This is a genomic window from Lysobacter soli (genome assembly GCF_003382285.1).
Lineage (GTDB): Bacteria > Pseudomonadota > Gammaproteobacteria > Xanthomonadales > Xanthomonadaceae > Lysobacter_J > Lysobacter_J soli.
Genome location: NZ_QTJR01000009.1, coordinates 1 through 54,694, shown reverse-complemented (window position 1 = coordinate 54,694; position 54,694 = coordinate 1). Strand labels below are relative to the sequence as shown.

Annotated in this window: 57 protein-coding genes, 3 tRNA genes and 1 other RNA gene (1 of these 61 cut by a window edge); 17 read left to right on the top strand and 44 right to left on the bottom strand. The window is 68.5% G+C overall.

What is annotated here, in order from left to right; all coding sequences use genetic code 11:
- The 3 genes from rlmD to DX912_RS13150 form a co-directional block, all read right to left on the bottom strand.
- Nucleotides 1–214, bottom strand: the 5' portion of a protein-coding gene (rlmD, locus tag DX912_RS13160) for a 23S rRNA (uracil(1939)-C(5))-methyltransferase RlmD (RefSeq protein WP_115842982.1). The gene continues 1,130 nt to the left of window position 1, outside the view; the window shows 214 of its 1,344 coding nt (coding positions 1–214); its start codon is at nt 212–214; its stop codon lies off the left edge, out of view.
- 99 nt (nt 215–313) lie between these two features.
- Nucleotides 314–934, bottom strand: coding sequence for a DUF1318 domain-containing protein (locus DX912_RS13155; RefSeq protein WP_115842981.1), 621 nt, complete (start codon nt 932–934; stop codon nt 314–316).
- Between the two features lie 93 nt (nt 935–1,027).
- Entirely contained in the window at nt 1,028–3,064 is a 2,037-nt protein-coding gene (locus DX912_RS13150; protein ID WP_115842980.1) for a translocation/assembly module TamB domain-containing protein, read from the bottom strand.
- A gap of 27 nt (nt 3,065–3,091) precedes the next feature.
- On the opposite strand from DX912_RS13150, the gene DX912_RS13145 reads away from it, so the two are divergent.
- Nucleotides 3,092–3,868, top strand: a complete 777-nt coding sequence (locus DX912_RS13145) for a response regulator (RefSeq protein WP_115842979.1) — start codon at nt 3,092–3,094, stop codon at nt 3,866–3,868.
- On the opposite strand, the gene recO is transcribed toward DX912_RS13145, so the two are convergent.
- From recO to rpoE, 9 genes are all read right to left on the bottom strand, one after another.
- On the bottom strand, nt 3,850–4,599 hold the full coding sequence (gene recO / locus DX912_RS13140; RefSeq protein WP_115842978.1) for a DNA repair protein RecO: 750 nt from the start codon (nt 4,597–4,599) through the stop codon (nt 3,850–3,852). The genes DX912_RS13145 and recO overlap by 19 nt on opposite strands.
- A gap of 88 nt (nt 4,600–4,687) precedes the next feature.
- Nucleotides 4,688–5,584 (bottom strand): GTPase Era, encoded by an 897-nt coding sequence (era, locus tag DX912_RS13135; RefSeq protein ID WP_115842977.1) that lies wholly within the window; start codon nt 5,582–5,584, stop codon nt 4,688–4,690.
- Nucleotides 5,585–5,632: 48 nt separating this feature from the next.
- Nucleotides 5,633–6,292 carry a ribonuclease III gene (gene rnc / locus DX912_RS13130; protein WP_425477948.1) on the bottom strand — a complete coding sequence of 220 codons (660 nt, stop codon included), beginning with the start codon at nt 6,290–6,292 and terminating at the stop codon, nt 5,633–5,635.
- Nucleotides 6,285–6,644: a DUF4845 domain-containing protein gene (locus DX912_RS13125; RefSeq protein WP_425477947.1), complete on the bottom strand. Its 360-nt coding sequence runs from the start codon at nt 6,642–6,644 to the stop codon at nt 6,285–6,287. The genes rnc and DX912_RS13125 overlap by 8 nt, the downstream gene beginning before the upstream one ends.
- Nucleotides 6,645–6,731: 87 nt before the next feature.
- Complete coding sequence (lepB, locus tag DX912_RS13120; RefSeq protein WP_115842974.1) at nt 6,732–7,517, bottom strand: signal peptidase I; 786 nt, start codon at nt 7,515–7,517, stop codon at nt 6,732–6,734.
- Nucleotides 7,518–7,733: 216 nt separating this feature from the next.
- Nucleotides 7,734–9,524, bottom strand: coding sequence for a translation elongation factor 4 (gene lepA, locus DX912_RS13115; protein ID WP_115842973.1), 1,791 nt, complete (start codon nt 9,522–9,524; stop codon nt 7,734–7,736).
- 130 nt (nt 9,525–9,654) lie between these two features.
- Nucleotides 9,655–11,196, bottom strand: coding sequence for a DegQ family serine endoprotease (locus DX912_RS13110; RefSeq protein WP_115843016.1), 1,542 nt, complete (start codon nt 11,194–11,196; stop codon nt 9,655–9,657).
- 106 nt (nt 11,197–11,302) lie between these two features.
- Entirely contained in the window at nt 11,303–12,229 is a 927-nt protein-coding gene (locus tag DX912_RS13105) for a sigma-E factor negative regulatory protein (RefSeq protein WP_115842972.1), read from the bottom strand.
- A complete protein-coding gene (gene rpoE / locus DX912_RS13100; RefSeq protein WP_115842971.1) occupies nt 12,226–12,846 on the bottom strand; it encodes an RNA polymerase sigma factor RpoE in 621 nt (206 codons plus the stop codon). Before rpoE ends, DX912_RS13105 begins: the two co-directional genes overlap by 4 nt.
- A gap of 255 nt (nt 12,847–13,101) precedes the next feature.
- Here rpoE and DX912_RS13095 point away from each other — a divergent pair, with 255 nt between their 5' ends.
- Entirely contained in the window at nt 13,102–15,186 is a 2,085-nt protein-coding gene (locus DX912_RS13095; protein WP_115842970.1) for a 3-hydroxyacyl-CoA dehydrogenase NAD-binding domain-containing protein, read from the top strand.
- 42 nt (nt 15,187–15,228) lie between these two features.
- Here DX912_RS13095 and DX912_RS13090 read toward each other — a convergent pair whose 3' ends face one another.
- The 14 genes from DX912_RS13090 to DX912_RS13025 all read right to left on the bottom strand — a co-directional run bounded on the left by DX912_RS13090 (nt 15,229) and on the right by DX912_RS13025 (nt 26,953).
- Nucleotides 15,229–15,558: a low molecular weight protein tyrosine phosphatase family protein gene (locus tag DX912_RS13090; RefSeq protein ID WP_115842969.1), complete on the bottom strand. Its 330-nt coding sequence runs from the start codon at nt 15,556–15,558 to the stop codon at nt 15,229–15,231.
- Nucleotides 15,559–15,561: 3 nt separating this feature from the next.
- Nucleotides 15,562–15,927: a PilZ domain-containing protein gene (locus tag DX912_RS13085; RefSeq protein WP_115842968.1), complete on the bottom strand. Its 366-nt coding sequence runs from the start codon at nt 15,925–15,927 to the stop codon at nt 15,562–15,564.
- The gene (locus DX912_RS13080; RefSeq protein WP_115842967.1) at nt 15,924–16,904 is read right to left on the bottom strand and encodes a DNA polymerase III subunit delta'; all 981 of its coding nucleotides are present in this window, start codon (nt 16,902–16,904) and stop codon (nt 15,924–15,926) included. Before DX912_RS13080 ends, DX912_RS13085 begins: the two co-directional genes overlap by 4 nt.
- Nucleotides 16,901–17,539: a dTMP kinase gene (gene tmk / locus DX912_RS13075; protein WP_115842966.1), complete on the bottom strand. Its 639-nt coding sequence runs from the start codon at nt 17,537–17,539 to the stop codon at nt 16,901–16,903. The genes DX912_RS13080 and tmk overlap by 4 nt, the downstream gene beginning before the upstream one ends.
- Complete coding sequence (mltG, locus tag DX912_RS13070) at nt 17,536–18,630, bottom strand: endolytic transglycosylase MltG (RefSeq protein WP_233433589.1); 1,095 nt, start codon at nt 18,628–18,630, stop codon at nt 17,536–17,538. The genes tmk and mltG overlap by 4 nt, the downstream gene beginning before the upstream one ends.
- Nucleotides 18,627–19,442: an aminodeoxychorismate lyase gene (pabC, locus tag DX912_RS13065; RefSeq protein WP_115842965.1), complete on the bottom strand. Its 816-nt coding sequence runs from the start codon at nt 19,440–19,442 to the stop codon at nt 18,627–18,629. Before pabC ends, mltG begins: the two co-directional genes overlap by 4 nt.
- Nucleotides 19,439–20,806, bottom strand: coding sequence for an aminodeoxychorismate synthase component I (locus tag DX912_RS13060; protein ID WP_115842964.1), 1,368 nt, complete (start codon nt 20,804–20,806; stop codon nt 19,439–19,441). Before DX912_RS13060 ends, pabC begins: the two co-directional genes overlap by 4 nt.
- A 251-nt stretch (nt 20,807–21,057) precedes the next feature.
- Entirely contained in the window at nt 21,058–22,299 is a 1,242-nt protein-coding gene (fabF, locus tag DX912_RS13055; protein ID WP_115842963.1) for a beta-ketoacyl-ACP synthase II, read from the bottom strand.
- A 166-nt stretch (nt 22,300–22,465) separates the two neighbouring features.
- Nucleotides 22,466–22,705 carry an acyl carrier protein gene (acpP, locus tag DX912_RS13050; RefSeq protein WP_031373652.1) on the bottom strand — a complete coding sequence of 80 codons (240 nt, stop codon included), beginning with the start codon at nt 22,703–22,705 and terminating at the stop codon, nt 22,466–22,468.
- A gap of 130 nt (nt 22,706–22,835) precedes the next feature.
- Nucleotides 22,836–23,579 carry a 3-oxoacyl-ACP reductase FabG gene (gene fabG, locus DX912_RS13045; protein WP_115842962.1) on the bottom strand — a complete coding sequence of 248 codons (744 nt, stop codon included), beginning with the start codon at nt 23,577–23,579 and terminating at the stop codon, nt 22,836–22,838.
- A 93-nt stretch (nt 23,580–23,672) separates the two neighbouring features.
- Nucleotides 23,673–24,629, bottom strand: coding sequence for an ACP S-malonyltransferase (fabD, locus tag DX912_RS13040; protein WP_115842961.1), 957 nt, complete (start codon nt 24,627–24,629; stop codon nt 23,673–23,675).
- Nucleotides 24,630–25,030: 401 nt separating this feature from the next.
- Nucleotides 25,031–26,011: a beta-ketoacyl-ACP synthase III gene (locus DX912_RS13035; protein ID WP_115842960.1), complete on the bottom strand. Its 981-nt coding sequence runs from the start codon at nt 26,009–26,011 to the stop codon at nt 25,031–25,033.
- 209 nt (nt 26,012–26,220) lie between these two features.
- Nucleotides 26,221–26,415: a 50S ribosomal protein L32 gene (gene rpmF / locus DX912_RS13030; RefSeq protein WP_115842959.1), complete on the bottom strand. Its 195-nt coding sequence runs from the start codon at nt 26,413–26,415 to the stop codon at nt 26,221–26,223.
- A gap of 19 nt (nt 26,416–26,434) precedes the next feature.
- A complete protein-coding gene (locus tag DX912_RS13025) occupies nt 26,435–26,953 on the bottom strand; it encodes a YceD family protein (RefSeq protein WP_115842958.1) in 519 nt (172 codons plus the stop codon).
- A 150-nt stretch (nt 26,954–27,103) separates the two neighbouring features.
- Between DX912_RS13025 and DX912_RS13020 the strand changes: the two genes are divergently transcribed.
- Nucleotides 27,104–27,463: a hypothetical protein gene (locus DX912_RS13020; protein WP_115842957.1), complete on the top strand. Its 360-nt coding sequence runs from the start codon at nt 27,104–27,106 to the stop codon at nt 27,461–27,463.
- Nucleotides 27,460–28,044: a Maf family protein gene (locus tag DX912_RS13015; protein ID WP_115842956.1), complete on the top strand. Its 585-nt coding sequence runs from the start codon at nt 27,460–27,462 to the stop codon at nt 28,042–28,044. Before DX912_RS13020 ends, DX912_RS13015 begins: the two co-directional genes overlap by 4 nt.
- A gap of 3 nt (nt 28,045–28,047) precedes the next feature.
- On the opposite strand, the gene DX912_RS13010 is transcribed toward DX912_RS13015, so the two are convergent.
- Nucleotides 28,048–29,895, bottom strand: coding sequence for an ArnT family glycosyltransferase (locus DX912_RS13010; protein WP_115842955.1), 1,848 nt, complete (start codon nt 29,893–29,895; stop codon nt 28,048–28,050).
- Nucleotides 29,896–30,035: 140 nt separating this feature from the next.
- On the opposite strand from DX912_RS13010, the gene DX912_RS13005 reads away from it, so the two are divergent.
- Genes DX912_RS13005 through DX912_RS12990 form a run of 4 tightly spaced genes read left to right on the top strand, consistent with a single transcriptional unit; the run spans nt 30,036 to nt 34,418 of the window.
- Nucleotides 30,036–30,989: an AAA family ATPase gene (locus DX912_RS13005; protein WP_325050579.1), complete on the top strand. Its 954-nt coding sequence runs from the start codon at nt 30,036–30,038 to the stop codon at nt 30,987–30,989.
- A 33-nt stretch (nt 30,990–31,022) separates the two neighbouring features.
- Complete coding sequence (locus DX912_RS13000; RefSeq protein WP_425477950.1) at nt 31,023–31,973, top strand: DUF58 domain-containing protein; 951 nt, start codon at nt 31,023–31,025, stop codon at nt 31,971–31,973.
- Nucleotides 31,966–33,936: a transglutaminase TgpA family protein gene (locus DX912_RS12995; RefSeq protein ID WP_115842954.1), complete on the top strand. Its 1,971-nt coding sequence runs from the start codon at nt 31,966–31,968 to the stop codon at nt 33,934–33,936. Before DX912_RS13000 ends, DX912_RS12995 begins: the two co-directional genes overlap by 8 nt.
- On the top strand, nt 33,933–34,418 hold the full coding sequence (locus DX912_RS12990) for a Slp family lipoprotein (RefSeq protein ID WP_115842953.1): 486 nt from the start codon (nt 33,933–33,935) through the stop codon (nt 34,416–34,418). The genes DX912_RS12995 and DX912_RS12990 overlap by 4 nt, the downstream gene beginning before the upstream one ends.
- Nucleotides 34,419–34,499: 81 nt before the next feature.
- Here the strand turns inward: DX912_RS12990 and DX912_RS12985 are convergent, their stop codons facing one another.
- The 4 genes from DX912_RS12985 to dnaX form a co-directional block, all read right to left on the bottom strand.
- Nucleotides 34,500–34,850, bottom strand: a complete 351-nt coding sequence (locus DX912_RS12985; RefSeq protein WP_115842952.1) for a histidine triad nucleotide-binding protein — start codon at nt 34,848–34,850, stop codon at nt 34,500–34,502.
- A gap of 70 nt (nt 34,851–34,920) precedes the next feature.
- A complete protein-coding gene (recR, locus tag DX912_RS12980) occupies nt 34,921–35,520 on the bottom strand; it encodes a recombination mediator RecR (RefSeq protein WP_115842951.1) in 600 nt (199 codons plus the stop codon).
- 61 nt (nt 35,521–35,581) lie between these two features.
- Complete coding sequence (locus DX912_RS12975) at nt 35,582–35,902, bottom strand: YbaB/EbfC family nucleoid-associated protein (RefSeq protein ID WP_115842950.1); 321 nt, start codon at nt 35,900–35,902, stop codon at nt 35,582–35,584.
- Nucleotides 35,903–35,970: 68 nt separating this feature from the next.
- Nucleotides 35,971–37,866, bottom strand: coding sequence for a DNA polymerase III subunit gamma/tau (dnaX, locus tag DX912_RS12970; protein WP_115843011.1), 1,896 nt, complete (start codon nt 37,864–37,866; stop codon nt 35,971–35,973).
- Between the two features lie 145 nt (nt 37,867–38,011).
- On the opposite strand from dnaX, the gene DX912_RS12965 reads away from it, so the two are divergent.
- Nucleotides 38,012–38,104: transfer RNA gene (locus tag DX912_RS12965), tRNA-Ser, on the top strand.
- A 56-nt stretch (nt 38,105–38,160) separates the two neighbouring features.
- Nucleotides 38,161–38,257, top strand: an RNA gene (ffs, locus tag DX912_RS12960) — signal recognition particle sRNA small type.
- A 353-nt stretch (nt 38,258–38,610) separates the two neighbouring features.
- Here the strand turns inward: ffs and DX912_RS12955 are convergent.
- The 7 genes from DX912_RS12955 to DX912_RS12925 form a co-directional block, all read right to left on the bottom strand.
- Complete coding sequence (locus tag DX912_RS12955; protein WP_115842949.1) at nt 38,611–39,618, bottom strand: beta-propeller fold lactonase family protein; 1,008 nt, start codon at nt 39,616–39,618, stop codon at nt 38,611–38,613.
- A gap of 25 nt (nt 39,619–39,643) precedes the next feature.
- Complete coding sequence (locus DX912_RS12950) at nt 39,644–40,069, bottom strand: molybdenum cofactor biosynthesis protein MoaE (RefSeq protein ID WP_115842948.1); 426 nt, start codon at nt 40,067–40,069, stop codon at nt 39,644–39,646.
- A gap of 64 nt (nt 40,070–40,133) precedes the next feature.
- Entirely contained in the window at nt 40,134–40,376 is a 243-nt protein-coding gene (locus tag DX912_RS12945) for a MoaD/ThiS family protein (protein WP_115842947.1), read from the bottom strand.
- The gene (gene moaC, locus DX912_RS12940; protein WP_115842946.1) at nt 40,373–40,861 is read right to left on the bottom strand and encodes a cyclic pyranopterin monophosphate synthase MoaC; all 489 of its coding nucleotides are present in this window, start codon (nt 40,859–40,861) and stop codon (nt 40,373–40,375) included. The genes DX912_RS12945 and moaC overlap by 4 nt, the downstream gene beginning before the upstream one ends.
- Nucleotides 40,862–41,362: 501 nt before the next feature.
- On the bottom strand, nt 41,363–42,391 hold the full coding sequence (gene moaA, locus DX912_RS12935; RefSeq protein WP_115842945.1) for a GTP 3',8-cyclase MoaA: 1,029 nt from the start codon (nt 42,389–42,391) through the stop codon (nt 41,363–41,365).
- Nucleotides 42,388–43,146 carry an MBL fold metallo-hydrolase gene (locus DX912_RS12930; protein WP_115842944.1) on the bottom strand — a complete coding sequence of 253 codons (759 nt, stop codon included), beginning with the start codon at nt 43,144–43,146 and terminating at the stop codon, nt 42,388–42,390. Before DX912_RS12930 ends, moaA begins: the two co-directional genes overlap by 4 nt.
- Nucleotide 43,147: 1 nt before the next feature.
- Nucleotides 43,148–43,897 (bottom strand): 3-deoxy-D-manno-octulosonic acid kinase, encoded by a 750-nt coding sequence (locus DX912_RS12925; protein ID WP_115842943.1) that lies wholly within the window; start codon nt 43,895–43,897, stop codon nt 43,148–43,150.
- 22 nt (nt 43,898–43,919) lie between these two features.
- Here DX912_RS12925 and DX912_RS12920 point away from each other — a divergent pair, with 22 nt between their 5' ends.
- Both DX912_RS12920 and DX912_RS12915 read left to right on the top strand, forming a co-directional pair.
- A complete protein-coding gene (locus DX912_RS12920; RefSeq protein WP_233433588.1) occupies nt 43,920–45,023 on the top strand; it encodes a glycosyltransferase family 9 protein in 1,104 nt (367 codons plus the stop codon).
- Entirely contained in the window at nt 45,023–45,373 is a 351-nt protein-coding gene (locus DX912_RS12915) for a BAR domain-containing protein (RefSeq protein WP_115842941.1), read from the top strand. The genes DX912_RS12920 and DX912_RS12915 overlap by 1 nt, the downstream gene beginning before the upstream one ends.
- Nucleotides 45,374–45,635: 262 nt before the next feature.
- Here DX912_RS12915 and DX912_RS12910 read toward each other — a convergent pair.
- A tRNA-Ser gene (locus DX912_RS12910) sits at nt 45,636–45,726 on the bottom strand.
- Nucleotides 45,727–45,824: 98 nt separating this feature from the next.
- Between DX912_RS12910 and DX912_RS12905 the strand changes: the two genes are divergently transcribed.
- Together DX912_RS12905 and DX912_RS12900 are read left to right on the top strand one after the other, a co-directional pair.
- Nucleotides 45,825–46,232, top strand: coding sequence for a DUF6165 family protein (locus DX912_RS12905; protein WP_115843009.1), 408 nt, complete (start codon nt 45,825–45,827; stop codon nt 46,230–46,232).
- A 219-nt stretch (nt 46,233–46,451) separates the two neighbouring features.
- A complete protein-coding gene (locus tag DX912_RS12900) occupies nt 46,452–47,156 on the top strand; it encodes a PP2C family protein-serine/threonine phosphatase (RefSeq protein ID WP_115842940.1) in 705 nt (234 codons plus the stop codon).
- Nucleotides 47,157–47,321: 165 nt separating this feature from the next.
- Here DX912_RS12900 and dnaQ read toward each other — a convergent pair whose 3' ends face one another.
- Genes dnaQ through DX912_RS12885 form a run of 3 tightly spaced genes read right to left on the bottom strand, consistent with a single transcriptional unit; the run spans nt 47,322 to nt 49,278 of the window.
- Complete coding sequence (dnaQ, locus tag DX912_RS12895; protein ID WP_115843007.1) at nt 47,322–48,062, bottom strand: DNA polymerase III subunit epsilon; 741 nt, start codon at nt 48,060–48,062, stop codon at nt 47,322–47,324.
- A gap of 29 nt (nt 48,063–48,091) precedes the next feature.
- Nucleotides 48,092–48,577, bottom strand: coding sequence for a ribonuclease HI (gene rnhA / locus DX912_RS12890; protein WP_115842939.1), 486 nt, complete (start codon nt 48,575–48,577; stop codon nt 48,092–48,094).
- Complete coding sequence (locus DX912_RS12885; protein ID WP_147298646.1) at nt 48,574–49,278, bottom strand: class I SAM-dependent methyltransferase; 705 nt, start codon at nt 49,276–49,278, stop codon at nt 48,574–48,576. Before DX912_RS12885 ends, rnhA begins: the two co-directional genes overlap by 4 nt.
- Before the next feature lie 92 nt (nt 49,279–49,370).
- Here DX912_RS12885 and gloB point away from each other — a divergent pair, with 92 nt between their 5' ends.
- The 3 genes from gloB to DX912_RS12870 all read left to right on the top strand — a co-directional run bounded on the left by gloB (nt 49,371) and on the right by DX912_RS12870 (nt 52,318).
- A complete protein-coding gene (gene gloB / locus DX912_RS12880) occupies nt 49,371–50,138 on the top strand; it encodes a hydroxyacylglutathione hydrolase (RefSeq protein WP_115842937.1) in 768 nt (255 codons plus the stop codon).
- Nucleotides 50,135–51,397 (top strand): lytic transglycosylase domain-containing protein, encoded by a 1,263-nt coding sequence (locus tag DX912_RS12875; protein WP_115842936.1) that lies wholly within the window; start codon nt 50,135–50,137, stop codon nt 51,395–51,397. The genes gloB and DX912_RS12875 overlap by 4 nt, the downstream gene beginning before the upstream one ends.
- Before the next feature lie 126 nt (nt 51,398–51,523).
- Nucleotides 51,524–52,318 (top strand): enoyl-ACP reductase FabI, encoded by a 795-nt coding sequence (locus DX912_RS12870; protein ID WP_115842935.1) that lies wholly within the window; start codon nt 51,524–51,526, stop codon nt 52,316–52,318.
- A 138-nt stretch (nt 52,319–52,456) separates the two neighbouring features.
- Here the strand turns inward: DX912_RS12870 and DX912_RS12865 are convergent, their stop codons facing one another.
- Both DX912_RS12865 and DX912_RS12860 read right to left on the bottom strand, forming a co-directional pair.
- Nucleotides 52,457–54,436: a peptidyl-prolyl cis-trans isomerase gene (locus DX912_RS12865; protein WP_115842934.1), complete on the bottom strand. Its 1,980-nt coding sequence runs from the start codon at nt 54,434–54,436 to the stop codon at nt 52,457–52,459.
- Nucleotides 54,437–54,615: 179 nt separating this feature from the next.
- A tRNA-Asp gene (locus DX912_RS12860) sits at nt 54,616–54,692 on the bottom strand.
- Nucleotides 54,693–54,694: the final 2 nt, after the last annotated feature.

The following is a 54,694-nucleotide window of genomic DNA, read 5'->3' as shown; positions in this document are numbered from 1 at the left end:
GCGCAACGCGTTCGGGCGCGGCGTCGAGGACTTCGACGGTCTTCGCCTCGTCGAAACTGCGATGGCGACCGGTCTGCGAGGCCATGACGCGCTCGCCGGGCAGCGCGCCGGCAACGAACACGGCCTTGCCGTCGGGACGGCGGGCCACGCCGCGGCCGTCGTGGGTCAGGTCGGTGATGAGGACTTCGAAGGGGGTTTGATCGATGCGGGCCACAGCGGCTGGCGGTACTGCTCAACAGGGCCGCGTATTGTCGCAGATCGAGCGAGCCCGCCCGACCTGCCCCCCTCCCATTGCGGGAGAGGGGCGTTCAGGTCACTTCTGGCGCCAGCCGCCACCGGCGTCCTGCACCCACCAGCCCGGCCGCGCGCTGTCGACCCACTGGCGCGCGAACACGGCGCGGATCTGCTGTTCCCACTCTGGGTGATCGTTGGCCACGGCGATTTCGCGATAGACGGCGCGGGCGTCGCGATTCTGTTCGGCGACGGCCTGGTTCACGCCGACACGCTGCGGCAGCGGGATCTTGGCCGCGTCGCGCACGTCGATGGTGCCGTCGTTGGCGATGCCCAGCGCGCCGGATTCGAAATGCGCCTTGAGCTGGCCGTCGAAACGCTGCGCCATGCGCGCCTGGATCGACTGGATCGCCGGCGTCTTGATCGTGATGTCCGGCTGGCCCTGCGCGTGCGCGGTGCCGATGCCCATCAGCGACAACCAATCGATGCGCGAGGCGAGCGAACGCTCCGCCGACGGCACGTAGGCGCTCTGGCCGCCGGGCTTTTCCTGCGGCTTCGGCGCGGGCTGTGCGTCGTCGCCGATCACCTTCTCGACGAACTCGCGCGCCGCTTCCTTCGCCTCGGCGGCGGGGAAGTACACGTTGATCGTGACGCAGGCGGTCAGCGCGACCGCTGCCACCGGGATGCCCATCCAACGACGCATGACGATTTCTCCTGTTGATCCGATGCCGGCAGCACGTGCGTGCGGCCGGCGCGATGCAGCGAAACTTACCCGAAGCGAGCGACCGGCAGCCAATCAGTCGAAGACCGGCTTCACGTCGCCCGTGCTGGCGGCCTTCAACCGCTCCAGCAGGGTCGGCCAGTCCACGTCGCGGTTGAACCCCACCACCGCCAGCCGCGGCAGGCCGGAACCTTCGACGATAGTGAATCCGTTGCCGGCTGAACCCAGACCGCTCATCCGGCAGACCTGGTCGCCGAGATAGCACGACAGGCCGATGCGCCGATAGCCGAAATCGTCGAACAGCCCGATCAGCTGCGACTGCAGCGAACTGACGAAGGAGGCATCGGACACGCTCGAAAGGTCCTGCACCGCGCGCTGGCTGATGCGCTGGCGCACGCCGGCGCGGCGTGCGGCATCGGCATCGGTCGCGATGGCGGCCTCGAACGCGACCGGCTGCCAGTCGACCAGCCGCAGCCGGTCGAAGCGGCCGTCGAGCTTTCCGGTTATTTCGCCGAAGCCGAGCACGCCGGTCAGCGATTGCAGGTCGATGTCCTCGAAGGCGATGTCCGATGACAGCGTCGGCGCGACGCCGAACGGCCGCTCCATCGCCAGCGACGACACCTGCACCGTGCCGCCGAACAGCTGCACCGACAGGCCGCCTTCGAAATCCAGGCGGTCGTCCGCGTAGCGCGCTTCCGGGATGTGGCCGGTGAGCTCGCCGGTGAACGCGGGCCAGCCCAGCGCCTGCGCGAGCTGCGCGATGTCCAGCCGGTCCAGGTCCAGGCCGAAGCGGATCTGCAGCCCCTGCCCGTCCGCCGGCGGCCGCAGGCTGAGGTGATCGATCGACACATTGCCGCCGAGCATCGCCATGTTCGACGCCTCGCGCAGGCGCAACTCGCCGGCATCGCTCACGAAAGGCAGCCGTGCCGGACCAAACGCGAGGCCATGCAGGCGACCGCCGGTCCAGCGCAGTTCGCTTTCGAGCTGTTCGGCGCGGGAAAAACGCACGTCGCCTTCGAGCCCGGCGAAGTCGAACCGCCCGCGCGGGTCGTCGATCGCAACGCCGTGCGGCACGAAGGCCGCTTCGTGCACGGTGCCTTCGTCCATGCGCAGCTGGACGTCGGCCGCGCCGCGCAGTTGGAGGTCCGCCAGTCCCGCCAGGCCGAGGAAGCCGGTGAGATAGCCATCGCGCATCGGCGCCAGATCGTTGCTGCGCGCGCGCACGTCGAGCGAGCGGAGCGACGCGTCCGCACCGAGCGCCGCGCTCCCCTGCGCCGCGAGCACGCCGGGGTCGTCCCATCGGAATCGCGGAATCCGCCAGCCGCCAACGCCGTCCTGTGTCGCCAGCAGGTCGACCGCGACGCGTCGCTTCTGCAACGCGATGTACGCGTTGCCGAACAGCAGGTCGCCGCCGAGCAGCGCGCCGTCGATGGCGAAGCTCGTGTTGGTGCCGAAGGTCGCGTCGAGCGTCGCCTGCGCGGAAAGGTTTTCGCCAGCGGTGAGACCGTCGGCCGTATCGAAGGCGACGCCCGTCAGGCGCAGCGGGCCGGTGACGCGCAGTGGCGCGTTGGCGGGCGCGCGCACGTCGATACGCCCATCGAGCCTGCCCTTGCCGAACCGTCCGGCCGCCCAGGCCTGCGACACCAGCGCCTGCGCCCATGAAACCGGGACCTGCGCCAAATCGATACGCGTGAGGTCGGGCGTCCGGCTTTCGCGATTCAGGGCGATGCGGCTGCGCCCGCGGGTCAGGCTCGCGTCGGTGCGGGCGTCATCGATATCGATGGCCAGCGTCAGCGCGGCGCTTCGCCCCTCACGCACGGCGCCTTCACACTGCCACCGGTTTCCTGCATGCGACAGTGGACATTGCCAGGTGACGTCACGGAAGCGGTAACCCAGCGCCGGCGCGTCGATGCGCGCGGCCTGCAGGCGCAACACGCCCTGGGTCGCCGCGTCGGGCCAGTCGAGCTGGACGCGAACGCCTTCCAGCGTCGCTACCGCGGTGCGTATTCTGGCGATCTTCGCCTGGGCAGTCGCCGCGGAAGCGGCATCGGTCCACGCGGCGAACGCGATGGCCGATGCAACCAGCAGCAGGCGTAAGATCGAACACGACATCCGATCAGCATACCGACAGGACGCGAAATGCCGATGATGCGCGACACACTTCCCCGCATCCTGCTCGTCGAGGACGATCCGACCAGCCAGGCCTTCCTCACTGCCGCGTTGCGCGCGACGCCGGCCGAGGTCGACGCGGTCGACACGATGGGCGCGGCGCTGGCGCTCGCGGCATCGCAGACCTACGCGGCCTGGATGATCGATGCCCGGTTGCCCGACGGCAGCGGCGCGGAACTGCTGGCAAGACTGCGCGAACGCGACGCGCGCACACCGGCCATCGCCCACACGGCCGCGCACGAATCCGACGTGCTCGATGCGCTGGTCGCGGCAGGCTTCGCCGAAGCGCTGGTCAAGCCGATGCCCGCCGCCACGCTGCAGTCTGCATTGCGGCGCGTGCTGGGGTCGGCCGCCGACGAGGCGCCCGCGGCCGAACTGGCCATCGTCGAGGACGTTCCGCTGTGGGACGACGACGCCGCCGCGCTCGCGCTCAACGGCAACCGCACGCACGTGGAAACGCTGCGCGAGCTGTTCGTGCAGGAACTGACGAAGTCGGTGTATGCGATTTCCACCGCGGCCGAGCGCGGCGACCTGGATTCGGTCCGCGGCGACCTGCATCGACTGCGTGCGAGCTGCGGCTTCGTCGGTGCGCAGCGACTGGCGGCGGCCGTGCAGGCGTTACAGCAGGATCCTGCATCGCCGGCACGACTCGATGCGCTGGAGCACATTGCGCACGAGACCCTGGCGCACGCCGGCGTGGTGCCGCATCCGGCGCCGATCGTGGAAGCTCAGTCGGCTGCGTTCTGATCCCGCGGTCGCGACACGCGGTTCAACTCGGCGAGCATGTCCCACGATTTCAGGCCGCGCGGCCCCAGATGGTGCGCGAGCACGTCGCGCATGGCACGGCGAAGGCCGGGCAGATCGTCGGTTTCAGGTACGAGGTCGGCCGCCAGGGCCAACAGTCCGCGGCCGGTCGCGGCGCGGCTGCGATCGCCATGGCCGCGATCGCTCAACACGCGACGCGGCCCGTATTCGGGTTCCAGCCGGTAGCGCGCGGCGGGATCGATCGGCGCGCCTTCGCCGTCGTGCGACAGGTCGAAGCCGAAACCGAGCGCATCGATCAGGTCGCGCTCATAGCGGCGCAACGTCCACGCCAGAGGCTCAGCGGCGCCCAGTCGCGCGCGGGCACGGCCGTAGGCGTCGTAGAGCTCGGACGACGGATCCTGGCGCGGGGCCAGGCGCAGGGTGAGTTCGTTGAGGTAGAAGCCCGACAGCATCGCCTCGCCCGACAGCCGCGGCGCGACGTCGAGCGCCTCGGCGGTGTTGAGGCGGGCCAGTTCGCCGACCTGCACGGCGTCGAGGCGGATCCACTGCAGCGGCTGCAAGGCCGCGCGCAGGAGCTGCTTCTTCGGCCCCTGCACACCGCGCGCAACCAGGCCGAGCCGGCCGTGATGTTCGCTCAGCACTTCCACCAGCAGACTGGTCTCGCGCCACGGGCGCGCATGCAGGACGAAGGCGGATTCGGCGCTAAGTCGCATGGAGGCCGGGGCGGCGGATCAAGGTGGAAGGCAACGTCGGCGGGCTCGGCTTCGCGGTTCGCACCGTGACTTCGCCGTTCGCCGCGGATCAGTCGTGGTAGCCGAACGCCCGCAGCGCTGCTTCGTCGTCAGACCAGCCTTCGCGTACGCGCACCCAGGTTTCCAGGAACACCTTGCTGCCGAACAGGCGTTCCATCTGCTGGCGGGCCTTCGCGCCGATCTCGCGCAGGCGCTCGCCGCCCTTGCCGATGACGATCGCCTTCTGACCATCGCGCTCGACCCAGATCACCGCGCCGATGCGCAGCAGGTTGCCGTCGACCTCGAACTTCTCGATCTCCACCGTCGTCGCGTACGGAAGCTCTTCGCCCAGCTGGCGCATGAGCTGCTCGCGCACCATTTCGCCTGCGAGGAAGCGCTGGCTCTTGTCGGTGATCTCGTCTTCGCCGTACAGCGCGGGCTGCTCGGGCATCAGCGCGAGCACGTCCTTGACCAGCGGTTCGAGACCCTTGCGGCGGAGCGCGGAGATCGGGTGAACGGCGGCGAAGTCGCGCCCGTCGCTCACCTTGGCGAGGAACGGCAGCAGCGTGGTCTTGTCCTTGATGCGGTCGACCTGGTTGGCGACCAGCACCACCGGCACGCCGCCCTTCTTCAGCGCGTCGTAGGCCAGCGAGTCCTCGTCGTCCCACTGGCCGGCGCGCACCACGAGGATCGCGGCGTCGACGCCCTCGAGCGCTCCACGGGCGGCGCGATTCATCCAGCGATTCATGGCGCGCTTCTGCTCGCGATGGATACCGGGGGTGTCGACCAGCAGCAGCTGGCCCTCGGGGAAAGTCGCGATCCCGAGCAGCTGGTGCCGCGTGGTCTGCGGGCGATCGGAGGTGATGCTGACCTTCGCGCCGACCAGGGCGTTGACCAGGGTGGATTTGCCGACGTTTGGGCGGCCGATGACGGCCACATGGCCGGCTCGATGGGCGGGGGTATTCATCCGGGAATTGTAAGGCGCCTTGCCGGGCCCGTACGGAGGATGATGCTGTCAGCGTTCCTGCAGCAGTTCCAGGACGGCCTCGGCGGCCGCCTGTTCGGCCGCCCGTCGAGAGGTGCCGACGCCCTCGGCCGTTACCGGTGGGTGACTCAGCACACAGCTGACCTGGAAGCTCTTGGCATGTTCTTCGCCCGTCTCGCCGAGCAGCGTGTAAACCGGCAGCGGCTTCTGGCGGGCCTGGAGCCACTCCTGCAGCCGTGTCTTGGCGTCCTTGCCGACCTTGTTCGGCGGAGGCAGCGCGGCAATGGCCGATTCGAACCACGGCATCACCGCGGCGCGACAGGTCGGAAAGTCAGAATCGAGGTAGATCGCCGCGATCAGTGCCTCGAGGGCATCCGCCAGGATGGAGTCGCGGCGATGGCCGCCGGATTTCATCTCGCCGGGCCCCAGCGTTAGCCGGGGCCCGAGGTCGAGGGTGCGGGCGATCGGCGCAAGCGCCGATTCACGCACCAGCTCGGCGCGTGCCCGAGTGAGCGCGCCTTCGTCCGCGCGCGGCCAGTGCCCGTACAGCGCCTCGGCGACGATCAGATTGACCAGCGCGTCGCCGAGGAATTCCAGCCGCTCGTTGTGGGGCGCACCCGCACTGCGGTGCGTCAGGGCCTGCTGAAGCAGCTCCGGACGCGAGAAACGGTGGCCAATGAGATCAGTCATCCCCGGCATTGCGCGAGAGGACCTGTTCGGCATTGAAGTGGCCGACGATGTCGAAGTTGGCGATCAAAGGGCGACGCACTTCGTAGTCGACCGTCATCACGTAGCCGGCGCCCCTGCGCTCGAGTTTGACGTTGGCAGGCTTCACATTGTCGGCGTAGCTGATGTATAGACGGCGGAAGAACCCATCCTTGATTCGCTTCGGGTCCTGCTGGCTGACGCCGGATTCCTGTGACATCTGCTTCAGCGCCTGCTTTACGGCGAAGTATTCCGAGTACATCGGGATGACCTTCATGCCCATGTAGACGAACACGCCGACCACCGCCAGCACGAGGATGAACCCGATCAGGGTCATGCCGCTCTGAGTACGCTTCATTACCAATCCCCCATGTTTGCGATGCGTGCCACCCGCCAGCGCTTTCCCCTCGCCGACGGGTGATTGTTACTGGATCCTGTTGCCGATGCGCGAGGTGTCCACGCCACCGTCGAAGTTCATCCAGATCAGGAATGCCTTCCCGCGCAGGTTTTCTTCCGGCAGGAAGCCCCAGTATCGGCTGTCCTCGCTATTGTCGCGGTTGTCGCCCATCACGAAATAGTGTCCCGGCGGGACGATCCAGTCGCCTTCGCCCTGGTCTATGAACGGCAGGTTGGTGCGCTCGAGCACGTGGTGCTGGCGGCCCAGCAGGTCTTCCTGCAGCTCCTCGGCGCCGGTCATCTCGGTGCCGTTGCCCTTGCCCTGGTAGACGCCGATCGGCGCGTACGCCAGCGCCTTTCCGTTCACGCTGACCTGGTTGTCGTGGTAGCCGACACGATCGCCCGGCAGGCCCACCACGCGCTTGATCCAGTCCTGGTCGGGATGGTGCGGCGGGCGGAAGACCACCACGTCGCCGCGCTGCGGCTCGCCGATGCCGATCACCTTGTGATTGTTGATCGGCAACCGCAGGCCGTAGGTGAACTTGTTGACGAGGATGAAGTCGCCCGTCAGCAGCGTCGGCATCATCGAGTTGGACGGGATGCGGAAGGGCTCGGCCACGAAGCTGCGCAGGATCAGCACCACCGCGAGCACCGGGAAGAACGCCTTGGAATAGTCGACGACGATGGGTTCCTTGCCGTCGTCCAGCAGGCCCTGCCGCGCTTCGCGACGCTTGGCCAGCACCAGCTTGTCGAGGAGCCAGACCAGGCCGGTGAACAACGTCAGGACGACCAGGGCGATTTCAAACCAGCGCATGCATGCTCCTTTGCAGAGCGAAGAACGGGACGAACGGGAAAACCATCGGGGACATCGCAACCGGGCGGAACGACCGGCCGGCTGCGCAGGCCGCTCCCCGGCAACCTGCCACGGCGAGGATAGCGGCGTGCGTGCCGTCCGTCATGGACGAATCCTTGCCGCAGCCGGCGGGAACTCCGCCTTCGGGTGTAGGGAAACCGCGCGCCGCCGGCCTGCTTACTTGTCGACCTGCAGGACGGCGAGGAACGCCTCCTGGGGGATCTCGACGCGGCCGACCTGCTTCATGCGCTTCTTGCCCTCCTTCTGCTTCTCGAGGAGCTTCTTCTTGCGGCTGATGTCGCCGCCATAGCACTTGGCCAGCACGTTCTTGCGAAGCGCCTTGACCGTGGTGCGGGCGATGACCTGCGAGCCGATCGCGGCCTGAATCGCCACGTCGAACATCTGGCGCGGGATCAGCTCCCTCATCTTCTCGCACAGCTCGCGACCGCGACGGTCGGCGTGGCTGCGATGGCAGATGATCGAGAGCGCGTCGACCTTGTCGCCGTTGATGAGCGTGTCCACGCGCACGAACGGGCCCGCGTCGAAGCGGAGGAAGTGGTAGTCCAGCGAGGCGTAGCCGCGACTGACGGACTTCAGCTTGTCGAAGAAGTCCAGCACCACCTCGGCCATCGGCAGCTCGTAGCTGATCTGCACCTGGCTGGCCAGGTACTGGATGCTGATCTGCACGCCGCGCTTTTCCTCGCACAGCTTGATGATGTTGCCGATGTAGGCCTCGGGCGTGAGGATGTTGGCGCGGATGATCGGCTCGCGGATTTCCTGGACCAGGTTCAACTGCGGCAGCTTGGCCGGGTTGTCCATGGGCATGATCTCGCCGTCCGTGCGCAGCACCTCGTAGATCACCGTCGGCGCGGTGGTGATCAGGTTGAGGTTGTACTCGCGCTCAAGACGCTCCTGCACGATTTCCATGTGCAGCATGCCGAGGAAGCCGCAGCGGAAACCGAAGCCCATGGCCTCGGAGCTTTCCGGTTCGAACCGCAGCGCCGCGTCGTTCAGGCGCAGCTTGTCCAGCGCTTCGCGCAGGTCGGGGTAGTCCTCGGCGTCCACCGGGAACAGGCCGGCGAACACGCGCGGCTGCATTTCCTGGAAGCCCGGCAGCGGCTTGGGAGCAGGATCGCCCGCCAGCGTGAGCGTGTCGCCCACCGGCGCGCCGTGCACGTCCTTGATCGAGGCGTGGATCCAGCCCACCTCACCGGCACCGAGCTTGGGCAGGTCCTTGCGCTTGGGCGTGAACACGCCAACCTTGTCGACCTGGTGCGTGCGGCCGGTCGACATCACCAGCAGCTTGTCGCCGGGCTTGATCTCGCCCTGCATCACGCGCACGAGCGACACCACGCCCAGGTAGTTGTCAAACCACGAGTCGATGATCAGCGCCTGCAGCTTGTCGGTGTCGCGCGGCTTCGGCGGCGGGATGCGATGGACGATCGCCTCCAGCACGTCCACGACATTCAGGCCGGTCTTCGCGCTGATGGCGACCGCGTCCTCGGCGTCGATGCCGATGACGGCCTCGATCTCGGCCTTGGCGCGTTCGATGTCGGCCGTCGGCAGGTCGATCTTGTTGAGGACCGGCACCACCTCCAGTCCCTGCTCCACCGCGGTGTAGCAGTTGGCGACCGACTGCGCTTCCACGCCCTGCGCGGCGTCGACCACCAGCAGCGCGCCTTCGCATGCGGCGAGCGAACGGCTGACTTCGTAGCTGAAGTCGACGTGGCCCGGCGTGTCGATGAAGTTGAGGAAGTAGGTCTGCCCGTCGCGCGCCTTATACGGCAGCGATACGGACTGGGCCTTGATGGTGATGCCGCGTTCGCGCTCGATCGGGTTGGAGTCGAGGACCTGCGCTTCCATCTCACGGGCTTCGAGGCCGCCGCAGAGCTGGATGATGCGGTCGGCCAGCGTCGACTTGCCGTGGTCGACGTGGGCGATGATGGAGAAGTTTCTGATCTGCTGCATGCGGGGGCGCGCGAGGCTGGCCGTTCCTTGAAATCAACGCGCGATTATCGCACAGCCCCCGGCGCAGCCGGCTCTCCGCCGCGCGTCCCGGCGCCGCCCGTTGGCGGACGCCGGGGCGCGGATCGGTGCGTCAGCCGGTCCGGGCGTCGTCCTGCGCGGTGACGGCGATGAACTGCGTGGAGCCCTGACGGCGGACCAGCAGCATCACGGTGTCGCCGGACTTCACCGAACCCAGCTCCTTGTCGAGCGCAGCGGCCGAGCCAACCGCGCTGCGGCCGACCTGAAGCACCACGTCGCCCGGACGGAGCCCGGCTTCGGCGCCGGAGTCGCCCGGGTTGCGGATCAGCACGCCCTCGCCCGAACGCAGGCCCAGGCGCTGGCGCTCGCCGGCCGACAGGTCCTGGCCGACCAGGCCCAGCGCATTGCCGCCGGACGGCTTCGACGAACCTTCGTCCGCCGCCGGGCGCGGCGAAGCGCGACCGGTGCCGGCCAGTTCGTCCAGTTCGTTCACGGTCACGGTCTTGTCGAGCGTGCGACCGTCGCGGACCAGCGTGACCTTGGCCTTCGTGCCGGGCGCCATGTTGCCGATGATCGGCGGCAGGTCGGCCGAGTCGTTGATCGAGCGGCCGTCGACGGCGCGGATCACGTCGCCGCGTTCGATGCCGGCCTTTTCGGCCGGGCTACCGGGCAGCACGTCGGCGATCAACGCGCCGCTGCTGTCGGGCAGGCCGAGCGCCTTGGCCGATTCGCTCGTCAGCGCCTGCACCTGGACGCCCAACTGGCCGCGGCTGACCTTGCCGGTCGCGCGCAGCTGTTCGGCGGCGCTCATCGCGACGTCGATCGGGATCGCGAAGCTCACGCCCATGTAGCCGCCGGAGTTGCTGAAGATCTGCGAATTGATGCCGACCACTTCGCCGCTGGTATTAAGCAGGGGCCCGCCCGAATTGCCCTGGTTGATGGCCACGTCGGTCTGGATGAAGGGCACGTAGCGCTGGTTCGCGTACGGGTTGGCGCGGCCGACCGCGCTGACGATGCCGGCGGTGACCGAGTGGTCCAGGCCGAACGGCGAGCCGATCGCGATCACCCACTGCCCGGCCTTGGTGCCGTTGGCCGGCGCCATGCGCAGGAACGGCAGGCCCTTCGCGTCGATCTTCAGCAGTGCCACGTCGGACTGCTCGTCGCTGCCGATGACCTTCGCGGTGAATTCGCGGCGATCCGACAGGGTCACGGTGACGGTGTCGGCGCCTTCGACAACGTGGTGATTGGTCATCACGTAACCGTCGGCCGACATCAAGAAACCGCTGCCCAGCGACGTGCCGCCGCCTCGCGGACCGCGCGGGCCGGGGCCGCCCGGACCACCGGGGAACGGCATCTCGTCGCCGAAGAAGCGGCGGAAAATTTCCGGGATCTGCTCTTCGTCCGGCATCTGCTGCTGGCCGCGGGCGGTGCGGCGCGGCGTGACTTCGGCGCGGATGTTGACCACGGCGGGTCCGACGCGCTGCACGAGGTTGGTGAAGTCCGGCAGGCCCGACACGAGCGGCGGCGCGGGCGTAGCGGCTGGCGGCTGTGCGATCGGGTTGGCGGGCTGCTGCGCGCAAGCGACCGGAAGCGCTGCGGCGATGGCAGCGACCAGGAAGATGCTGCGCAGCGGGGTGCGGGGCGTGCGGTTCATCGGCATCGGGCCTCGGGAATCGTTGGGATGAGTGTGGGCGGTACGCCGTTTTCGCGGCGCGAGGAAGGGGAATCGATGGGGCCGATCGTGGGAACGGCCCGAGGGGTCAGTCCTGCGGCCCGCGCTGAGCCGGCGCGTCTTCGACGGCGGGCGTCGCGGTCTGCGGTTCGAACGGATAGAACGAGGGCGACGCCGCGCTGCTGGTGCCGAAACTAGCCGTCAGCGCGCCATTGCCCGAGTACTGCGGCAATACCGCGCGTGGCCACGGGCGCGACGCCACTTCAACGTGTTCCGGCTGGAACGGCTTGACGTGCTGCGGCGCGGGAAGCCCGGTGTCGGCGATGGCGGTCTGCGGAACGGCTGCGCTCGCGATGGCGGGTGGTTCGACCTGGCGCCCGCTGCGAGCCGGCGAACGCTGGCTCTGGCTGCGCGAGGCACGACGTTCGCTCGCACGACGCGGTACTTCGGCGACGGCCACTGCCGCGGCTGTCGCGCCCAGCGTGCTGTCGGGAGATTGAGGATCTGCTGGCGCTGCAGGCGCGCGTGGCGTCGCGACAGTCGATGCGCGCGATGCCGCAGCGACAGCTACGCGCGGCAACGACGCCGCAGGCACGCTGGCGACATTCGGCGACACGCTGCTGACCGAGGGCGCCGCATCGTCGGAGAACGGACGCGTCACGAACAGCGCGGCCACCGCGACCGACGCCGCCAGCGCGCCGCCCATCCAGCCGCGACGCCCACCGAAGGACCTGGCCGGCAGCGCGACCGGCTGCGACTGCTCTTCGCGCAATGCGAGCGCCACGCGATCGGCGAACCCGTTCGCGGCCACGCCCTGCGCCTGCCCGCGCAGCGCGTCGCCATAGAGTTGCCAGCGGCCGACGGTGTCGCGCCATTCCGCGTCGTGGCCCAGCCGCTTCAGCGCGAATCGCGCTTCGTCGGCGGCGAGTTCGCCGTCGAACAATGCGCACAGTGTTTCGCGCTCGTCGCTCGAGTGGGTCGGTCTATCGTCGATGGGTCGGTGGTTGGAAGTCATCGCTTGGCAGCTTTGGCAGTGTCGTGGTCCAGCAGGGGCCGCAGTTCGGTATCGATCGCTTCGCGCGCGCGGAAGATGCGCGAGCGGACCGTACCGATGGGGCACCCCATCTTCTGCGCGATGTCCTCGTAACTCAGGCCGTCCACCTCGCGCAGGGTGATCGCGGCCCGCAATTCTTCCGGCAATCCTTCGACCACACGCATCACCGTGCGTTCGATTTCCTGCCGCAGCAGTTCATGTTCCGGCGTGTCGGTGTCGCGCAGTCGCGTGCCGGTGTCGAACAGCTCCGCCTCGCCGGCATCGACGTCGTCCGTCGGCGGGCGGCGGTTCTGTGCGACCAGGTGGTTCTTGGCGGTATTCACGGCGATACGGTGCAACCATGTATAGAACTGCGCGTCGCCCCGGAAGTTCGGCAGCGCCCGGTAGGCGCGGATGAAGGTTTCCTGGGCCACGTCCTGGCATTCGCTCCAGTCGGCGATGTAGCGGCCGATCAGTGCGGTGATCCGATGCTGGTACTTGCGCACCAGCGCATCGAAGGCCGCACTGTCGCCTCGCTGCACGCGCGCGACCAGCTCCTGGTCCAACTCGACATCTTTGGGCAACGTCATTTCGGCCATGCCGCGCCGGCGCTCCTGTCAGCTCGGCCATGGCCGAACGAATGGACAGCCCCGTGGAGGAAAAGTTCAAAGGTCGACGATGAACTTCAACGGGGCGAAGACTGAATCACGTTCATTAATGGGGACTGGCCGGAAGCCCGCAAGCGCCAGCCGTCATGGCATGTTGGCCACACGCCGCCCGAAGCGGCGATTGACGCCGGCGAAGCATCGTCGGGATGATAGCGGCCTCTCCATACCTGAACGGATGGTGCGCAGATGATGGCTGGCCTCGATGGTCTCCGCTTCCAGCACTGGCAGACCGAGCTTCGCCCCGACGGCGTGCTGCTCCTCTCCTTCGACAAGGCCGGCACGCCTGTCAACACGTTCTCGCAGGACGTGCTGATCGAGCTGGACACCCTGATCGAACGCCTCGCGCTCGACCCGCCCAAGGGCGTGGTGCTGCGCTCGGCCAAGTCGTCCGGCTTCATCGCCGGCGCCGACATCAAGGAATTCCAGGCCTTCGACGAGAAGGGCACCGTGGGCGACGCCATCCGGCGCGGCCAGCAGACCTTCCAGCGCCTGGCCGAGCTGCCCTGCCCGACCGTCGCGGCCATCCATGGCTTCTGCATGGGCGGCGGCACCGAGATCGCGCTGGCCTGCCGTTACCGCGTCGCCAGCAACGATTCGTCCACCCGCATCGGCCTGCCGGAAGTGAAGCTCGGCATCTTCCCGGGCTGGGGCGGCAGCGTGCGCTTGCCGCGCCTGATCGGCGCGCCGGCGGCGTTCGACATGATGCTGACCGGCCGCACGCTTTCGGCATCGGCCGCGCGCGCGAACGGACTGGTCGACAAGGTCACCGATCCGGCGTCGCTGATCGATGTCGCTGCGTCGTTCGTGCTGAAGGGCGCGGCGCCGCGACCGTTCAAGCAGCGCTTCCTCGGCTGGGCGACCAATACCCTGCCCGCGCGCAAGCTGCTCGCTCCGATGCTGACCAAGCAGGTCGCACGCAAGGCGCGCAAGGAGCATTACCCCGCGCCGTACGCGCTGATCAACAGCTGGGCCAATGCCGGTGGCGGCGTCCAGCAGCAGCTGTCGGCCGAGCGCAAAGCCGTGGTGAAGCTCGCCTCGACGCCGACCGCCCGCAACCTCATCCGCGTGTTCTTCCTGCAGGAACGGCTCAAGAGCCTGGGGGGCAAGGAGCACGGCATCCGCCACGTGCATGTCGTCGGTGCCGGCGTGATGGGCGGCGACATCGCCGCCTGGTCGGCATGCAAGGGGTTCAACGTCACGCTGCAGGATCGCGAGCAGCGCTTCATCGATGCCGCGCTCGTCCGCTCGCAGACGCTGTTCGAGAAGAAGGTGAAGGACGAAGCCAAGCGCATTACGGTCTCCCAACGCCTGAAGGGCGACCTGTCGGGCGATGGCGTGGCCGAGGCGGACCTGGTGATCGAGGCGATCATCGAGAACGCCGAAGCCAAGCGCGAGCTGTACGCGTCGCTGGAGCCGCGCATGAAGTTCGACGCGCTGCTGACGACCAACACCTCGTCGATTCCGCTGACCGAACTGCGCGAACACATCGCGCGTCCTGTGCATTTCGCCGGCCTGCACTACTTCAACCCGGTGGCGCTGATGCCGCTGGTGGAAATCATCCACCACGACCGCGTCGCGCCGCAGACCGAGCAGCGCCTGGCCGCGTTCTGCAAGGCGATCGACAAGCTGCCGGTCCCCGTCGCGGGCACGCCGGGCTTCCTCGTCAACCGCGTGCTGTTCCCGTACATGCTCGAAGCGGCCACGGCGTATGCCGACGGCGTGCCGGGCGCGGCGATCGACAAGGCCGCGGTGAAGTTCGGCATGCCGATGGGGCCGATCGAGCTGATCGACACGGTGGGCCTGGACGTCGCTGCCGGCGTCGGCGCGGAGCTCGCCCCGTTCCTCGGCCTGCCGATCCCGCCGTCGCTTTCCACGCCGCCGGAGGCTGGCAAGCGCGGCAAGAAGGACAACCAGGGCCTGTACAAGTGGGAGAACGGCAAGCCGGTGAAGCCCGCGCTGCCGAAGGATTACCAGATTCCTTCCGATCTGGAGGACCGCCTGATCATGCCGCTGATCAACGAAGCGGTCGCCTGCCTGCACGAAGGCGTCGTGGACGATGCGGAACTGCTCGATGCCGGCGTGATCTTCGGCACCGGCTTCGCCCCGTTCCGCGGCGGTCCGATCCAGTACGTGCGCGAAACCGGCGTGGACAACCTGCTGGCCCGCCTGGCGATCCTCGAACAGCGTTACGGCGACCGCTTCAAGCCGCGTCCGGGCTGGGATAACCCGGCGCTGCGGCCGGAAGCTGTTGCGGCGAGCAAGGCCGCCTGATCGGACATCGTCGATGACGCGTCGACAGGCGCGTCGGCGAACTCAGTGCCGCGGCAGATGTCGCGGCACTTTTGTTTTCAGCAGTCGCACCAGCGACTCATCCATGTATTCGAAATCGTCGGGGATATCGAGGCACACCACGCGCGCGTGGCCGATGTGCGCCTTGTAACGCGACGAAAGCTTCGTGCGATGCGCGCGTTCCATCACGAAGATGATGTCCGCCCACGCCAGCAACTCCGGCGTGACGGGATTCTCGGCATCGTGGTTGAGACCGGCCGAGGAGGTTTCGATTCCCGGCCAGTCGGCGAAGACGTGTTCGGCGGTCGGGCTGCGCAGCCGGTTCTGGCTGCAGACGAACAGGACGCGCTTCACGCCTTACATCGTGTGCGTCGGGCGTTCCGCAGCGAGCGTGCCGGCGAGCAGCGCTTCGATCTTGCCCTTCACTGTCTCGCCTTCGGCACTGTCGGCGAACTGCACGCCGATGCCGGCCGGGCGATTGCCCTGCGCGCCCACCGGCGTCACCCACACGACCTTGCCGGCGACAGGCAGGCGCTCGTTGGATTCGGGCAAGGTGAGCAGCAGGAAGACCTCGTCGCCGAGGAAATAGCGCTTGGGCGTGGGCACGAAGATGCCGCCGCTCTTGAGGAACGGCATGTACGCGCTGTAGAGCTGCGCCTTGTCCTTGATCGCGCACGACAGGATGCCCTGGCGCGCGCCGCCCGCTGCGTTCATACCGCTCATCTTCTACTTCCCCCAGACGCCTGGGCGCCGTTCGCGCCGCGCCAGGCCAGCAACAATTCGGTGACCGCGAGGTCCGCCCGCACCGTGGTGCGCAGCAGGTCCCGGGTCCGGTTCGCCTGATCGAACCACGCGGCCAGACTGCGCGTTCGCATCGGGTCGGTCAAGCCGGCGGCCTCGGCCAGCGCGAGGTCCGCGGCATGCCGCAAACGAAGCGCCGCCTGTTCATCTCCGACCCAGCGCTGCGCGATCTCGACCGCGCCCGCATCGCCGCGGCCAAGCTTCGCCAGATCGGCGGCGACGTCGCGACGCAGCTTGAGGCCGTCGTTCTCGATCCATTCCTGCGCCAGGCCGGGATGGCCGCGCGCGGCGTCCAGCGCCTCACGCGCCACGGCGTCCGCATGGCTGTTGCCCCGGAGCCAGGCCAGCGCCTCGTCGTGCGGCGGAAGCTTGAATTCGTAACGCTGGCAGCGGCTGCGGATCGTCGCCGACAACCGCGCCGGATGCGCGCTCACCAGCCACAGGTAGCGGCCCGGCACGGGCTCCTCGAGCGTCTTGAGCAGCGCGTTGCCGGCGGCGTTGTTGATCGCCTCGGCCGGATCGAGGATCGCCACCTGGGCGCCGCCGTATTGCGGCGTGAGCGACAGTTTTTCGGACAGTTCGCGGATCTGCTCGATCACGATTTCCGTGCGCAGCCGCGTCCCTTCCTTGTTCGGAACGAAGGAGACGACGTGGTAGTCGGGATGCGTGCCCGAATCGATCAGGTGGCAGCTCCGGCACTTGCCGCAGGGCTCGCCTGCGGCGACCGGCTGCTGGCACAGCACGCGCCGCGCGAGTCGTTCGGCGACCGCGCGCTTGCCGAGCTTCGCCGGACCGCAGAACAGCAGCCCATGCGCGAGCCGGCCGGCGTCGAGCGCCGCGACGGCCTGGTCGTACACGCGCTGCTGCCACGGCGCGAAGTTGGCGACGGCGGCGCTCATGCGTTCGCTCCGATCCAGTCGCGCAGGTGCGCGACGGCCTGCGCGGCGACGACGTCGGCCGGTTGCGTCGCGTCGATCACGCGGAAGCGTGCGGGGTCCGCCTTCGCGCGTGCGAGGTAACCCTCGCGCACACGTTCGAAGAAGTCCTCGCGTTCGGCCTCGATGCGATCGGTCGCGCCGCGTCCGCGCGCACGTTGCAGTCCGATCGCAACGGGCACGTCGAGCAACAGCGTCATGCCGGGGGCGATGCCGACGACGCGGCGTTCGAGTTCGCCGATGAAGTCGAGATCGCCCCCGCGCGCCGCGCCCTGGTAGGCGTAACTGGCGTCGGTGAAGCGGTCGCTGATCACCCAGGCGCCGCGCTCCAGCGCCGGCAGGATGGTCTCGCGCACATGCTGCGCACGCGCGGCGAAGACCAGCAGCAACTCGGCTTCAGTCGTCGGCGGTTCGTGGTGCGTGTCGAGCAGCAGGCCGCGGATCTGTTCGGCCAGCGGCGTGCCGCCCGGCTCGCGCGTCACGACGGTGTCGCGTGCATCGCCCGCCAGCACCTCGCGCAGCGCGGCGAGCACCGTCGACTTGCCGGCCCCCTCGCTGCCTTCCAGCGTGATGAAGCGCGGGTACGAACGAAGCGTCATTGGCGTTCCTGCGTCTTCGCGCCGGCCGCCGGCTCGGCGGTGCGTTCGGCCGCGCGCGCCTGGCGGTATTTCTGCAGGTAGCGCTGCACGTTCGCCTCGTGTTCGGCGAGCGTGCGCGCGAACAGATGACGCCCGCTGCCATCGCCCACCGCGACGAAATACAGCTCCTCGCCACGCTGCGGACGCGCGACCGCCTGCAGCGCATCGGCGCCGGGCATCGCGATCGGCGTCGGCGGCAGGCCGGTGCGCGTGTAGGTGTTGTATGGCGTGTCGGTGGTGAGGTGGACCTTGCGCAGGTTGCCGTCGTAATTCGTGCCCAGCCCGTAGATCACGGTCGGGTCGGTCTGAAGGCGCATGCCGATCTGCAGGCGGCGTTCGAACAGCCCGGCGATGCGCGGACGTTCCTCCGCGATGCCGGTTTCCTTTTCGACGATGGACGCGAGCACCAGCATTTCGTCGGGCGTCTTCAGCACGCTGTCGGGCACGCGGCGCTCCCACGCGGCGGCGAGCGCCTTCTCCATCGCCTCGTGCGCGCGTTTGAGCACATCCAGGTCGCTGTCGCCGCGCGTGAACAGGTAGGTCTCCGGCAGGAAGCGGCCTTCAGGATGGTGGCCGGGATGACCCAGCGCTTTCATCAAGGCGACGTCGTCGAGGCTGGTCGTTTCGTGCTTGAGTTCCTCCGCCCGCGACAGCGCCGCGCGCAGTTCGCGGATGTTCCAGCCTTCCACGATGGTGAAGCGGCGACGCACGACCTTGCCGTCGCGCATCGCGGTGAGCAGGTCGCGGGGCGAGGTGCCGGGTTCCAGCGCGTATTCGCCGACCTGCAGCTTGCCGGCGGCGCCGAGCTGGCGCGCCAGCGCCCGCCATTCGACCAGATCGCCCTGGTGGACGCCGGCCTCGCGGAGCTTGCGGACGATGGCCGGGAGCGAATCGCCGCGTTCGACGACCAGGCTTTCGCCTGCTTCCAGACCCGCCAGCGGCGCATCGGCGAAGCTGGTGTAGCGCTGCCACAGGTACGCGCCGACGCCGGCGGCGATCAACAGCAACACGAACAAGAAGCCGCCCAGGCGGCGGCCAGATTTGCGACTCACGCAACCTCCGTGGCGAATGCGGGATGCTCGGCGGCCAGGCGGCGGCGAAGTTGCGCCACCTGCGGGTGCGGTCGCCAGACGCGAGCGCCGAGCCGCGCCACGGGCAGGATACCGCGCGCGGCATTGCACAGGAAAACGGCCTCGGCCGCTTCGACTTCGGTCACAGCCAGGCGCGCCTCCCGCGCCTGAAGGGCGTCGATCGCCCATTCGCGGCACACGCCGGCGATGCCGCAGCGGTCCACGGCCGGGGTCGTCCAGCGGCCGTCGTGCAGGACGAACAGATTGGCCGCAGTGGCGCTGACGACGTCGCCTTCGGTGCTGCGCATCAGGCCTTCGTCGACGTCGGCATCGCGCCATTCGGCGCGCGCCAGCACCTGTTCGAGCCGGTTGCAGTGCTTGATCCCCGCCAGCGCTGGCTGCACTGCGAGGCGCGTGTCGCACCAGCGCAGCGTCAGGCCGTCGGCAGGCGCCGCGGGCGGCGCGTCGTGGCGCGACACGATCCAATGCGGCGAGATGGCATCGAACGGCGCATAACCGCGGCCGCCAACGCCGCGCGTGACGATCAGCTTGAGCACACCGCCGGCGCCGTCGAGTAGCGCCTGCGCTTCGTGGCGAACGCGTGCCCGGTCCGGCAACGCGATTCCGAGCGCGTGAGCACCGCGTTCGAGCCGCCGCCAGTGCGCGGGCCACCAGTGCACATCGCCGTCGTGGGCACGCATGGTTTCGAACAACCCGTCGCCGTATGCGAGGCCGCGATCCTGGTCGGGCGTGTTCGCCACCGACTGATCGCCGACGAAGTGCCGCACGCTCATCCGGCCACTCCCAGCGCGCGCAGCATGCCGCGCGCCTTGGCGCGGGTTTCGTCGAGTTCCTTGCGCGGGTCGGAATCGGCCACGATGCCGGCACCGGTGCGGAAGCGCAGCGTCGCGCCGTCGGGCGTCGATTCGAGCTCGGCGCTGCGGATCAGGATGTTCAGGTCCATGTCGCCATCGCGGTTGAGCCAGCCCATCGCACCCGTGTAGGCGCCGCGGCCGACGCCTTCGAGCTCGGCGATGATCTGCATGCAGCGCACCTTCGGGCAGCCGGTAATGGTGCCGCCCGGGAACACCGCGCGGATCACCTGCCCAGGCGTCGCGTCGCTGCGCAGGCGGCCGCGCACGTTGCTCACGATGTGGTGCACGTGCGCGTAGCTTTCGACCGTCATGAGTTCATCGACTTCGACGCTGCCCGGCGTGCAGACGCGTCCGAGGTCGTTGCGTTCCAGGTCGATCAGCATCACGTGCTCGGCGCGCTCCTTCGGATGGCCGACCAGTTCCTGGATGCGCGCCGCGTCGTCGTCGCCATCGAATCGCGGACGCGTGCCGGCGATGGGACGCGTCTCGACGACATCGCCGCGCACCGACACCAGCCGCTCCGGCGATGCGCTGACGACGGCCCAGTCGTCGCCCGCGAACACACCGGCGAACGGTGCGGGGTTGTTCTCGCGCAGGCGCTGGAACAGTTCGGCGGCCTGCACGTCGCGACCGAAACGCGCGCGCCAGCCGCGCGACAGGTTGGCCTGGAAGACATCGCCGGCGGCGAGGTAATCGAGCACGCGGCGTACGCCGTCGGTGAAGCGATCGGATTCGTCTTCGTCCAGCGCGACGGGCCCGTGCCACGCCGGCAGCGGCGGTTGCGCGGCGAGTTGGGCGATGTCGTCGAGGACGTCGTCGCGCAGCGTCTCGTGTGCCGTTTCGACGACCAGCACGCACTCGCCGCTGGTGTGATCGCGCAGCACGGCGGCCGGGCAACGCAATGCGAGCGCGACTGGAAGGCGACCTTCCGCGCGCGGCAGCGACAGGATCGGCTCGACCTGCGCCGCGGCCTCGTAACCAAAGAGCAGTGCCCAGCCGCCACGGAACGGCCAGCGCGGTTCGTCGCGCGGGACGCGCTCGGCCTGCCATTGGGCGTCGAGCGCGGCAAAGAAATCAGTGCCGATCCCGGTACCGTTTTCGTCGCGAACCGTTGCGTCGGTGTCGAGGCGAAGCTGGCCGCCATCGGCAACGAGCAGCAGGTCCCAACGGCCCTGCGCGGTGCCGTGCGCGCTGGATTCCAGCAGCAGCGGATAGCGGGCCAGCGCCAGGCGCTGGAGCGCGAGCAGGTCGAACGAGGTGGGGAGCGGATGGGTCAGGAGCATGGCGACATTGTCGTCTATTGGCGCGGTCTGGCGGCCCGTACAACCGCCCTCCCGACAATCTGCTCGTCATACCGGCGAAGACCGGGACCCAGGCCTGGAACGTTCGTCGCTAGCCGATGAACGCTTTTCATCGCCGTCACGCGCGGGTGCCGGCACACGCGATCGGGTGAATCCAGGACTGAACTGGGCGGCTGTGCAGAAAAAGAAATCCCCGCCAAAGCGGGGATTTCGGGGTCGCACTTCAACGACGATCAGACGCGCCGGAACACCAGCGTGCCGTTGGTGCCGCCGAAGCCGAAGCCGTTCGACATCGCGACGTCGATCTTCTTCTCGCGTGCCACGTTCGGCACGTAGTCCAGGTCGCAACCCTCGCCCGCTTCGAACAGGTTGATCGTCGGCGGGATGATGCCGTGGTGCAGCGCGAGCACGGAGAAGATGGCCTCCACGCCGCCGGCCGCGCCGAGCAGGTGGCCGGTCATCGACTTGGTGGAGCTCACCATCGTCTTGTAGGCGTGGTCGCCCAGCGCGCGCTTGATCGCGAGCGTTTCGGCGAGATCGCCCAGCGGCGTCGAGGTGCCGTGCGCGTTGAGGTACTCGATCTGGTCGGCGTTGACGCCCGCGTCCTTCATCGCCGCGACCATGCAGCGCGCCGGGCCTTCGCCATTCTCGCTGGGGGCGGTCATGTGGAAGGCGTCGGAACTGGCGCCGAAGCCGGCGAGTTCGCAATAGATGCGCGCGCCGCGCGCCTTGGCGCGCTCGTATTCTTCCAGCACCAGGATGCCGGCGCCGTCACCGAGCACGAAACCGTCGCGGTCCTTGTCCCACGGGCGCGACGCGTGCCTCGGGTCGTCATTGCGGGTGGACATCGCCTTCATCGAGCAGAAGCCCGCGACCGACGTCGGCGATGAGCCGCGCTCGGCGCCGCCGGCGATCATCACGTCGGCATCGCCGTACTGGATCATGCGCATCGCCATGCCGATGGAATGGTTGGCGGTGGCGCAGGCCGAGACGGCCGAGAAGTTCGGGCCCTTGATGCCGGTCAGCAGCGACACCTGGCCGGGCAGCATGTTGATGATCGTGCTGGGCACGTAGAACGGCGAGACCTTGCGCGGGCCACCGTCGTGGAACTTGACCGTTTGTTCCTCGATGCCCAGCAGGCCACCGATGCCGGAGCCGATGAGCGCGCCGATGCGCTCGGCGTTGGATTCGTCGACCGTGAGATCGGCGTCCTTCATCGCCATCAGCGAGGCGGCCACGCCGTAATGGATGAACTCCTCCATCTTCTTGGCGTCCTTCGGGTTCACCCACTGGGTGATGTCGAAGTCGCGCACTTCGCCCGCGATGCGGGTGGTGAAGTTGGTGGCGTCGAAATGGGTGATCGGGCCGATGCCGGAGCGACCGTTGACGATGCCGTCCCAGGTGCTGGCGACGTCGTTGCCCAGCGGCGACACAGCGCCCAGGCCGGTCACGACTACGCGTCGGTTGTTGGACATGAAACACTCCGTCTGACACTACGCCGGCGTATAGACCGGCTGATAAGACACGGGGCCGCTATGTGCGGCCCCGGTCTGATTTTCCTGACGTACCAGGCGCCGAAGCTCGGCGTTGGTTTTCGCGGACGCCGGGCCAGTGGGCCGGCATCCGCCAAGCGATGGACGCTTAGCTCTTGACGTGAGCCTTCACGTAGTCGATCGCCTGCTGCACCGAGGTGATCTTCTCGGCCTCTTCGTCCGGGATCTCGCACTCGAACTCTTCTTCGAGCGCCATCACCAGCTCGACGGTGTCGAGCGAGTCCGCGCCGAGGTCGTCGACGAACGAAGCGTTGTTGGTGACTTCTTCTTCCTTAACGCCAAGCTGTTCGACCACGATCTTCTTGACGCGTTCTTCGATGCTGCTCATGGGTTCTCACTCCTCCCGGGACGGGATATTCGACGGAATAGTCTAATTGAATCGAGGACGATCGCGAGCATACGCGAAAGCCCTTTGGGTTCAAGCGGTTACAGCTGAAACATTGATCGGCCGAGGCCGCTCACGGCATGTACATGCCGCCGTTGACGTGCAGGGTCTCGCCGGTGATGTAGGCCGCGGACGGGCCGGCCAGGAAGGCCACCGCGCGGGCGATGTCCGCCGGCTCGCCGAAACGGCCGAGCGCGATCTGGCCGAGCATCGCGTTCTTGGCGTCTTCCGGCAGCGCCTTGGTCATGTCGGTGTCGATGAAGCCCGGCGCCACGACGTTGACCGTGATATTGCGGCTGCCGATCTCCTTCGCCAGCGACTTGCTGAAGGCGATGATGCCGGCCTTGGCCGCGGCGTAGTTGGCCTGGCCGGCATTGCCGGTCACGCCGATCACCGAAGCGATGTTGATGATGCGGCCCTTGCGCGCCTTCATCATCGAGCGCATCACCGCCTTGCTGGTGCGGTAGACGCTGGTGAGATTGGTGTCGAGGATCGCCTGCCAGTCCTCGTCCTTCATGCGCATCAGCAGGTTGTCGCGCGTGATGCCGGCATTGTTCACGAGGATCGAGATGGCGCCGATGTCCTTGGTGATGCCGTCGATCAGCGTTTCGATCGATGCGGCGTCGCTGACGTCGAGCACGCGGCCGTGACCACCGTGCGCGGCGAGGCGTTCGCCGATGGCGTTCGCGCCGCTTTCGGACGTGGCCGTGCCGATCACCGTCGCGCCCTGCGCGGCCAGTTCGTCGGCGATCGCCGCGCCGATGCCGCGGCTGGCACCAGTGACCAGGGCGATTTCACCTTTGAGAAGCTGGGTCATTGAGGTCTCCATTGAGAGCGCAGTGAAAGCGCATCCGTCAGGATGCGCATCCGGCGCGGGATCATGCGGATCCGCGCGCCTGCATGCCGATGATCATTTCCACTCGGCGAGCGCGGATTCGAACTCGCCCACCGCGCCGATCGCGCGTGCGTCGATACTTTTGTCGATGCGCTTGACCAGGCCGGCCAGGACCTTGCCGGGGCCGCATTCGGCCATGCGCGTGGCGCCCTTGCCTGCCAGCGACTGGACGCAACCGGTCCATTGCACGGGCAGGTAGAGCTGGCGCACGAGCGCGTCGCGAATGGCGTCCACGCTTTCGTGCACCCGTGCATCGACGTTCTGCACGACGGGCCGGTCGGGCATGCGCCAGGACAGGCCTGTCATCGCTTCGGCGAGGCGGTTGGCGGCCTCGCGCATCAGCGGCGTGTGCGAGGGCACGCTGACGGCGAGCTTCACCGCCTTGCGCACACCACGTTCGCCAAGCATCGCCAGCGCCTTGTCGACCGCCGCGGCATGACCGCCGATGACGATCTGGCCGGGCGAATTGAAGTTGGCCGGAACCACCACCTCGGTGCCGGATACCGCTTCGCAGACTTCCTGCACGAGCGCGTCTTCGGCACCCAGGACCGCAGCCATCGCGCCCACGCCCGCTGGTGCGGCGTCCTGCATCAATTGCCCGCGCAGCCGAACCAGATGCGCCCCGTCCTTCAGCGACAGCGCGCCAGCGGCGACCAGGGCGGTGTATTCACCCAGGCTGTGGCCGGCAAGCAGCGCCGGCGAACGACCGCCCTGCCCGTGCCACGCGCGCCACACCGCTACGCCCGCGGCGAGCAGCGCCGGCTGGGTGTACTCGGTGCGGTTGAGCATTTCTTCCGGACCGCCCTGGCTCAGCGCCCACAGGTCGACGCCGGCGCCATCGCTGGCCTCGCCGAAGGTCTCGCGCACGATCGGGTGCAGTTCGGCCAGCTCCGCGAGCATGCCGACGGACTGGGAACCCTGGCCTGGAAACACGAAGGCCAGCGAAGCGTCGTGGGCGGTGGAATCGGTCACTCGGCGGGGGTCCCTGCGAAAAGAGTGCGCATGATACGAGCCTTTGCTCTAGTGCGTCTGTACCGGGTCGTATTGAAGACCGGATGCGTTGCGGAACTGTGAAGGCGCGCGCTTCGTAAACAGCTCATGCCGCGGGCTCGTTGGCCGATTAAGTTTCGGCGGCCAAAACTCCTGTCGCTCGACGCACCGACGTGTGTATTCGTCCGCCTGCTCATGGGTCTCTTGTCCGTGCCGCTCGAGATCGGGAAGCATGACGTGCATGCGGAACCGATGGCATCGCAACAGTGCGCGCCAGGATGTAGGCGACTTCCGAGGATCGCGTCAGTCTCGCCGTTTCCAAGGCACAAACAAGAACGCCTCCGCATCGAGCGGAGGCGTCATGTTCTTCGCGACGAGGAAACTCAGTAGCGCAGCAGCGCCGAGCCCCAGGTGAAGCCGCCGCCGAAGGCTTCGAGCAGCACGAGCTGGCCGCGCTGCACCTTGCCCGAACGCACGGCTTCATCCAGTGCCAGCGGCACCGAACCCGACGACGTGTTGCCGTGCTTGTCGACGGTGACGACCACGCGCTCCATCGGCATGTCCAGGCGCTTGGCCGTGGCTTCGATGATGCGCAGGTTGGCCTGGTGCGGGATCAGCCAGTCGATGTCGTGGCGATCCAGTCCGTTGGCTTCCAGCGTTTCTTCCACGACAGAATCGAGCGCCTTCACCGCATGCTTGAAGACCTCGTTTCCGGTCATCAGCACGCGCACGCCGGCGTTGTGTTCTTCGGGCTTGAAACCGGCCGACACGCCGACCGGATTCCACAGCAGTTCCTTCTTGCCGCCGTCGGCGTGCATGTGGGTGCTGAGGATGCCGGTTTCGGTGTCGGCCTTGAGCACGACCGCGCCGGCGCCATCGCCGAAGAGCACGCAGGTGGAGCGGTCGCTCCAGTCGAGCATGCGCGTCAGCGTTTCCGCACCAACCACGAGCACGGTCTTCGCGGCGCCGGAACGTATGAACTTGTCGGCAACCGTCAGCGCATAGACGAAGCCGGTGCAGGCGGCGTTGACGTCGAACGCGGGGCAGCCGTTGGCACCGAGACGGTGCTGCAGCAGGCAGGCGGTCGACGGAAAGATGAGATCGGGCGTGGTCGTGCCGACGACGATCAGGTCGAGATCCGTGGCATCGACACCGGCCGCTTCGAGGGCGCGCACGGAGGCGTGATAGGCCAGGTCGCTCGTGGTCTCGCCTTCGGCGGCAATGTGGCGCTCGCGGATGCCGGTGCGGGCCGCGATCCATTCATCGCTGGTATCGACGATCTTCGCGAGGTCGTCGTTGGTCAGCACCTTCTCGGGAAGGTAGCTGCCGGTTCCCGCGATGCGGGAATAAATCTGTTGCGTCATCGCCACTCCGCTGCACAGCCGTGATGGCCCTGTCGGGCACTTGCCGGGGACCGCCGGCGAAGCCGACGGAAGCGTACCGCCGCTACCCTAATGCATCGGGATCGCGGCCACGGCCACGCTGCCTCGCGGGGCCTTGCGGCGGCGGACAGTCGGCCCGGCGGCGTCCGCGCGCGTCGGTCGACGGGCGCGGGCGGCGGTGGGCGAAGAGATTACTCTTCGTCGGCAACCTTGGACTTGGTGTCGATCACCTTCTTGCCGCGGTAGTAGCCGTCGGCGGTGACGTGGTGACGCAGGTGGGTCTCGCCCGTGGTCGGGTCGGTGGCCAGCTGCTTGGCGGACAGCGCATCGTGCGAACGACGCATGCCACGCTTGGACGGGGAAACGCGGGACTTCTGGACAGCCATGGTCTTGCTCCAAAAAAAACTAGTTCGAATGTTTCTTCAACGCCGACAACGCAGCGAATGGGTTCACGCGTTCCGGCTCCGGCCCCACTTCGGGAGCGGGCCAGTCGCCTTCCACCGCTTCCGTGCCGGGCATGATCGGCACGACCGGAACGGCGAGGATGAGTTCGTCCTCGACCAGTTCGACGGTCCGCAGCTGGCCGTTTTCGGGCACCAGCAGCGGCTCGTATCCGGGCGGCAACGCGGCTTCGTCCGCTTCGTCGCGAATGAGGCCGAGCCGCTGCACGATGTTCACCGGCAACAGGAACCGCTGCAGGCTGCGCTGACAGGTCAGCGGCAGCTCGGCATCGATACGCAGTTCGACATAAGGCACCTTGAGCGAATCGCGATCGAAATCGAGCGCGAACCGCACTTCACCCTGGGTGTCGACCAGGCTGTCCCGCAGCCGCGTCAGCGCCGACAACGGCACACGGCCTTCCACGCCGCGCCGCGCCGCCACCATGCGCCAAGCATCAAGAATCTCGGGCAGGTCCGCTGACATAAGCTGCGGAATGTTAGAGATCGCCGCACCCGCTGTCAAACCTGAACACGTCGTGCCGGAGCGGGCCAGTTCACGTTTTCCGCCCGTCGCATTTGCGGGGCGCGGGGCGGCCCTTCACACTGAAGGCCTTCCGTCCTTCCGTCGACGATCGTGACCATCGCCCTGCTCCTGCTGGTGTCCGCCCTGGTGATCGCGGCACTGGTCTATTCCCGCTCCCGACCCAGCCGGCGCGACCGCGCCATGCGCGACGTACTGGATGCGGCCGATGCGTTGGAAGCCCAGCTCCGGGTGGCGCGGGCCGAGATCGAGGCGGTCACCGGCGGCGACGGCGACGACCCGGTCGGCGAGGCCATGCGCGAGATGCTCCGCCAGCGGCTTTGGCTCCGGGACCACGGTCCGGACGCCAGCCTGGCCCAGCTCGACGAGGTCCGCACCTCCATCGACGCGGCGCGCGGCCGGATCGACCAGCAATTATCGCGCATCGCCCAGGCCCGCGCACCGGGCGCATGAACGCGACGCCCCGGCTGGTCCTGGCCTCCACCTCCATTTATCGGCGCGAACTGCTCGCCCGCCTGGGGGTGCCGTTCGATACCGAGCGCCCCGGCACCGACGAGACGCCGCTTCCCGACGAGACGCCCGAAGCGCTGGCCCGTCGTCTGTCCCGGACGAAGGCCTCGGACGTCGCGGCGCGGCATCCCGGCGCGTGGGTGATCGGCTCCGACCAGGTCGCCGAATGCGATGGCCGTGCGCTCGGCAAGCCCGGCGGGCACGAAGCCGCGGCGGCGCAACTCGCGTCGATGTCGGGCCAGCCCGTGCGGTTCCACACCGGCCTGTGCCTGGTGCGCCAAGGCGAGCAGCCGCTCGAGGCGATCGACTGCACCGTCGTGAAGTTCCGGGAGCTCGCCGCCGACGAGATCGAACGCTACCTGCACGTCGAGCAGCCCTACGACTGCGCTGGCAGCTTCAAGTCCGAAGGCCTCGGCATCACGCTGTTCGAGGCGATCGAGAATCGCGATCCGACCGCGCTCATCGGCCTGCCGCTGATCGCCACCGCACGACTGCTGCGCGAAGCGGGCGTCCGCCTGCCCTGATTCTTACCGCGTCAGCTCGACCGGCTGCTCGGCCCAGGTTTCCACACTGCCGTCGCGGCCGGTGAGCCGCAGGCCGAGCCAATGCGTGCCCGGCGCGAAGCCGCTGTCCTCGCCCAGCTGGATGCTTGCATCGAATCCGACACGCGGGTGCTGCGGGTCGTTCGACACCGGCCACACCTGCTGCAAGCCCGGGAACTCGCGCCCGTATGACGCCTGCCCGACGACCTTGCCGTCCAGCGTGACCTCCACATTCGACAACCCGACGCCGTCCTTGAACGCCCAGCCGCGCACGTCGAAACGACGGCCCACGCGCGCGTCGGCAACGGGCGAATCCACCCAGGCCATCGACGGCGTCGTGCACGGGCCGGCGACCGGTTCGCCCGTCAAGGCAAACAGCAGGAAGCGCTGCCGTCCGTGGTCGATGTTGAGCACCTCCGGGGGCGGCAACGGGCCGACCATTCCGCACAGTGCGTGATAGCGGTCGAGCAGGTCGCGGTATTTCACTTCCGTGGCGCCGACGACGAGCAGCACGGGCGCGGCGCCCCACTCGCTGCGTCCGGCCGTCTGCAATCCCCACAAGCGCAGCTGTGGCGCGCGTCCGTGCTTGAGGTTGATCGGATGATCGAGCACCGGGATGCGCGCATCGCCAAGCGCGAAGCCGAGCTCGGCTCCGATCTTGAAGTTGTCGGCGACCACGCGCGTACCTTCCGGCATCGTGTCGAGCTTCGCGCGCACCGAGTCGGCGAGCGTTTCCCACCCGGCGAAGTTGGCGGGATACCACTTCTCCGCCGCGCTCGCTTCGCGCCAGTTCGCATTGGAGACGGCGACGTAATAGCCGAGGTTCGCAACCAGCCCGGCGCCCGCCAGCCACCACGTCGCCAGTCGCCACGCTCGCGGCCACGTGGCGAGCACCGCCGGCACCAGCGGAAGCAGCGCGAGGTAGCCCGGCAACGGCCAATGGAAACTGACGCGCTCGGTATCGGCGAAGAAGCCCAGCGCGAAGAAGCCCGCGACCACGCCCGTGCCCAGCAGCGCGAAATACCGCGACACCGTCGAGGCACACCACAGGCTGCGCCGCGCCGCGACCGCCATCGCCGCGAACAACAGCGGCGTCACCAGCAGGGCCTGGATGCCGATGAAGAGGATGCCGTCGGCATGGAAGGACCAAGGGTGGCGATCCACCAGCTGGAAGCGCAGCCCTGCATCGGCGTTGTCCAGGTTCCAGGCCACCAGCGGCGCCCAGGCCGACGCACCGAAGGCAATGGCGATCACTACGCGCACGTCGCGCAGCACGCGGCGACCTTCGGGCAGCATCAGCAGTGCGACGAAGCCGACCACGATCACCGCGATGAAGCGGTAATGGCACAGCGCGCCCAACGCGAGTCCGAAGGCCAGTTCCAGCGCCGCCGGTGCATCGACCTGCCGCAACAGGCGCGCGCCCGCATCCAGGCACAGCAGCGTGGCGAGCGCCATTGCCGCATCGGGCAGCGCCATCAGGCCGAGCGCGCCCGCCAGCGGCAACAACAGCGTCAGCACGCCGGCTTGCCATCCGGTCTTCGCGCCGAACTCACGCGACGCCACGTGCACCATCAGCAGCGGCACCGCCGCGCCAATGAGCAGGAACGGCAAACGCAGGGCGAACGTGCCCTCGCCCAGCGCCGTGCCCAACCGCGTCAGCCACGCTGTCAGGCCTGGGAGATCGGAGTACGCCGCCGCCGGATGCCGGCCTTCCTGCCAGTAGAAGGCTTCGTCGACGAACAGAGGCAGGCGCGCGGCGATGAGCAGCTTCACCGCCAGAACCGAGACCCACAGCACCCAAAAGGCACGCCGCGCCTGCACTGCATCCCGCATCCGTTCGTGACCTCGCTACACTCGGGTGAAATGAAGGGCCGGGCATGATTCGACGCGCCGGCCGCCTCGCGAAGGGGAGTTCGTCGGCGACTGGCCGACTCGCGCGGCGCACCACCGGAACAATCCAGGAGACACGCACGATGGCGGTATCCCTTTCGACGGCGGCCATGCTAACCGATGGCCTTCGCGCATCCCTCGACCGCGCGCAGACACAGGTCAACGCGCTGGTGCTCGGCAAGCCGCAGGAAGTGCGCCTGGCGTTCGTCGCATTGCTGGCCGGCGGGCATGTACTGATCGAGGACCTGCCGGGCCTGGGCAAGACGACGCTGGCGCACGCGCTTGCCGCGACGCTCGGCCTGGACTTCCAGCGCGTGCAGTTCACCTCCGACCTGCTGCCGGCCGACGTGGTCGGCGTGTCGGTGTTTGATCCGCAGGCGCGGCAGTTCCAGTTCCACTCCGGTCCGGTGTTCACGCAGGTGCTGCTGGCCGACGAGATCAATCGCGCGCCGCCGCGGACGCAGAGCGCGCTGCTCGAAGCGATGGCGGAATACCAGGTCACCGTCGACGGCACGACGCATCGGCTGCCCGAGCCCTTCTTCGTGATCGCCACGCAGAACCCAGTGGATCTATCCGGAACGTATCCGCTGCCCGATTCGCAGCTCGACCGCTTCCTGCTTCGGCTGAGCCTGGGTTATCCCGGCGAAGCGGCCGAACGCGACCTGCTCGCCGGGACCGACCGCCGCGACCTGATCGCCCGCGCGACGCCGCAACTCGGCATGCAGGACGTGATCGCCGCACGTCAGGCCGTGCAGGACGTGCATGCCAGCGAGGCGCTCATCGCTTATGTGCAGGCGCTGCTCGCGCGAAGCCGCCGGCATCCGGGCGTGCGAGTCGGCCTGTCGCCGCGCGCGGGACTCGCGTTGCTCCGCGCGGCACGCGCGTACGCCTTGCTGCTCGGTCGCGCGCACGTATTGCCGGAGGACGTGCAAGCCCTCTTCCCGGCCGTCGCCGCGCACCGCCTCGTCGCCGAGGTCGACGCGGGCAAGGATGCGGCATTGGCGAAGGCGATCCTGCACGCGGTGCCGGTGGACTGATCCATGCCCGTCGCCGCTGCACGGCGCCTGTACCTGCGCGCCCATGCGATCGCGATGGTGTTCACGCGGCCCCGCGATCCCGAACCGCTTCCCGCGCGCCTGGACCGGCGCCGCATCTACGTGCTGCCCACGCGCTTTGGCATGTTCTATGCGATGGCGCTGATCACGATGCTGGTCGGCGCGTTGAACTACAACAACAATCCGGCGTTGCTGCTCGGCCTGCTGCTCGCCGGTGCGGGACTCGCGAGCCTGCTCGCGGCGCAGATGCAGCTGTCCGACCTCCAGCTGATCGCCGCCGACGCCGAACCCGTCGCGGCCGGAACGCCGCTCGAACTGCGCCTGCATGCGCGTGCCGAACCCGGCCGCCTGCGTCGCGGCCTGCGCCTCGACGACGATGGCACCTTCGACGCAGAGCCGTCCGTCCTCAACCTCGACAAGGGCGCGGGTGACGCGCAACTGCTGCTGCCCACCGAACAGCGCGGCTTGTTCGACGTGCCCAAGCTGCGGCTCTCGACGACGCGCCCCCTGGGCCTGGCGCGCGCATGGGCCTACGTCTGGCCCGAGACGCCGCTGCTGGTCTATCCCGCGCCGGAGCCGCATGGCCCGCCGCTTCCGGGCGGCCGCGGCGAAAGCGCTCAGGCGCGGCTGCATCCGGCGGGCGACGACGTGCACCACCTGCGCAGCTATCGCGCGGGAGACGCCCCGCGGACGATCGCGTGGAAGACCTCCGCCCGTCGCGATGCGCTGATCGTTCGCGAGTTCGAACAACCGCTGGGCTCGGAAATCGTGCTCGACTGGCACGCGACATCGGGGCTCCCTTACGAGGGACGGATCTCGCGTCTTGCGCGCTGGGTCGATGAAGCCGAACGCGAAGGCCGCCGCTACCGGCTGCAGTTGCCCGGCCAGCTGGCCGTTGGTCCCGATCGCGGACCAGTCCACCGCCACGCCTGCCTGCGCGCCCTGGCGTTGATGCCGCATGTCTAGACACGCGCCGCTGCCGCTGGACGACCGCACGCGCCGCTGGGCGCTCTGGAGCACCGGCGCCTGCCTGCTGCCGCTGCTGCTCCAGTTGCCCGCGCAACTGGCTGGCGGCATCGCGGTCAGCGCCATCGCCATCGTCGCGCTGTCGTGGCGTCGGCCGATGCCCAGCGTGCCGCGACTGCTGATTGCACTGGCCCTTGTGGCGCTCGTCCTAGTGCTCAGCCGTTTCTCGGTCGGCCGCGACACCGGCTGCGCGCTGCTGGCGGCGATGCTCGCGGTGAAGCCGGCCGAAACCTTCAACCTCCGGGATGGGCGCAGCCTGATGGGCTTCGCGTTGTTCGCGCCCTTCGCGACGTTCCTGCTGGACCAGGGCCCGGTGTCGCTCGCGCTCGCGCTGATCGCGGTGCTGCTGGTCCTGGCGACGCTGCAGCGAATGGCGGAGCTCGAATCCGGCGACATCCGGCCAATAGGCCCTTCGCAGCGACTGAAAGGCATCGGGCGCCTGCTCGCCGTGGGCCTTCCCATTGCGCTGGCGGCGTTCTGGCTGTTCCCTCGCGTCGCGTCGCCGATGTGGGGCATCCCCGAACGGGCGATGGCGCGCACCGGTCTATCGGACCGCATGAGTCCCGGCGACTGGATCGACCTGATGACCGACGACACGCCCGCCTTGCGCGTGCGTTTCTTCGGCGCGACGCCGCCGACGTCGCAGATGTACTGGCGTGGGCCGGTGTTGTGGGATTTCGACGGGCGCACGTGGACGCAGCCGCGTTGGCGCCCGGGCGAGGCACGGCCCCAGGTCGAATCCGGTGGCGTGCGCTGGGATTACGAAATGGAGGTCGAACCGACCGATGGGCGTCAGCTCGTGGCGCTCGATCTGCCGCTGGGGCAGCCCGATGGCACGCACCTGGATCCCGACCACGTGCTGCAGGCGTTCCGGCCGATGGTTGGGATCAGCCGCTGGCGCCTGCAGTCAGCGCCGCCGGAACGCTACGAAGCCGATCTCTCTGCCGCCGTTCGTCGCCACGCACTGAGGCTGCCGGAGGGGTTCAACCCACGCACGATCGCCCTGGCCCGCCAGTGGCGCGCCGAAGCCGGCACCGGCGGCGATGCAGTCATCGTCGACCGCGCACTTACGTGGATCCAGCGCGAGTTCGCGTACACGCTGGAAACGCCGCTGCTGGGTCGCAACACGGTCGACGAATTCCTCTTCGACCAGAAGGCGGGCTTCTGCGAGCACTTCAGTTCGTCCTTCGTCGTACTGATGCGTGCGGCCGGAATTCCGGCGCGCGTGGTCACCGGCTACGCCGGCGGTTATCGCAATCCGCTCGGCGATTACTGGCTGGTGCGGCGCTCGGACGCGCACGCCTGGGCGGAAGTGTGGCTGCGCGGCCGCGGCTGGGTCCGCGTGGACCCGACCGCCGCGGTGGCGCCGGAGCGCATCTACGACACGCTCGATTCGCGCGCTGCCGCCGAATCCGGGCTGCAGGGCGTGCGGTCGCTCTACGACGTCACCGACTGGATGCGTCGCGGCTGGAACGAACTGGTGGTGTCGTTCGACGCAGAACGCCAGGAGCGCCTGCTCAGCCCGCTCGGCGTCGATCGCGTGGACTGGCGCACACTCACCGCGTTGCTGGTGGGCGCGATGACGCTCGGCCTGCTCTGGATGGTGTGGTTCAGCCGGCGCAGCGACCGCGAACGCGATCCGGTGCTGCGCGCATGGCATCGCCTCGGACGCCGCTATCGCCGCTTCGGGCTCGAGCGGTCGCCCAGCGAGGCGGCGTCGACCTGGGTGTCGCGCGTCGCCGTCGCACGTCCGGACCTCGCCGCCGAACTGGGCGTGCTCAGCCAACGTTTCAGCGATTGGCGGTACGCTGATGCCCAAACGGGGGGACGTTCGGCTCGCGCCTTGGTCAAGGCGCTGCGCGCGCATCGCCCGCCCGCGACTTCTCCAGGAGAACGCCGATGAACGTCCGTCTCGTCCTACTCGCATTGGGCGCCGCGCTGCTGAGCGCGTGCGTCTCGGCGCCGCAGCCGCTGCAGGGTGCCTATAACCCCATCACCCCGCGCGAGGCGGCGGCGTCCGACTCCACCGGCGCCTCGGTCCGCTGGGGCGGGCGCATCGTCAGCGTCGAGCCGCAGCAGAACCGCACCTGCTTCGAGATGATCTCCACGAACCTCAACGAATCGGCGCGCCCGTACTGGGGCAGCGACGACACCGGCGGCCGCTTCCTCGCCTGCCGCACCGGCTTCTACGATCCGGCGGTGTTCGAGAAGAACCGCGAAGTGACTTTCGTCGGACGCGTTGCGGGTTACGAGAATCGCCGCATCGGTGGATACGACTACCGCTTCCCGCGCGTGGAGGCCGACGTGGTCTACCTGTGGCCGGTACGCGAAACCGTCGATGTCGTGCAGTACCCGGCGCCGTGGCCGTGGTGGGGCTGGTGGTGATCGCCAGCGCGTTCGCTTGATGAAAAAGCCCGCCGGAAGGCGGGCTTTTTCATGCGGCGCATCGCGTGGTCGACAGCAACTTCAGCGCGGCGTACCGAACCGCCCGAGCTGCGCGCCAGCCAGCAGATGCAGGTGGATCTGGAACACCGTCTGCCCGCCGTTGCCGTTGCAGTTCATGACGATGCGGTAGCCGTCCTCGGCGAAGCCTTCCCGTTTCGCGTATTCCGCCGCGGCATGCGCGAGGCGGCCGACGATCGACGCCTGGTCTTCCTTCAGATCGTTGAGCGTGGCGATGTCGGTCTTCGGCACGAACAGCACGTGCACCGGCGCCTGCGGCGCGATGTCGCGGAACGCGATCAGATGATCGTCTTCGAAGACGACGTCGGCCGGAATCTCGCGGCGGATGATCTTGTGGAAAATGGTCTCGGACATGGCGCGCTCCTTGCGGGGCGAGAGTTGCGGATGAGGCATCGATGATGCCGCAATCGCCGCGAAGGCGCCGCTAGTCCGCGACCTCGGTGCGGCTGCCGAAGGCGTGCGACAGCGTGCCGCGGTCCACGTATTCCAGTTCGCCGCCCAGCGGCACGCCGTGCGCGAGGCGGCTCGGGCGCACGCCGTGCTGGCGCGCCAGCTGCGCGAGGTAATGCGCCGTCGCTTCGCCTTCCACGGTGGGATTGGTCGCGATGATCAGCTCCTGGACCTCGCCTTCGGCCAGGCGCGCGGCGAGCGTATCAAGCCCCAGTTCGCGCGGGCCGATGCCATCCAGTGGCGACAAACGACCCTGCAGCACGAAATACAGGCCGCGATAGCCCGTAGCCTGTTCGATCGCCAACCGATCTGCTGGCGATTCCACCGCGCACAACTGGTGCGCGTCGCGCGAGGCGCTGGCACAGGTGGCGCACACCGGCGTTTCGCTGAAATCGCGGCAACGCGCGCAATGGCCGATCTTCTCGACCGCTTCGGCGAGCGCGACCGACAACCGCTGGCCGCCCGCCCGCTCGCGTTCGAGCAAGTGGTAGGCCATGCGTTGCGCGGATTTCTGACCGACGCCAGGCAGCACGCGCAGCGCGTCGATCAGTTGTTCGAGCAGGGAAGAAGTCATGCGTTGCGCATGCGGCCGTTCGCGCCAGCGCGGGCCAGCGGCCGGACGGCAGCCAGCATCATCAGAACGGCATCTTCATGCCCGGCGGGATCGGCATGCCGGCGGTGGCGGCCGACATCTTGGCCTGCGACTCGGCATTGACCTTGTTCACGGCGTCGTTGAACGCGGCAGCGATGAGGTCCTCGACCATTTCCTGGTCGGACAGCACGCTCGGATCGATGCGCACCTTGCGGCACTCCATGCGGCCGGTGATGGTCACGCTGACCATGCCGCCGCCGGCGTTGCCGGTGACTTCCAGCTTGCCGAGTTCTTCCTGCGCGCGCTGGACGTTTTCCTGCATCTTCTGCGCCTGCTGCATCAGTTGGGCGATGTTTCCACGCATGTTCGTTCTCGTGTTCCAGTGGGGGCGTTGTGCCGCGGCTCTTGTGAGCGCGGCGGGTGTGTTTCGACTCAGTTCTCGTCGTACGGACGGATCGAATCCGGCACGACCTTCGCGCCGTGTTGCGAAATCAGGCGCTGCACGTCGGGATCGCTCATGAAATTGGCTTCGGCATTGGCCTGCCGTTCGTCGCGCGCGCGCTCGTTGCGTTCGCGCAGCGATTCGGCCGGTCGCGACGCCTCGACGAAACGGATCTGCGGCGTGACGCCCAGCGCCGGCGCCAGCGCCTCGGCGACCAGGTTCACCGTCATCGCATTGCTGCGCAGCAGATCGTCGTCCGCCGACAGCGACAGGCTCAGCACGCCGTCGGCGTACCCGACGAAGCCGGCGTGTTCGGCCAGCACGCGCGCGGGGCCGCGCAGGTTCGAGTTCGCGACGAGCGAATGCCAGGCATCGGCGTCTGCGATGCCGGCGTCGTGGACGAAGCCGGGACGCGGCGCGGGCGGCGCGCTCTGGGTCGGAGCGGGCGCTGCCGGCGCGGGCGGAGCGACAGGCGGCGGCGCGCGAACCGGTTCGCGCGGAATGTCGCGGGCGACCGCCGCTTCGCGCGGGACATCCCACGGCGGCGCGTCTTCGATCGACGCTTGCGGTGGGCGCGACGCGTCGCGGACCGGCGCGGCCTCACGGGCCGGCGGCGTTTCCCGCGGAGCCGGCGGTACAGGTCGCGCGGACGGCGCCGCATCGGCAAACGGATTGGGCGGCGGCGTGCGCGGCGTGGACGCCGGCGCCTGCGGAGCGGCCGACGCGGTGCTGCGCACCGGCTCGCGGCTCGCGCCGGGCGACGACGCGGCGCGCGCGCCCTCGCCTTCGGCCGGACGGAACGCGAGCATGCGCAGCAGGCTCATCTCGAAACCGGCGCGCGGGCTCGGCGCGAGCGCGAGGTCGCGGCGGCCGTTGAGCGCCATCTGGTACCACAGTTGCACGACTTCCGGGCGCAGCTTCCCCGCCAGGGCGTCGACGTCGACGCCGTCGGCCTCGACTTCCGCCCCGGGCACCAGCTGGCGCACCTGCACGCGATGCAGCGCGTCGCTGAAGGCGTCGAGCACGCCGCCCCACTCGGGCGAGAATTCGGCCAGCGTCGCCACTTCGGCCAGCAGCCGCTCGCCATCGCCGTCGGCGAGCGCGGTCAGCAGCGCGCCGACGCGGGTGCGATCGACGGTGCCCAGCATGGCGGCCACGCCGGCGTCGGCGAGGACACCGCCGTCGGCGCCCGCGCTGGCACCGGTGTAGGCGATGGCCTGGTCGAGCAGCGACAGGCCGTCGCGCAGGCTGCCATCGGCGGCCTTGGCGAGCTGACGAATCGCGCCCGGCTCGGCCGGAATGCCCTCGGCTTCGAGGATCCGCGTCATCTGGCCGTTGATCTGCTGCTCGTCCAGCCGCTTCAGGTTGAACTGCAGGCAGCGCGACAGCACGGTCACCGGCAGTTTCTGCGGGTCGGTCGTGGCCAGCAGGAACTTCACGTGGCCCGGCGGCTCCTCCAGCGTCTTCAACAGCGCGTTGAACGCCGACTTGGACAGCATGTGGACTTCGTCGATCAGGTAGACCTTCACCCGGCCGCGGCTGGGCATGTACTGCGCGTTGTCGATGACCTCGCGCACGTCATCCACGCCGGTGTTGCTGGCCGCGTCGATCTCGAGCAGGTCGATGAACCGGCCGGCGTCGATGTCGCGGCAGGCCGCGCATTCGCCGCAGGGTTCGGCCGAGGTGCCGCGCTCGCAGTTGAGAGACTTGGCGAAGATGCGGGCAATGGTGGTCTTGCCGACGCCGCGCGTTCCGGTGAACAGGAAGGCGTGGTGGACGCGGCCCGTGTCGAGCGCGTTACTGAGCGCGCGGACCACGTGCTCCTGCCCGACCAGCTCGGCGAAGCGCTTCGGACGCCACTTACGGGCGAGGACAAGATAGGACATGCCCTCATTCTGCCACGCCGCATCGCATCGACTGCGACCGTGAAGGCGTCGCTTGTCCATGCCGGGCCTGGCAGCTAGAATTCACGGCCCTGGAGTGCACCCCTGACCTGGCCCTGCGCCGCGTTCAGGCCTCTCCCGGAAAAACGGAGAGGTGTCCGAGTGGTTGAAGGAGCACGCCTGGAAAGTGTGTAAGCGTCTAAACCGCGCTTCGGGGGTTCGAATCCCCCTCTCTCCGCCAGATTCGATAAAGCCCCGCTGACGGCGGGGCTTTTGATGCAAGTCTCTATGGTGGCCCCGTCGGCCCCTCGCGACGCTAGGTCGAAAACCCCGCCAGGGCCGGAAGGCAGCAACGGTATCGACTGATGCGGGTGCCGAGGTCAGCCGGCGGGGTCATCGCCCATCCGGACGCTGCGCGTCTGCGACCCCACGCTTTTGCTTTCGCAAAACCGCGGGCCCCGGGCCATGCACTTCCGATCCCCGCCGCTGCCGCGGCGCCCCCTTACCAAGGGGGCTGGATGCTCCGTCACGCCTGCCTTCGATTGAACGCCAACTTCAGGCGTTTCCGCTCACGCTGCATGCGGCTTTCGGCTGCAACAAAAAAAGCCGTCATCCCGGCGGAAGCCGGGATCCAGGCCCGCACCGCACGGGCACTCCCATCGGGGTAAATGAAGCTCAACGTCATTCCAGCAAAAGCTGGAATCCATCTTGATCTTCAAACGGCGCAAGCACGAAACGCGGCTCGCCCTACTCCACGATTCCCAGCGCGTCCGGCTCGCGGCCGGTCTTCCAGTGGTCGACGACCTTCCACTGCGCGGTGTCGATCACCGCGATCTCGTCGCCGCCGCTGACGGCGGCGTACACGCGCGGCAGCTTCGGATCGGCGATCACGCCGATCGGCAACGCCGCGCGGCCAAGCATGGTTTCGCGGTATTCAACGTCCGGACGCGACAGCGCCACGGTATGCGTGACGGCGTACTTGTCGGTGTCGATGACCGATAGCGTCGCGGCACGGGCATTGGTCACCAGCGCGTGTCGATTGTCGGCAGTGAAGACGACGCGGATCGGAAAACCTTCGCTCGCCATGGTGTGGCGGATCGCCAGCGTCTTCGGATCGTGCACCGTCACGGTACCGGCTTCGCGATTGCTGACCCACACCTCACCTGTGCCGGGGTGCACGGCAACGCCTTCCGCGCCCGCACCGGCAGGCACTTCGTGCGTCTTCGTACGCGTGACCAGATCGACGCGACTGACGGTGCCGGCATCGATCTTGGTGACGAAAGCGGTCTTTCCATCGCCCGACACTGCCACCATGTGGCCGCGGCCGTCGCCGAGGTCGATCGCATGGTCGACGCGGCCGTTCGCCACATCCACCAGCAGCAGCTTGCGCGAGGCTTCTGTCGTGACCACCGCGCGCTTGCCATCGGGCAACAGGCGCATGCCGTGCGGCTTGCCGTTCTCGCCCAGGTCGATCGTGCGCGTGCTGCCGGGCTTGTCGAAGTCGAGCACGGTGATGCTGCGGCCCGGCGTCGCCGCGCCGTAATTGCTGACGAGGGCGAAGCGGTTGTCGCGACTCACGACGATTTCGTGCGGTCCCTGTCCGGTCGCGAATTCGCCGACCCGCGCGCCGTCCTTCGTCGAAAGACGCCACACCGTATCGGCGGACTTGTTGCCGACCAGCAGGTCGCCGGCCGATGCGGGCGCGGCGACGAGCATCGCGGCGACGGAAAGCGGAATCACGAAATCGCGAATCACGACGTTTCTCCGTGGGAAAGGTGTTTCAGGGCTTCGTATCGGGATGCAGCCAGCCGGCGTCGCCTTCGGCGTAGCGCTCGTGTTTCCAGATCGGCACGCGCGCCTTCACCTCGTCGATGATGTAGCGGCAGGCGGCGAAGGCGGCGTCGCGATGCGCGGCGCTCACGCCGACCCAGACGGCCATCTCACCGATCACCAGGTCGCCGACGCGGTGCACGCAGCGCGCGTCGAGGATGTCGAACTTCGCGCACGCCTCGTCGAGCACCTTCTCGCCTTCGGCTTCGGCGAGCGCGGCATAGGCTTCGTAGCGCAGGCCCAGCACGTCACGGCCTTCATTATGGTTGCGCACCCAGCCTTCAAAACTCGCGTAGCCGCCTACGCGGTCGTCGAGCAGTTCGGCGCGAAGCGTCGCGGTGTCGATGGGGGTTTGCGCGAGGGAGAAACGGGTCATGGGGAGATTGTGGCACTCGTGGTGTCCAAGGGTTCTTCGAACTGGACGCAGCGGCTCGGGCCGCTCACCCACCACTGACCGGCGGAATGAAGGCGACCTCGCTGCCCTCCTGGGCGGCATCGCTCCAACGGGCGAACGCGCCATCCACCGCGACGCGCAGACGCTCCACCGGAAGTGCAAAACCGTGGCGCTCGCGCAATGCCACGTACAGCGCGCGCAGGTCGCCGTCGAACTCGACGCGTTCAGAGTCGATGCCCGCCGCATCGCGCAGGCTCGCGAAATACAACACCGTCACCTGCGTCATCACATCGCTCCGAAATCGTGCTTGCCGCCGCGCTTGCCGAGCAGTTTCGCCGGGCCCAGCACGATGCGGTGCGACAGCGCCTTGCACATGTCGTAGACGGTGAGCGCGGCGACGGTCGCGCCGGTCAGCGCTTCCATTTCGACACCGGTGCGGTGCGTGGTCTTCACCGCGCAGTCGATGCGTAGTGACGACTCGCCATCCCATTCGATGGCGATGCGGCAGCCGTCGATGGGCAGCGGATGGCAGAACGGAATCAGTTCGTGCGTGCGCTTCACCGCCATGGTGCCGGCGACGATCGCCGTTTCGACGATGCCGCCCTTGGCGCTCTTCAGCCCGGATACGCGCAGTTGGCGCGCGACGTCGGCGGGGAAGCGGACGCGGCATTGGGCATGCGCCTCGCGCTTCGTCGTTTCCTTCGCGGAGACGTCGACCATCGCGGGACGTCCCTTCGGGTCGATATGCGTGAGGGTTTTCGCGGGCTTTTTCATGCGGCTATTTTGGGGGTGGGGGCGGTGGGTTGCACGTCGTCGAGACATTCACGCGGGCACGTGCTTCGGTGGCGGCGTCGCTGCCATCCATTGCGTCGCGCAGCGGCTTCAGGTCGCCCTGCCCGCCCCTCCATGGTCGGGCGTTCGCGCACGCGGACACGTGCTTCGGTGTCGTCGGATCAGCCACCCATGGCGGCACGTCACCGGCCTCGGGTCGCCCTGCCCGTCCATCCATGGCCGGGCGTTCGGCAGGCCGCGCGGCAGTGCCGCGCGGCTCACACCCCAACTAGCGTGTCCATGCCATCCATGGCGGCGCGCACCACCTTCGGGTCGCCCTGCCCGTCCATCCATGGCCGGGCGTTGGCGCACGCGGACACGTGCTTCGGTGGCGTCGGATCAGCCATCTATGGCGGCACGTGGCCGGCTCCGGGTCGCCCCGCCTGTCCATCCATGGCCGGGCGTTCGGCAGGCCGCGCGGCAGTGCCGCGCAAGCGGCCTGCCTCACCCACCAATAAGAAACATCTCTATGTGCTTGCGCGACGCCCCTACGCCGCCGCGCGTCTCGCTGTAACGATCGCCACGGCGCGTCCATATCGTCGATACGCGCTCACGCAGGGCATCGACCCCCTGCGACAGCGCGGGACGAAGATCGTGCCCATCGCCGGCGAACAGGCAGGTGTAAAGGCGGCCGTCGGCGGAGACGCGGGCTCGATGGCAATCGCCGCAGAACGGTGCGCTCACCGAACTCACGAAGCCGACTTCGCCCTGCCCGTCCTCGAACGCGTACCGCGACGCCACTTCGCCCCGGTAATTCGCTTCCAGCGCGCGCAGCGGCCAGCGCGCGGCGATGCGGTCGCGCAGTTCCGCTGATGGCACCACGCGATCGCGCGACCAGTCGTTGCAGGTGCCCACGTCCATGAACTCGATGAAGCGCACGACGTGGCCCGTGCCGCGGAAATGCGACACCAGCGGCAGCACCTGGTCGTCGTTGATGCCGCGCTCGACGACGCAGTTGATCTTGATCGATTCGAAGCCGGCCGCGCGTGCCGTTTCCAGCCCAGCCAGGACGTCGGCGAGTTCGCCGCGGCCGCCGGTCATGTCGCGGAACCGCGCCGGATCCATCGCATCCAGGCTCACCGTGATGCGCCCCAGACCCGCCTCGCGCAATGCACGTGCCTGCGCGGCGAGCAGCGAGCCGTTCGTGGTGAGCGCGATGTCGTCCACGCCGGGAATGCGCGACAACCGCTGGATCAGGGACGGCAGGTTCTTGCGAAGCAGCGGTTCGCCGCCAGTGAGGCGCAGCTTGTTCACGCCCAGCTGCGCGAAGCCGCGTACGAGCGTTTCGATCTCGTCGAACGACAGGCGCGAGGTCGAATCGAAACCGTAGTCGTCCGGTACGCGATCGGCCGGCATGCAGTACGGGCAGCGGAAATTGCAGGCTTCGATCACCGACAAGCGCAGGTCGCGCAGAGGGCGCCCGCGCACGTCGAGCGGCATCGTGGCAGTCAGCGGCTGCGAAGCGGCGTTCATGCCGGTTCCGTGCGCACCGCTGACGGTACGTGCAGCGCGACGACCTGGCCGGGATGGGCCACGCGGTAACCGCGCGCGGCGAGGATCTCGCCTTCCTCGCGATTGCCGTAGTGATACAGCAGGCAGCGGGCGAGCAGAGTGGCGGAATACTCGCGCTCCAGATCCTCGATGCCGCTGTGCGAAGGATTGCCGTGCAGCGCGCAGTCGTGCGCGACGAGTTCGCCGGCATCGGCGTAACGCGCGAGCATTTCCGGGATCGGACGCGTATCGCCCGTCCACACCATGCTGCCGTGCAGGCGCAGGCCGAACGCGGTTTCCGGCCAGTGATGGCGCGTCGGGAACACTTCCAGCCGCACGCCGTCGTGCCAGAACGAGCCGCCGACCGGGATCACCTGGAAGGCGTCCCAGAAGTTCACGCCGCCTTCGGCGAGCGCATTGGGATAGTCGCCCACGCGCTGGTGCAGCAGCGGCACCACCGGCGCCGGCACGTACAGCTTCACGCGGCCACGGCGCGCATCGTCGAAATAGCTGCTGACGAACAGGCGCTCGAAGCCGGCCACGTGGTCCAGGTGCGTATGCGTGACGAACAGCGCGCGCGGCATGTCGCCGTAGTACGCCTGGTATGCGGTGAGGCCTTCGCCGCCGCAGTCGATCGTCAGCCACGGCGCGCCGTCGCGCTCGATGGTCGCCATCGCCGAGCCGAGCTCGACCGCCGACGCATTGCCGACGCCATGAAGACGCAGTTGCCACGTCATCTCAGTAGCCTCGTTCCCAGGCCCGATCGTACGCCGCGCGCAGGCGCGCGTAATCGCGCTCGACGTCGGCGACCGTGCGTTTCCCGCGCAGCTTCAGCAGCGAGCGCTTGAGCCGCGCGAGGTTGCGTTCGCGCCAGCCGGTGGCGGGAATGCGGACGCGACCGCGATCCAGATCGATGATCCAGCCTCGCCCGGTCGTGGTGAACAACAGGTTGTGGGCGTTGAGGTCGGCGTGATCGAGGCCGGCGCGATGGGCGCGGGCGATCAGCCGCCCGGCCTCCTCCCACGGCGCGCCATCGCCGGCGACGGCGGCGCGGTCGGCCAGCGAGCGCACGTCGTCGAGGCGTTCGAGCAGGATCGCGGCGCGGTAGAACAGGCCATCGCGGCGGTAGCACGCGGCGATGGGCCGGGGCACGGGCACGCCCTTCTCGGCCATCGCTCGGGTCAGGCGGAACTCGGCGAAGCTGCGCGTGCTGGCCGCGCCATGCCACCAGTAACGATCGCGGCTGACCTTCGCCACCATGCCGCCGCGCAGGTAGCGCCGCAGCAGGGCCGGGCCGAACGGCGCGTCGACGAACCACGCGCCGCCGCGACCGCCGCTTTCCACGGGGCGCGCGCGTTGCTGCCAGAACGAAGGCATGAACCAGTCCGGGCTTGCTTGCCGCACCCGGTTACGGTCGAACAGAATGGCTCCGTACCCGCTGTCGTCGCGGAACGGCGTCAACTCTTCGGCAGCATCGAACCCCGTCATTGCCCGGAGTCTAGCAATTCACGTGTCCGCTGCCTCCTCCAGCGCGCCTCCCGCGCCCGCTTCGATCTGCCTGCTCCGCCTGTCCGCCCTGGGCGACGTGACCCACGTCGTGCCGCTGGTGCGCACGCTCCAGGCGGCATGGCCGCAAGTGCGGCTGACGTGGGTGATCGGCAAGGGCGAGCACCGCCTCCTCGCCGGGCTGCCCGGCGTGGACTTCGTCGAGTACGACAAGAAGTCCGGCGTGGCCGGCATGCGCGCACTGCGTGGCGAATTGCGCGAACGCCTCGGCGCCGCGAAGCGCTTCGACGTGCTCCTGCAGATGCAGGTCGCCGCACGCGCGAACCTGTTGTCGGCCTTCATCCCGGCGCGCCGGCGCGTGGGCTACGACCGCTCCCGTTCGAAGGACCTGCATGGCGTCTTCATCAACGAGCGCATCCCCGAACGCCCCGGCATCCACGTGCTCGACGCCATCGGCAGCTTCTGCGAGCCGCTGGGCCTGCGTCAGGAGCGCGTGATCTGGGACCTTCCCGTGCCGGACGACGCGCGCGAGTGGGCGCGCGCGCAGTGGCCGCAGGACGATGTGCCGACCTTGCTCATTTCACCCTGCTCGAGCCACGTCCTGCGCAACTGGCCGGCCGACCGGCTGGCCGCCGTCGCCGATCACGCCGCCGCGCGCGGCTGGCGCGTCGTGCTGTGCGGCGGGCGAAGCGACCTGGAACGTGCAACTGGCGATGCGATCCTTTCGGCGATGGCGCATCCCGCGCTGGACCTGATCGGCAAGGACACGCTCAAGCAATTGCCGGCGCTGCTCGAACGCGGCCAGTTGCTGATGACGCCCGACTCCGGCCCGATGCACATCGCCAACGCGATGGGCACCAAGGTGCTGGGCCTGCACGCGGCGAGCAATCCCGCGCGCAGCGGGCCCTACAGCGACCGTCGCTATTGCGTGGACCGCTACGACGACGCCGCGCGCAAATACCTGGGCAAGCCCGCTTCCGAACTGCGCTGGGGCACGAAGATCGAGCATGCCGGCGTGATGGACCTGATCACCGTCGACGACGCAATCGCCGCGTTCGAACGTTACTGCGCCGATCATCCGAACGTCAGTTCGCAGGAGAGCCCGTGATGGCCGCCTGGTTCACCGTCGTCGCGCCGCTGCTGCCGGAGCTCATCCGCGCCGCGCGCCCCATGTTCACGCGCAGCCGCGAGCCGTCTCAGATTCCGCAACAGATCCGCGAGCTGCAGGACGCGGTCGATCGGAACGACCAGGCGATCCGCACGCTGGCCAGCGAGATGGAGCAGACGCTGTCGGCATTGAAGCAGGCGTCCGCGCAACTCGAAGCGACGCTGGTCGACCTTCGCCGCCAGCAGGTCGAACAGGACCGCCGGCTGCAGGTCATGCAGTGGGTGACGGGCGTGGCGGTGACGGCGGCGGTGCTGGCGTTTGGGCTGGCGGGGTACGCGCTGGCGCGTTGAGACGGCGGCGCCTGATTGCGATTCGTATGTGGATCGCCGAGCGAGGGCGCGGAGCCCACGCACGCACCGCAGTCCAACGAGGAGGATGGACTCGCGCCATCCATGGCGCTCGCCTTCCGGCGCTACGCGCCTCCAGGCAGCCTCCGGCCGTCCAAAGCGGCAGTCCTGCCGATTTGTCGAACCGAGGGTTCTCATCACGTCCTCCCTCTCCGCAACGCAAAAAAGAAGACGCCCCCTTTCGGGGGCGCCTTCTTTTTTTGTCTGGCGGAGAGGGAGGGATTCGAACCCTCGGTACGCTATAAACGTACGCCTGATTTCGAGTCAGGTACATTCAACCACTCTGCCACCTCTCCGGGTGCAGTGAGCCGGCAATTCTACGGGGACGACGTGCGTCCGGCAAGCGGTCCGAAAGCCCGGCTACACTGTAGGCCCCTGAATGAACGGCCTCGTCATGTCCGAAATCCTCGTCCCGGTCTCCTTTGGCGAACTGCTCGACAAGATCGCGATCCTGCAGATCAAGTCCGAGCGCATGAGCGATCCGGCCAAGCTGGAGAACGTCCGCAACGAGCTGTCCGCGCTGGAGAAGACGTGGATGGCGCACCCGGCCGCCGGCAAGGACATCGCCCGCCTGCGCGCCGACCTCAAGGCGGTCAACGAGCGCCTGTGGGTCATCGAGGACGACATCCGCATCAAGGAGAAGGCGCAGGCCTTCGACGACGAGTTCATCCGCCTAGCCCGCAGCGTCTACTTCGAGAACGACGAACGCGCGCGGATCAAGAAGGAGATCAACCTCGCGCTGGGCTCGGCCTACGTCGAGGAGAAGTCCTACCAGGATTACCGGACGGGCAACACGCCGTAAGCGCGTACGTGTACAGCGGCTCCCGGTGCAACGCCGGGGGCCGGACGCAGCAGGACGTCCGTTCCCGGTAGTTCGCCGTATTTCGGCGCCGCACGACGGTCCGCCGCCTTTGCCCAGTCCGTCGGCAACGGAAACCTTAATCGCGCTCCTTGCCACCCGGCCGCTGCGCCCCGATGATTCCGTTACCGCCTGAAAGACCGCCGCCGAATCAACGGACGCATGATCGAATTCGGACACCTCACGCACGTCGGCCTGCGCCGCGAGCTCAATGAAGACACCTACTACGGTGACGGCGAGCTCGGCCTGTGGCTGGTGGCCGACGGCATGGGCGGTCATGAATACGGCGAAGTCGCAAGCGCCCTGGCTCGCGAGACCATCGTGCGCGAGATCCGCGACGGCACGCCGCTCGCGCAGGCGATCCGCATCGCCGACGAGGAAATCATCCGCACCTCCAAGCGGCGCAACGACGCGCTGCCGATGGGCACGACCGTCGTCGCCGCGCGCATCACCGGCAACCGCTTCGAGGTGGCCTGGGTGGGCGACAGCCGCGTCTACCTGTGGCGCGAAGGCAACCTCGCGCAGTTGTCGCAGGACCACAGCTACGTGCAGGAGCTGATCGCCAACGGCGCGATCACGCAGGAGCAGGCACGCAGCCATCCGCACCGCAACGTCGTGACGCAGGCGCTGGGCGTGACCGATCCGCGCAACCTCAACGTCGAGACCATGACCGGGGAGCTCAAGCCCGGCATGCAGCTGCTGCTGTGCAGCGACGGTCTGACCGAGGAAGTAGACGATCGCGGGATCGCGCGCGTGCTGGCGCAGTCGGACTGCAGCGCGCAGGAATGCGTCGACACGCTGGTCGCCGCGGCGCTGGACGGCGGCGGCTCGGACAATGTCACCGTGATCCTGGTGCGGCATCACTGAAGGCCGCTGCGCCTTCAGGTGTCCCCCTTTCGAAGATCAGGATGGATTCCAGTCTTCGCTGGAATGGCGGGACGTCTCGCTGAAGCGCGCCCGGACTGGGTCCCGGCGTTCGCCGGGATGACGATCAGAGCGCGCGGCCCGCGTAGCCGCGGATGACCACGGCGACTAGGCCGTCGCCAGTTCCGGTTCCGCGACGGCCTCGACCACTGTGAACTGGTCCCACACCGCCTTGCCGGCCTTCTTGCGCAGCTTCTCCAGTCGCGCGTCGTGCGCGGCCTGTTCCTCGGCGCTGATCTGCACCCGCGGGCGGGCGACGTTCGGATCGACGCGGAACTGCGACGTATCGACCGCACTCGCCGTGGCCTCGACCGCGAAGCCGATTTCCTCCTGGCCGGAGGTCAGCGCGAGGTAGACGTCGCCCAGGATCTGGGCATCGAGCAGCGCGCCGTGCAGCTGGCGATGCGAGTTGTCCACGCCCAGGCGCTTGCAGAGCGCGTCGAGCGAATTGCGCTGGCCGGGAAAACGCTGGCGCGCGAGCAGCAGCGTGTCCTCGACGCGGCATCGATCGGTGATGCGCCCGTACTGCTCGCCGAGCCGGCGCAGTTCGTTGTCCAGGAAGCCCAGGTCGAACGCCGCGTTGTGGATGATCAACTCGGCGCCGTCGATGAAGGCGAGGAATTCCTCGGCCACCTGCTCGAACACGGGCTTGTCGGCGAGGAATTCGAGCGTCAGCCCCGTCACTTCCTGCGCGCCCTGCTCGAAATCGCAGTCGGGCTTGAGGTAGACGTGGAAGGTGCGCCCGCTCGGGCGGCGCTCGATGTATTCGACGCAGCCGATTTCGACCACGCGGTTGCCGCGTTCCCAGCTCAGGCCGGTGGTTTCGGTGTCGAGGATGATCTGCCGCATCGGCTGCATTCTCACAGGTTGGTTCGGGATCAGCGCACGGTTGCGCTGGCGCGGAACTGCTGCGCCTGGAGGCGCGCGAGGACGTCAACGCGTTCGTTGTCCGGATCGCCGGAATGGCCCTTCACCCACTTCCACTCGACGCGATGGCGCAGCGTCGCGGTATGCAGGCGCTCCCAGAGGTCGCGGTTCTTCACCGGCTCGCCGGCGGCGGTCTTCCAGCCGCGGCGGACCCAGTTGTTGATCCACTCGGTGATGCCCTTGCGCACGTACTGCGAATCGGTGTGCAGCAGGACGCTGCACGGTTCGCTCAGCGACTCCAGCGCCATGATCGCGCCCATCAGCTCCATGCGGTTGTTCGTGGTGTCGGCCTCGCCGCCGGACAGTTCGCGTTCGTGGCCGCGATAGCGAAGCAGCGCCGCCCAGCCGCCGGGGCCGGGATTGCCGAGGCACGCGCCGTCGGTGTGGGCTTCGATGTGTTTGGGGGAAGGTGCGGACGTCGGGTCGGGCGAATTCATGGATCCATTATCGCCGGCTCGCGTCGCACGAGGTGGGATCGCGTGCCCGCCTGCCATCGCAATCCACGCAGCGGCTTGGGCGGAATCAACGCATGCACGCGCTTGTTGACCGTGAGCGCGACACCCGCGCGCAGGCGATCGGACGCGCCGACGCCCACTTCGCCATGCGCCACGCGCCAGTGCGGCCCGAGCCACTGCAGGCTGACGGTATCGGAGGCGAAACCCGCCCGACGCAGCGCGGATTGCCACACGCCCGGATCGCGCGCGCGCAGTCCGGTGCGCGCCCAGCGCAGGCGGTACGGACTCCACGGATTGAGCACCGCCAGCCACAGCGTGCCGCCCGGCGCGAGGACGCGGGCGCATTCGTCCAGCAGCGGATCGATCGGAACCTCGTCATCCAACGCGTGTTGGAGCAGCACCGCGCCGAGGGCTTCGCTCGCCACGGGCAAGGGCAGGCGGCAGCGCACGGCGCCGTGGAAGCCCAGGCCGAAACGGCGAAGCAGAAGTCCGCGACCGCCGACTTCCGGCGCCGGCGCACCGTCCACGCCGAGCCAGCCCCATGCCGCCGCGGGGCAACTGGCGAGCACGCGCAGCATCGCCGCTTCCTCGACCGCGAGCAGCCCCTGTCCCGCCTCGCTGCTGAACCAGCCGAGCGCAGATCCGGATGTCTCCGATTGACGCGGTGGGTGGGCGGCGGGCATGGTCGGGCCGGCTTTTCTCCGGGCGCCCCAGGGCGCCGACTCCCCGATTGTGCGACAGGACCGGCCGATCAGGGGCATTCCACGGACTGACGATGCGACTCACGCCCCTCCCCGCCCTGAGCGACAACTACATCTGGACGCTCGCCGCCGACGATGGCGCGCGGGCGCTGATCGTCGACCCGAGCGAAGCCGGGCCGGTCTTCGCGGCCGCCGACGCCGGGCTGCAGCCGGCCGGCGTCCTGCTCACCCACCACCACGGCGACCACATCGGCGGCGTACCGGCGCTGCTGGAGCGCTGGCCCGGACTGCTCGTCTTCGCGCCGGACGACGACCGCATCCCCGCCGGCTATCGACGCGTCGCCGATGGCGAGGCGATCGACGTTGCAGGCTGGCATTTCGACGTCCATGCCGTCCCGGGCCATACGCGAAGCCATGTCGCCTACCACGGGCATGGCCTGCTTTTCTGCGGGGACACCCTGTTCAGCCTCGGCTGTGGGCGGATGTTCGAAGGCACTGCCGAGCAGATGCACGCGTCCCTGTCCCGGCTGGCCGCCCTTCCCCCCGCGACGCGGGTGTGTTGCGGACATGAGTACACGCTCGCAAACGCGGCCTTCGCCCGCGTGGTAGAACCCGGCAACCCGGCGCTCCAGCGCCGCTTCGAGGAGGCCACGGCCATGCGCGCGACCGGACGACCCACCCTTCCCAGCACCCTGGCCGACGAACTGGCCGCCAATCCTTTCCTGCGCGTGGACCGCCCCGAGGTGCGCGCCAGCCTGGCGCGCGAGACCGGCCGTGCCCCGGCCGACGACGTGGACGCATTCGCCGCACTGCGGCGCTGGAAGGACGGATTCACCGCATGACCGGCGCCGATCGATGGCGTCGCCGGCTGGGCGCGTTCTGCCTGGCCGCCCTCACGGTCCTGCCGGTCGTCGCGCAGGAGCCTCCGGATCAGCCGCAGACGGCCGCAGACGGCAAGACTGGGACGCCGGAAGCGCAGCCCGACCCGCGCACCCGCAACGGCCTGGAGATCTACAACAGCTTCCGCGAGGGCCTCGCCGAGCCCGAATGCGATGCCGATGCGACGTCGACCCGCTGGCGCCAGCACTTCGCCCACGTGCCGCGCCGGCTCGCCGCCGGCGACGACGACGTCCTGCCCCTGTTCGGCTACGTCGTCGATGCCCTGCGCGAAAGCCACGTCCCGACCGAGTTCGCGCTGATCCCCTTCGTCGAGAGCGGTTATCGTCCCGGCGCACGCAGCGCCGCCGGTCCGGCCGGCCTGTGGCAGATGATCGCGATCACCGCGCGCAACCACGGCGTGCCGATCCGAAAGGGCTACGACGGCCGGTTGTCGCCGATCGATTCCACGCAGGCGGCCGTTCGCTACCTGAAGACGCTGCACGGCATGTTCGGCGGCGACTGGCGCCTGGCAGTAATGGCCTACAACGCCGGCGAATACCGCGTGCTGGGCGCGCTCAAGCGCAGCGGCCAGAACATTCGCGACGTGCAGCTCGACAAGCTCGTCGGCCTGCCAGACATCACCGTCGCCTACGTGCGCAAGCTGCACGCGCTGTCGTGCCTGATCGAGCAGGCCGACGATCGCGCCGAGTGGATGACCGCGCTCGACCGCCCGGTTCCGCGTTTGCAGGCGGTGACGCTGCCGAAAGACGTCAAGCGTCTGGACCAGTGGGCCGCCCGCACCGGGCAGACCAGCGCGCAGCTGCAGCGCTGGAATCCGGTTTACGCGGAGGGCCGGATCGTGCCGGCCACCGGTTCCACCGCGCACGTGCTCGCCGTCGCCGACCGCACCGATGCGCGCGTCGCGGAGGCCGGCGACGAGGCGAAGGTCGACTTCGCCGCCGATGTCGCCAGTTCGGTGTCGATGTCCGAATCCACGCCTGCATCGTCGACGGCCGCACCGTCGACGTCGGCGCGTCGCCACACCGTCGCCAGGGGCGAAAGCGCGTGGACGATCGCACGGCGATACCGGATCACCGTCGCCGAACTGATGCGGCGCAACGGTCTGGCGCTGAAGGCGGTATTGAAGCCGGGCCAGTCGCTGCTCATCGACGCGCTTGAGTCTCCGTCGGGCGCGTTGCCGACGGCGACCGGTTCGCCCTGACCGGCGGGGCTTCCACATACGCCGGCGCATCGCGGCAACGCGGCGCCGGCTGCGGCTAAACTGCGTTTTTGGGCTGCCGCACGGCGGCCGTCCCCACCGCATCGGCATCAAAGAAGGAATCGGCTCATGGGTTTTCTGCAAGGCAAGCGTGCACTGATCACCGGCATCGCCAGCGAGCGTTCGATCGCCAGCGGCATCGCCGAGGCCATGCACCGCGAGGGCGCGGAACTGGCGTTCACCTACCAGAACGAGAAGCTGAAATCGCGCGTGCAGTCGGCCGCGTCCGAGTACGGCAGCGACATCGTGATCCCGCTGGACGTGAGCGACGATGCGCAGATCGCCGCGTGCTTCGAGCAGCTCGGCCAGCGCTGGAACGACGGCTTCGACATCCTCGTGCACGCCATCGCCTTCGCGCCGCGCGAAGCCATCGCCGGTGAGTTCCTCGACGGCATGACGCGCGAGAACTTCGCCATCGCGCACGACGTGTCGGCCTATTCGCTCTCGGCGCTGGCGAAGGCCGCGCGCCCGATGATGAAGGGCCGCAACGGCTCGATCGTCACGCTTAGCTACCTCGGCGCCGAGCGCGCGCTCGCCAACTACAACCTGATGGGCGTGGCGAAGGCGAGCCTGGAAGCGTCGGTCCGCTACCTCGCCCTCAACCTCGGCCCGGAAGGCACGCGCGTCAACGCGATCTCCGCCGGTCCGATCAAGACCCTCGCCGCCGCGGGCATCGCGGGCTTCCGCAAGATCCTCGGCCACGTCGAAGAGAACGCGCCGCTGCGCCGCACGGTCACGATCGAGGACGTCGGCAACGTAGCCGCATTCCTGTGCTCGGACCTCGCCGCAGGCGTGACCGGCGAAGTGACCTACGTCGATGCGGGCTACAACATCCTCGGCATGACGGGCATCCACGGCGAGTAACGCCGCGGGATCGCCACAGAGAAAGCCCGGCCATGCCGGGCTTTTTTGTGGTCGCCGACCGAGGGGAGCGATCACTTCGGTCGCAAAGAAAAAGCCCGGCGATCGCCGGGCTTTTTCATCATTGCGAGGACTGAGCCTTCAGAGGTTCTGCTCGACGACCTGCACCTTCACGCGCTTGCGCAGCGAATCGACGAGCGCACGCACGTCGTCGCCACCGCCGACCTGCGCGATCTGCTGCTGCAGCATCTGGCGCTGCTCCGCCGGGAGCGTCGCGACGTCGCCCGGCGTGACCTGGCTCACTGCGAACAATGCGATACCGCCGTTCGACAGCTCGGCGTGGCCCGCCGACAGCTTGCCCGCGGCCGGAGCCGGCACGGCGAAGATCGCGTCGGAAACCGCGGCTTCCGGCACCGGCGCGCCGCGCGGCACGCCCGGCACGGCCTGCGGCGGCGGCAGCTGCTTCTCGGCGGCGATGGCGTCGAGCGTCTCGCCCTTGTTCACGCGCGCGACCAGCGCGTCGGCTTCCTTGCGCGCGGCCTTGCTGGCGCGGTCGGCACGCACGGCGGCAATGACCTGATCGCGCACCTGCGCGAGCGGCTGCGCGTGTTCGGCCGTATGCGCGGTCACGCGCAACAGCACGCTGTGACCGGGCGCGATCTCGATCGGGTCGCTGATCGCGCCGCTCTGGATCGCCTCTTCCGAGAACGCGACGCGCTGCACGGCCGGATTGGCGCCGATGCCCTGCGCGTTGGTGCGCGCGAACGGACCGAGCTTCTGCAGCGGCAGGTTCATGTCGCGCGCGGCGGGCGCGAGCGACGACGGATTCTTCAACGTCAGGTCGACCAGGCGGCTGGTGAAGTCGCTCACCGTGCGCTCGCGATCCACTTCGGCCTGCTCGCGCGCGAGCTGGTCGTGCACCTGCTCGAAGGTCTGCTGCGAACCGGTCTGCACGTCGCGCAGCTGGATGATGTGCCAGCCGAATTCGCTCTTCACCGGGGCGCTGATTTCGCCGGCCTTCATCGCGAACAGCGCGTTCTCGAACGGCGCGACCATCATGCCCTTGGCCACCCAGCCCAGATCGCCGCCGGCGACCTGCGAGCCGGTGTCGTCGCTGTTGGCACGCGCCAACGCGGCGAAGTCGGCGCCCGGCGCCTTGGCCTGTTCGGCCAGGCGCTTGGCCTTCTCTTCGGCGGCCTTCTGCGCGGCGGCGTCGGCCTTCTCATCCACGCGCACGAGGATGTGCGAAGCCAGGCGCTGCTCGGCTTCGACGAAGCGCGCCTTCTCCTGCTCGTAGCGATGACGCAGCGTCGCCTCGTCGGCAGCGGCCGGCGGCGGCAGCTTGCTCGCGTCGACTTCGACGTATTCGATTTCGACCGTTTCCGGCGCACGGAACTGCGCGGTGTGTGCGTCGTACCACTTCTGGATTTCCGCGGCGCTGACCTCGGCGGTGTCCGGCGTGGGCGGCGGCAGCAGCACCAGCGACACGTCGCGGCGCTCGCCCATCAGGCGGATCAGGCGGTCCATCTCCGCGGTGGTGACGAAGTTGCTGTTGCCTACGCCCATCGCGAGCATCGAACGCTGCAGGTCATCGCGCACGGTCGCTTCGAACTGGCGCTCGCTCTGCGGCGGCGTCAGCGATGCGAGCGCGAGCTTGTAGCGGGCGTAGTCGAACTTGCCGTCCACCTGGAAACCCGGCACGTCCATGATCGCCTTCTGCACCATCGCGTCGCTGACGACCAGGCCGTTGCGCTGCGCGGCGACCTGCTGCACGCGTGCGTCGATCAGCGTTTCGAGGATCGCGCGCTTGTTGTCCACACTCTCGAAAGCGCGTGCGTCGAACGCCTCGCCCTGCTGCGCGCGACGCTGCATGCGCTCCTGCTCGAAGCGGCTGCGGAACTCGTCGGACGTGATCTTCTCGTGCGTCCAGAACACCGACACCGGCCACCACGCCGGCGCCGTCGGCCACCAGGTCGGCGGCGCGTCGATGCGCGCGACGGAGTTGTCGGTGCGCTGGCCGAGATACTGCTCGATGCCGACGAAGGCGAAGGGAATGATCAGCAGGCCAAGGATCACGGTGGCGATCCAGCCCGAGGTCTTGTCGCGAAGTTTCTGCAGCATGTCCGGGACGCGTTCAGTCGTAAGCCGGACAGTTTAGCGCCGTCACGGCGGCGTGAGGCAGGAATTTCGATGGCCGGCGACGCGCCGGAAATGCCATCTCCGCATAGCGCCGGATGTGGTTTCCGCCCGGACACCGAAAAAACAAAAGGCGCCGTTTCCGGCGCCTTTCGACTCAAAACTGGCGGAGTGGACGGGACTCGAACCCGCGACCTCCGGCGTGACAGGCCAGCATTCTAACCGACTGAACTACCACTCCGC

What these genes read in the sequence shown, in the direction of transcription:
- DX912_RS13155 (WP_115842981.1), bottom strand. Translation starts at nt 934, where the DNA reads ATGCGTCGTTGGATGGGCATCCCGGTGGCAGCGGTCGCGCTGACCGCC.
- DX912_RS13150 (WP_115842980.1), bottom strand. Translation starts at nt 3,064, where the DNA reads ATGTCGTGTTCGATCTTACGCCTGCTGCTGGTTGCATCGGCCATCGCG.
- DX912_RS13145 (WP_115842979.1), top strand. Translation starts at nt 3,092, where the DNA reads ATGCCGATGATGCGCGACACACTTCCCCGCATCCTGCTCGTCGAGGAC.
- recO (WP_115842978.1), bottom strand. Translation starts at nt 4,599, where the DNA reads ATGCGACTTAGCGCCGAATCCGCCTTCGTCCTGCATGCGCGCCCGTGG.
- era (WP_115842977.1), bottom strand. Translation starts at nt 5,584, where the DNA reads ATGAATACCCCCGCCCATCGAGCCGGCCATGTGGCCGTCATCGGCCGC.
- rnc (WP_425477948.1), bottom strand. Translation starts at nt 6,292, where the DNA reads ATGACTGATCTCATTGGCCACCGTTTCTCGCGTCCGGAGCTGCTTCAG.
- DX912_RS13125 (WP_425477947.1), bottom strand. Translation starts at nt 6,644, where the DNA reads ATGACCCTGATCGGGTTCATCCTCGTGCTGGCGGTGGTCGGCGTGTTC.
- lepB (WP_115842974.1), bottom strand. Translation starts at nt 7,517, where the DNA reads ATGCGCTGGTTTGAAATCGCCCTGGTCGTCCTGACGTTGTTCACCGGC.
- lepA (WP_115842973.1), bottom strand. Translation starts at nt 9,524, where the DNA reads ATGCAGCAGATCAGAAACTTCTCCATCATCGCCCACGTCGACCACGGC.
- DX912_RS13110 (WP_115843016.1), bottom strand. Translation starts at nt 11,196, where the DNA reads ATGAACCGCACGCCCCGCACCCCGCTGCGCAGCATCTTCCTGGTCGCT.
- DX912_RS13105 (WP_115842972.1), bottom strand. Translation starts at nt 12,229, where the DNA reads ATGACTTCCAACCACCGACCCATCGACGATAGACCGACCCACTCGAGC.
- rpoE (WP_115842971.1), bottom strand. Translation starts at nt 12,846, where the DNA reads ATGGCCGAAATGACGTTGCCCAAAGATGTCGAGTTGGACCAGGAGCTG.
- DX912_RS13095 (WP_115842970.1), top strand. Translation starts at nt 13,102, where the DNA reads ATGATGGCTGGCCTCGATGGTCTCCGCTTCCAGCACTGGCAGACCGAG.
- DX912_RS13085 (WP_115842968.1), bottom strand. Translation starts at nt 15,927, where the DNA reads ATGAGCGGTATGAACGCAGCGGGCGGCGCGCGCCAGGGCATCCTGTCG.
- DX912_RS13080 (WP_115842967.1), bottom strand. Translation starts at nt 16,904, where the DNA reads ATGAGCGCCGCCGTCGCCAACTTCGCGCCGTGGCAGCAGCGCGTGTAC.
- tmk (WP_115842966.1), bottom strand. Translation starts at nt 17,539, where the DNA reads ATGACGCTTCGTTCGTACCCGCGCTTCATCACGCTGGAAGGCAGCGAG.
- pabC (WP_115842965.1), bottom strand. Translation starts at nt 19,442, where the DNA reads ATGAGCGTGCGGCACTTCGTCGGCGATCAGTCGGTGGCGAACACGCCC.
- DX912_RS13060 (WP_115842964.1), bottom strand. Translation starts at nt 20,806, where the DNA reads ATGCTCCTGACCCATCCGCTCCCCACCTCGTTCGACCTGCTCGCGCTC.
- fabF (WP_115842963.1), bottom strand. Translation starts at nt 22,299, where the DNA reads ATGTCCAACAACCGACGCGTAGTCGTGACCGGCCTGGGCGCTGTGTCG.
- acpP (WP_031373652.1), bottom strand. Translation starts at nt 22,705, where the DNA reads ATGAGCAGCATCGAAGAACGCGTCAAGAAGATCGTGGTCGAACAGCTT.
- fabG (WP_115842962.1), bottom strand. Translation starts at nt 23,579, where the DNA reads ATGACCCAGCTTCTCAAAGGTGAAATCGCCCTGGTCACTGGTGCCAGC.
- DX912_RS13035 (WP_115842960.1), bottom strand. Translation starts at nt 26,011, where the DNA reads ATGACGCAACAGATTTATTCCCGCATCGCGGGAACCGGCAGCTACCTT.
- rpmF (WP_115842959.1), bottom strand. Translation starts at nt 26,415, where the DNA reads ATGGCTGTCCAGAAGTCCCGCGTTTCCCCGTCCAAGCGTGGCATGCGT.
- DX912_RS13025 (WP_115842958.1), bottom strand. Translation starts at nt 26,953, where the DNA reads ATGTCAGCGGACCTGCCCGAGATTCTTGATGCTTGGCGCATGGTGGCG.
- DX912_RS13015 (WP_115842956.1), top strand. Translation starts at nt 27,460, where the DNA reads ATGAACGCGACGCCCCGGCTGGTCCTGGCCTCCACCTCCATTTATCGG.
- DX912_RS13010 (WP_115842955.1), bottom strand. Translation starts at nt 29,895, where the DNA reads ATGCGGGATGCAGTGCAGGCGCGGCGTGCCTTTTGGGTGCTGTGGGTC.
- DX912_RS13005 (WP_325050579.1), top strand. Translation starts at nt 30,036, where the DNA reads ATGGCGGTATCCCTTTCGACGGCGGCCATGCTAACCGATGGCCTTCGC.
- DX912_RS12995 (WP_115842954.1), top strand. Translation starts at nt 31,966, where the DNA reads ATGTCTAGACACGCGCCGCTGCCGCTGGACGACCGCACGCGCCGCTGG.
- DX912_RS12990 (WP_115842953.1), top strand. Translation starts at nt 33,933, where the DNA reads ATGAACGTCCGTCTCGTCCTACTCGCATTGGGCGCCGCGCTGCTGAGC.
- DX912_RS12985 (WP_115842952.1), bottom strand. Translation starts at nt 34,850, where the DNA reads ATGTCCGAGACCATTTTCCACAAGATCATCCGCCGCGAGATTCCGGCC.
- recR (WP_115842951.1), bottom strand. Translation starts at nt 35,520, where the DNA reads ATGACTTCTTCCCTGCTCGAACAACTGATCGACGCGCTGCGCGTGCTG.
- DX912_RS12975 (WP_115842950.1), bottom strand. Translation starts at nt 35,902, where the DNA reads ATGCGTGGAAACATCGCCCAACTGATGCAGCAGGCGCAGAAGATGCAG.
- dnaX (WP_115843011.1), bottom strand. Translation starts at nt 37,866, where the DNA reads ATGTCCTATCTTGTCCTCGCCCGTAAGTGGCGTCCGAAGCGCTTCGCC.
- DX912_RS12950 (WP_115842948.1), bottom strand. Translation starts at nt 40,069, where the DNA reads ATGACCCGTTTCTCCCTCGCGCAAACCCCCATCGACACCGCGACGCTT.
- moaC (WP_115842946.1), bottom strand. Translation starts at nt 40,861, where the DNA reads ATGAAAAAGCCCGCGAAAACCCTCACGCATATCGACCCGAAGGGACGT.
- moaA (WP_115842945.1), bottom strand. Translation starts at nt 42,391, where the DNA reads ATGAACGCCGCTTCGCAGCCGCTGACTGCCACGATGCCGCTCGACGTG.
- DX912_RS12930 (WP_115842944.1), bottom strand. Translation starts at nt 43,146, where the DNA reads ATGACGTGGCAACTGCGTCTTCATGGCGTCGGCAATGCGTCGGCGGTC.
- DX912_RS12925 (WP_115842943.1), bottom strand. Translation starts at nt 43,897, where the DNA reads ATGACGGGGTTCGATGCTGCCGAAGAGTTGACGCCGTTCCGCGACGAC.
- DX912_RS12915 (WP_115842941.1), top strand. Translation starts at nt 45,023, where the DNA reads ATGGCCGCCTGGTTCACCGTCGTCGCGCCGCTGCTGCCGGAGCTCATC.
- DX912_RS12905 (WP_115843009.1), top strand. Translation starts at nt 45,825, where the DNA reads ATGTCCGAAATCCTCGTCCCGGTCTCCTTTGGCGAACTGCTCGACAAG.
- DX912_RS12900 (WP_115842940.1), top strand. Translation starts at nt 46,452, where the DNA reads ATGATCGAATTCGGACACCTCACGCACGTCGGCCTGCGCCGCGAGCTC.
- dnaQ (WP_115843007.1), bottom strand. Translation starts at nt 48,062, where the DNA reads ATGCGGCAGATCATCCTCGACACCGAAACCACCGGCCTGAGCTGGGAA.
- rnhA (WP_115842939.1), bottom strand. Translation starts at nt 48,577, where the DNA reads ATGAATTCGCCCGACCCGACGTCCGCACCTTCCCCCAAACACATCGAA.
- DX912_RS12885 (WP_147298646.1), bottom strand. Translation starts at nt 49,278, where the DNA reads ATGCCCGCCGCCCACCCACCGCGTCAATCGGAGACATCCGGATCTGCG.
- gloB (WP_115842937.1), top strand. Translation starts at nt 49,371, where the DNA reads ATGCGACTCACGCCCCTCCCCGCCCTGAGCGACAACTACATCTGGACG.
- DX912_RS12875 (WP_115842936.1), top strand. Translation starts at nt 50,135, where the DNA reads ATGACCGGCGCCGATCGATGGCGTCGCCGGCTGGGCGCGTTCTGCCTG.
- DX912_RS12870 (WP_115842935.1), top strand. Translation starts at nt 51,524, where the DNA reads ATGGGTTTTCTGCAAGGCAAGCGTGCACTGATCACCGGCATCGCCAGC.
- DX912_RS12865 (WP_115842934.1), bottom strand. Translation starts at nt 54,436, where the DNA reads ATGCTGCAGAAACTTCGCGACAAGACCTCGGGCTGGATCGCCACCGTG.